Annotated in this window: 32 protein-coding genes (1 of these 32 running past the window's edge); 11 read left to right on the top strand and 21 right to left on the bottom strand. The window is 33.9% G+C overall.

Translation table 11 applies throughout. The features are described 5' to 3' along the window. Positions 1 to 292: 292 nt before the first annotated feature. Positions 293 to 1,816 carry an aminotransferase class V-fold PLP-dependent enzyme gene (locus ABYI63_RS03370; protein WP_372753606.1) on the top strand — a complete coding sequence of 508 codons (1,524 nt, stop codon included), beginning with the start codon at positions 293 to 295 and terminating at the stop codon, positions 1,814 to 1,816. A 27-nt stretch (positions 1,817 to 1,843) separates the two neighbouring features. Here the strand turns inward: ABYI63_RS03370 and ABYI63_RS03375 are convergent, their stop codons facing one another. From ABYI63_RS03375 to ABYI63_RS03390, 4 genes are all read right to left on the bottom strand, one after another. Continuing rightward, a complete protein-coding gene (locus tag ABYI63_RS03375) occupies positions 1,844 to 2,470 on the bottom strand; it encodes a hypothetical protein (RefSeq protein ID WP_372753434.1) in 627 nt (208 codons plus the stop codon). Between the two features lie 70 nt (positions 2,471 to 2,540). Beyond that, entirely contained in the window at positions 2,541 to 2,930 is a 390-nt protein-coding gene (locus ABYI63_RS03380) for a heparan-alpha-glucosaminide N-acetyltransferase domain-containing protein (RefSeq protein ID WP_372753436.1), read from the bottom strand. Positions 2,931 to 3,018: 88 nt separating this feature from the next. After that, on the bottom strand, positions 3,019 to 3,738 hold the full coding sequence (locus ABYI63_RS03385) for a LytR/AlgR family response regulator transcription factor (RefSeq protein ID WP_372753438.1): 720 nt from the start codon (positions 3,736 to 3,738) through the stop codon (positions 3,019 to 3,021). Then, a complete protein-coding gene (locus ABYI63_RS03390) occupies positions 3,738 to 4,730 on the bottom strand; it encodes a sensor histidine kinase (RefSeq protein WP_372753440.1) in 993 nt (330 codons plus the stop codon). The genes ABYI63_RS03385 and ABYI63_RS03390 overlap by 1 nt, the downstream gene beginning before the upstream one ends. 281 nt (positions 4,731 to 5,011) lie before the next feature. On the opposite strand from ABYI63_RS03390, the gene ABYI63_RS03395 reads away from it, so the two are divergent. From ABYI63_RS03395 to ABYI63_RS03410, 4 genes are all read left to right on the top strand, one after another. Beyond that, positions 5,012 to 8,122, top strand: coding sequence for a SusC/RagA family TonB-linked outer membrane protein (locus ABYI63_RS03395; RefSeq protein WP_372753442.1), 3,111 nt, complete (start codon positions 5,012 to 5,014; stop codon positions 8,120 to 8,122). Positions 8,123 to 8,126: 4 nt separating this feature from the next. Further along, a complete protein-coding gene (locus tag ABYI63_RS03400) occupies positions 8,127 to 9,704 on the top strand; it encodes a RagB/SusD family nutrient uptake outer membrane protein (RefSeq protein WP_372753444.1) in 1,578 nt (525 codons plus the stop codon). Positions 9,705 to 9,808: 104 nt separating this feature from the next. Continuing rightward, positions 9,809 to 11,731: a glucosamine-6-phosphate deaminase gene (gene nagB / locus ABYI63_RS03405; RefSeq protein ID WP_372753446.1), complete on the top strand. Its 1,923-nt coding sequence runs from the start codon at positions 9,809 to 9,811 to the stop codon at positions 11,729 to 11,731. A gap of 11 nt (positions 11,732 to 11,742) precedes the next feature. Further along, entirely contained in the window at positions 11,743 to 13,800 is a 2,058-nt protein-coding gene (locus ABYI63_RS03410; protein ID WP_372753448.1) for a beta-N-acetylhexosaminidase, read from the top strand. A gap of 7 nt (positions 13,801 to 13,807) precedes the next feature. Here the strand turns inward: ABYI63_RS03410 and ABYI63_RS03415 are convergent, their stop codons facing one another. The 17 genes from ABYI63_RS03415 to ABYI63_RS03495 form a co-directional block, all read right to left on the bottom strand. Beyond that, a complete protein-coding gene (locus ABYI63_RS03415; protein ID WP_372753450.1) occupies positions 13,808 to 14,638 on the bottom strand; it encodes an endonuclease/exonuclease/phosphatase family protein in 831 nt (276 codons plus the stop codon). Between the two features lie 3 nt (positions 14,639 to 14,641). After that, positions 14,642 to 16,474: a family 43 glycosylhydrolase gene (locus ABYI63_RS03420; RefSeq protein ID WP_372753452.1), complete on the bottom strand. Its 1,833-nt coding sequence runs from the start codon at positions 16,472 to 16,474 to the stop codon at positions 14,642 to 14,644. 12 nt (positions 16,475 to 16,486) lie between these two features. Beyond that, the gene (locus tag ABYI63_RS03425) at positions 16,487 to 16,786 is read right to left on the bottom strand and encodes a sulfatase/phosphatase domain-containing protein (RefSeq protein ID WP_372753454.1); all 300 of its coding nucleotides are present in this window, start codon (positions 16,784 to 16,786) and stop codon (positions 16,487 to 16,489) included. Then, entirely contained in the window at positions 16,774 to 17,553 is a 780-nt protein-coding gene (locus tag ABYI63_RS03430) for a sulfatase-like hydrolase/transferase (protein WP_372753456.1), read from the bottom strand. The genes ABYI63_RS03425 and ABYI63_RS03430 overlap by 13 nt, the downstream gene beginning before the upstream one ends. Before the next feature lie 2 nt (positions 17,554 to 17,555). Continuing rightward, positions 17,556 to 18,437: an alpha/beta hydrolase gene (locus ABYI63_RS03435; RefSeq protein ID WP_372753458.1), complete on the bottom strand. Its 882-nt coding sequence runs from the start codon at positions 18,435 to 18,437 to the stop codon at positions 17,556 to 17,558. Positions 18,438 to 18,673: 236 nt separating this feature from the next. Then, complete coding sequence (gene bglX, locus ABYI63_RS03440) at positions 18,674 to 20,986, bottom strand: beta-glucosidase BglX (protein ID WP_372753460.1); 2,313 nt, start codon at positions 20,984 to 20,986, stop codon at positions 18,674 to 18,676. 5 nt (positions 20,987 to 20,991) lie between these two features. Beyond that, positions 20,992 to 21,789, bottom strand: coding sequence for an alpha/beta hydrolase-fold protein (locus ABYI63_RS03445; protein ID WP_372753462.1), 798 nt, complete (start codon positions 21,787 to 21,789; stop codon positions 20,992 to 20,994). A 12-nt stretch (positions 21,790 to 21,801) separates the two neighbouring features. Further along, a complete protein-coding gene (locus ABYI63_RS03450) occupies positions 21,802 to 23,154 on the bottom strand; it encodes a glucoamylase family protein (RefSeq protein ID WP_372753464.1) in 1,353 nt (450 codons plus the stop codon). Beyond that, positions 23,151 to 24,512 (bottom strand): glucoamylase family protein, encoded by a 1,362-nt coding sequence (locus ABYI63_RS03455; protein ID WP_372753466.1) that lies wholly within the window; start codon positions 24,510 to 24,512, stop codon positions 23,151 to 23,153. Before ABYI63_RS03455 ends, ABYI63_RS03450 begins: the two co-directional genes overlap by 4 nt. Positions 24,513 to 24,650: 138 nt before the next feature. After that, positions 24,651 to 26,396 (bottom strand): LamG-like jellyroll fold domain-containing protein, encoded by a 1,746-nt coding sequence (locus tag ABYI63_RS03460; protein WP_372753468.1) that lies wholly within the window; start codon positions 26,394 to 26,396, stop codon positions 24,651 to 24,653. Positions 26,397 to 26,423: 27 nt separating this feature from the next. Next, on the bottom strand, positions 26,424 to 27,908 hold the full coding sequence (locus ABYI63_RS03465; protein WP_372753470.1) for a RagB/SusD family nutrient uptake outer membrane protein: 1,485 nt from the start codon (positions 27,906 to 27,908) through the stop codon (positions 26,424 to 26,426). Between the two features lie 10 nt (positions 27,909 to 27,918). Then, positions 27,919 to 30,948 (bottom strand): SusC/RagA family TonB-linked outer membrane protein, encoded by a 3,030-nt coding sequence (locus tag ABYI63_RS03470; protein WP_372753472.1) that lies wholly within the window; start codon positions 30,946 to 30,948, stop codon positions 27,919 to 27,921. Positions 30,949 to 31,171: 223 nt separating this feature from the next. Continuing rightward, entirely contained in the window at positions 31,172 to 33,961 is a 2,790-nt protein-coding gene (locus tag ABYI63_RS03475; RefSeq protein WP_372753474.1) for a LuxR C-terminal-related transcriptional regulator, read from the bottom strand. A 239-nt stretch (positions 33,962 to 34,200) separates the two neighbouring features. Further along, entirely contained in the window at positions 34,201 to 34,566 is a 366-nt protein-coding gene (locus ABYI63_RS03480) for a response regulator (RefSeq protein ID WP_372753476.1), read from the bottom strand. Positions 34,567 to 34,691: 125 nt separating this feature from the next. Then, positions 34,692 to 36,719, bottom strand: coding sequence for a PAS domain S-box protein (locus ABYI63_RS03485; protein ID WP_372753477.1), 2,028 nt, complete (start codon positions 36,717 to 36,719; stop codon positions 34,692 to 34,694). Positions 36,720 to 37,238: 519 nt separating this feature from the next. Next, positions 37,239 to 37,880 (bottom strand): response regulator, encoded by a 642-nt coding sequence (locus tag ABYI63_RS03490; protein WP_372753479.1) that lies wholly within the window; start codon positions 37,878 to 37,880, stop codon positions 37,239 to 37,241. A gap of 2 nt (positions 37,881 to 37,882) precedes the next feature. Then, a complete protein-coding gene (locus ABYI63_RS03495) occupies positions 37,883 to 42,097 on the bottom strand; it encodes a PAS domain S-box protein (RefSeq protein ID WP_372753481.1) in 4,215 nt (1,404 codons plus the stop codon). Between the two features lie 478 nt (positions 42,098 to 42,575). On the opposite strand from ABYI63_RS03495, the gene ABYI63_RS03500 reads away from it, so the two are divergent. From ABYI63_RS03500 to ABYI63_RS03525, 6 genes are all read left to right on the top strand, one after another. Next, positions 42,576 to 44,171, top strand: a complete 1,596-nt coding sequence (locus ABYI63_RS03500; protein WP_372753483.1) for a helix-turn-helix domain-containing protein — start codon at positions 42,576 to 42,578, stop codon at positions 44,169 to 44,171. Then, positions 44,164 to 45,321: a tetratricopeptide repeat protein gene (locus tag ABYI63_RS03505; protein WP_372753485.1), complete on the top strand. Its 1,158-nt coding sequence runs from the start codon at positions 44,164 to 44,166 to the stop codon at positions 45,319 to 45,321. The genes ABYI63_RS03500 and ABYI63_RS03505 overlap by 8 nt, the downstream gene beginning before the upstream one ends. 277 nt (positions 45,322 to 45,598) lie before the next feature. Then, positions 45,599 to 48,580, top strand: coding sequence for a T9SS type A sorting domain-containing protein (locus ABYI63_RS03510; RefSeq protein ID WP_372753487.1), 2,982 nt, complete (start codon positions 45,599 to 45,601; stop codon positions 48,578 to 48,580). A gap of 499 nt (positions 48,581 to 49,079) precedes the next feature. Then, positions 49,080 to 56,129, top strand: a complete 7,050-nt coding sequence (locus ABYI63_RS03515) for a choice-of-anchor J domain-containing protein (protein WP_372753490.1) — start codon at positions 49,080 to 49,082, stop codon at positions 56,127 to 56,129. A 69-nt stretch (positions 56,130 to 56,198) separates the two neighbouring features. Beyond that, on the top strand, positions 56,199 to 57,134 hold the full coding sequence (locus tag ABYI63_RS03520) for a type IX secretion system membrane protein PorP/SprF (RefSeq protein ID WP_372753492.1): 936 nt from the start codon (positions 56,199 to 56,201) through the stop codon (positions 57,132 to 57,134). Positions 57,135 to 57,151: 17 nt separating this feature from the next. Further along, positions 57,152 to 57,671 carry the start of an OmpA family protein gene (locus ABYI63_RS03525; protein WP_372753494.1) on the top strand. Its footprint extends 1,352 nt past the window's final position, so the window shows 520 of its 1,872 coding nt (coding positions 1-520); it begins with the start codon at positions 57,152 to 57,154; the stop codon falls past the right edge of the window.

Consider the following 57,671-nt stretch of genomic DNA (forward strand, 5'->3'; position numbering starts at 1 on the left):
ATTAGTTATAACCTATTCAAAAAGACTTTTCCGTTTATCCGATCAGGAAAATACAGCTCTTCAACCTGATTTAATTATAGATCAAAAACGGGATGATATGTTTAAAGGAACAGATACTGTTTTAAAAGAATTAATAAATAAGAATTAAGGTGTTATATTGTAGGTTATAAGTTATTGGTTAGTTATTTCAAAATTGAGTGCAAACTGGATTTTCTAAATTTAAAATTATCTTTTTGTTTTATAACCTTAAGTTGTTTCTTCTTATGTGTTTTTTTATAATTTTACCAGCATGATGGGTACAGATAATTTCTTCAAAGAAAATAAAGATTTAAGTAAAGCGAAAAATTCACAATCAAATCTCGAAGCCTATTTTTCGCAATTTAGGAAACATGTGGTTGGAATGGAAAAAACGTTTGTGTCTCCATACGGTGAAAAAGAAATCATCTATGCTGATTGGACAGCAAGTGGAAGATTGTACAGACCAATTGAAGAACAGCTATTGAATAAGATTGGTCCCTATGTGGCTAATACGCATACAGAAACATCTATTACCGGTAGTGTTATGACGTATGCATATCATGAAGCTAGAACGATTATTAAGACTCATGTGAACGCTTCAAGTGATGATGTGTTGTTAACAGAGGGAACGGGGATGACTGGTGCGATTAATAAGTTTCAACGTATTTTAGGAATTAAACTCAACGAAAATCTAAAAGAGCATACGGAAATTCCAGAAGAAAAACGCCCCGTTATTTTTGTGTCTCACATGGAGCACCATTCTAATCAAACTTCTTGGCTTGAAACCATTGCTAGAGTAAAAGTCATTCCATCGAATGCGGATGGGTTGCCTTGTTTAACTAGTTTAGAGAAGTTGTTACAGGAATACCGGGAGATACCAATAAAAATAGCGGCAGTTACAGGTTGTTCTAATGTAACAGGAATAAAGACGCCCTATCACCAGATTGCTAGAATAATGCATGAAAATAATGGCCTGTGTTTTGTGGATTTTGCCTGTTCAGCACCATATGTTAAAATAGATATGCATCCAGAAAACGAAGAGGAATATTTAGACGCAATCACGTTTTCACCACATAAGTTTTTAGGGGGACCAGGGGCAACAGGTGTTCTGATATTTAATAAAAAACTTTATAAAAATCTGATTCCAGATAACCCAGGTGGCGGGACAGTAAATTATACAAACCCTTGGGGAGACCATGACTTTATAGATGATATAGAATCTCGTGAGGATGGGGGCACGCCTGGTTTTTTACAAGCAATTAGGATCGCACTTTCTATAAAGTTGAAGGAAAAAATGGGTGTTCAAAATATTTTAGAAAGGGAGCGCGAATTAAATGCTATTATTTTCGAAAGGTTATCAAAAATTGAAAATTTAAATATTTTAGCACCAAATCATACGGATCGTTTGGGTGTGTTTTCATTTTATATAAATAATGCACATTATAACTTGATTGTTAAATTACTGAATGATCGCTTCGGAATTCAAACTAGAGGTGGGTGTTCATGTGCGGGGACTTATGGTCATTATTTGTTAAATGTAGATCAGACAACTTCAAAATCAATCGAGGTAAAGATATTGGAAGGTTGTTTAATAGAGCGTCCGGGTTGGATTCGTATGTCCATACACCCAATAATGACCAATGCTGAGATTGAATTTATATGTGAAGCTATAGAAAAGGTTGCGGAAAACTTTGAAAATTGGGGTGGTGATTATGAATATAATGCCATTAAAAATGAGTTTATTCACAAAGGAAATCATAATATAGAACAGGAAATTATAAAGGACTGGTTTGAATAACCACCTGAGCTTTATTCTATATTTAGGCTAAACTTTTATAAATAGTTTTTTTTTATACATAAAGTAACCAAGTAGCGTATAAAGTGATACTACAGCTATTGCATAAATTAGGGAAAAAAAATCTAAACTAAAAAAAGGATAAACAAAAAACGACTCATATAACCATGAGTGAATATTATTTTCCGGTCCAACCTTTATTAAGTACATGGATTTAGAAATGAAACTGGACAAAAAGTAAATGGTAATGGCATTCATGCCTACGTATTTGAAAATATTACCGAATTCATACTTTTTTACATCTTTAAGATAAAATATAGCTGTAAGAATTAATGTTCCCCAACCGCTTGTTACTAATACAAAACTACTACTCCAAATCGCCTTGTTTATTGGAAAATAGATGCTGAAAAAGTAACCTGTTATTAATAATCCAGTGCCAGCAAAAAGCAATGGTTTTATCTGAGTGAGTCCATCTAAAAGTTTACCAATTAAAATTCCGATAATACAAGAAACTATCGCAGGTATTGTGCTTATAATTCCTTCGGGGTCGTAGTCTGGCTGCCACATGTGCTTCCCTAAAAGATTTAGGTCTATGTAGTTTGCCCAGTTGTTTGTGGCTCTATTATAGGTTGGAGTGCTACCATCAGGTAAAGGCATAAATCCTAAGAAAAGCCAATAAACTAGTAAAACAATAGAGGAGATGACAATTAAGCTTTTCCAATTGCAATTAATGTAAAGAATTGAGGCGATTAAAAACACGATGCCTATTCTTTGTAAAAACGCCTAAAAATCGTAATGATTCAAATTCAACAAAAAAAGGGAAACATGGTAAAAAGCTATTTAGAAATAATCCCAAGCCTATTAGTTTCAAACTTCGGATTCCTATTTTTTTATAGGTTGAAAGGTTATTGGGTTTGTTTTTATATGAGAAATAAATTGAAATGCCAACAATGAATAAAAAGAAGGGGAAAATTAAATCTGTAGGCGTTAGCCCATGCCACTCTGAATGTAATAATGGAGCGTAAACATTGTTCCAATCTCCAGGCGTATTCACCAAAATCATGGCAATAATTGTAAAACCCCTTAAAATATCAACAGATTCAATTCTTTGTGTCATTTTTTCGTGATTTAATAATTGTTTCTAATGTTACTTCATTAATCAAAAACGACTAGGGTGATAGGGTAATAAAAACAAGATACAGAATTTAATTGTCGTCGTCGTTAATGTTAAAAATCCGTTCTTTGGTTTGTTTGGTGTAATTGCGCCCAATCGGAATTTTTCTGTTTAAAATTTCAACTGTATTACCTTCTAAAGCAACAACTTTATTTATTGAAATGGTAAATGAACGATGAATTCGCATAAAATTGGACTGTGGCAATTCTTCGGTTATAGCAGATAACGATTTATGAACGATATAATCACCTAATGTGGTAATCACCTTAATGTAATCCTTTAAACTTTCAATATATAGAATGTCGTTCAAATTCGTTTTAATAAGCTTTTTATTCACCTTTAAAAAAATATGTGGCTCTTGCTGTAATGTCGCATCTATTTTGTTGTTGCTAACATACACTTCATGATATACTTTATTAATGGTTTTTAAAAACCTGTCGAAAGGAATCGGTTTTACTAAATAATCTAAAATATTTAATTCGAAACTTTTTACAGCATATTCACGGTAGGCAGTGGTAAAAACAATGAGGGGTTTATAGCCCAAGTTCTCAATAAAAGTAAAACCCGTTATTTGAGGCATATTGATGTCTAGAAATATTAAATCTATTTTTTCCTTCTCTAAAACGCTATAAGCTTTTAGAGGGTTAATAAATGTTTCAACTATTTCTATATTGTCAAAATTCTTCAAATGATTTTCAATTACAGAAATTGCAAGTGGTTCGTCATCAATAATAATGCACTTAATATTCATTATAGGGGTATTTTTAAAAACAAGTTATAACTTTCTCCTTCTGTTGTTGATTCTAAAATATAATTATTTGAAAATAGTAAATTTAATCTGCGTTTAGCGTTTTTATTTCCTATGCCATTACTTTCTGTTTTCGTCGCATTCGGATTAAAATTATTGATTAAAGTAAATTCTAAATAACCTCTATTTAATACGCTAAAACTCATTTTAATTTTTAGTTTATCATTTTCCTTCATACCGTGTTTAAAGCAATTTTCAACAAAAGACAACAATAATAGTGGGGGAACGGTAATATCTTCAATATCTCCCGAAATATCTATTTCAACTTCTACTTTTTCTTCAAATCGAAGGCGCTCAATATCAATAAAATTGTTGATATGGTTAATTTCTTGAAGTAAACTTGCTCGCGAGCTCTTTACTTCATATAAAATATACTCCATCATATCGGACAATTTAATTACCAATCTTGGGGCATTGTCGGATTTTGTTAAGGTTAAGGCATATAAATTGTTCAGGGTATTAAAAAAGAAGTGAGGCTGAATTTGAGTACGTAAAAATTTAAGTTCGGTACTCATTTGAAGTTGCTCTAAATCTTCATTTCTTTTTTTCTCTATGGACCAATCAATAACTATCTTAATAGCCGTAACAAAACCAATAACATATAATTCGCCTAAAATTACAGCTATGATATGATTTAGCTCCATAAATCGCCCAGAATCTCCAGCTTCTGGCCAAATATTTTTTGTAACCAATAAATAGTTAAGCCCTGTTCGTACCAAATATACCAACAGCAACATGAAGACTAAGGAGATGAAGTAAGTCCAATATTTTTTACGAAGAATGAATTTTGGAATTAGATAATAAAGATTTAAATAAACCACTATCATGTGAATAGGGAATTCTACTAAATTAGATTTTAAAGAATACCAGTAATCTGCAAAATAACTTCCCCAGCGTACAAAGTTGAAGGCAAAATAACCTAGCCAAAATACCACATGATACCTTATAGGAATAGTGTCGTTTATTTTTTTGTTGAATTTTGAAATAATCTTGAGTTTTTAGGTGATTTATTGAATATTCTTGATGTAAATTCAAAGCAATTTTAGTGATATATTCGTTAATTAGCAATAAAACTGATAAATCTTTATTTTAAAAAATCGTTTGCAGAGTTAACCATGTCGTCTATGTGTAAAACCATGTCGTTTATATAAATTTTTTTTATTCAATATTAATAATGAATAGTTTGGTTCAACTAAAAACACAAAATAATCGAATTATGAAACAAAACTTACGAACTCTTTTCTTGTTTTCTTTTTTATTATTGACAGCCCAAATAATAGTTGCTCAACAAAAAGAAATTAAAGGAACAGTAACTTCTAAAGGAAGTGGCATTCCAATTCCAGGAGTAAATGTATCAGTATCGGGAACCACTATTGGTGCCCAAACAGATTTTGATGGGAATTATAACCTAACCGCAAAGGTGGGTGATGTTCTTAACTTTTCTTATCTGGGAATGACGAGTGTAAAAATAACCGTTGGTAGCAGCAATATTATTAATGTGGTGATGGAAGAAGATGCTGAACAGTTAAATGAAGTTGTAGTAACGGCTTTAGGGATTAAGAAAGAACGAAAAACATTAACCTATTCCGCCCAAGATGTAAAGGGTGAAGATTTAGCTAGGGTTAAGCAAACCAACCCTATTAATAGTTTGTCAGGAAAATCGGCAGGTTTAACCATTACACGAAGCTCTTCGGGTGTTGGAGGTGCAACTAAAGTAGTTTTAAGAGGTAATTCATCTACAAGTAATAATGACCCGTTGTATGTTATTGATGGTGTTCCAATGCTTAATAGTGGTAATGGACAAAATGGTGAAACACCTGGAACAAACGTTTTTGGTAGCCAAACAGGAAATAGAGATGGAGGTGATATTACATCACTTATAAATCCAGATGATGTGGAAAGTATGACGGTTTTAAAAGGTGCTTCAGCTGCGGCTTTATATGGTAGCCAAGGTGCTAATGGTGTAATATTAATAACAACAAAAAGTGGGAAAAACGGGGTTGTAAAAGTTAACTTCAACTCTACGCTTACGCTTGATAATGTAATGTCCTTACCTGAATTGCAAACCGAATACCAATCGCCTTCGGTTGGAGGTGCTATTGCAGAAAATGGTAGGGTAACAGATCCTAAATCTTGGGGTGTAAAAGCTAGTGGTTTATCAAATACTGTTGATGATTTTTTTAAAACCGGAACAACTGCTACACAGGCCATTTCTTTAAGTGCAGGCAATAAAGTGGCGCAAACTTATTTTTCGTTTGCAAATACTTCTGCTACAGGAGTAATGCCAGAAAATAGATTGAATAGAAATGTTTTAAACTTAAGAGAAACAGCCAGTTTTTTAAATGATAAAATTCAGGTATCGGCGAATATAAGTTTGTCGGATCAACGTATTTGGAACCGCCCTGGAAACGGATTGTACTCAAATCCTTTAACCGGTTTATACCTTAATCCAGTAGGAATAGATTTAAATACTTACAAAGATAAATTTGAGTATTTCAACACCGCTACCAATATGATGGATCAATATGCTACCTCTTTTGATGAAAATATTCAGCAAAATCCATATTGGTTAATTAATAGAAATCAAAGTAAAGATATCGCACAACGAGTACTCGCTAGTGTAAGTGTTAAATATCAAATTACAGATGATTTTTCATTGCAATCTAGAGGAAGTTTTGATAAATCATTTTTCACTTATGATAAAAAATTATATGCAGGTAGCGATTTAACTTTTGTGCCAGAAACAGGACGCTACATTCTTGAAAAAACAGAAAACACACAACAGTACTTAGATTTAATAGCAAATTATAACAAAAACCTTTCTGAGGATTTTGATTTTAACTTAACTCTCGGAACGAGTTTAACAAAATATAGTATTGGTGATCAGATATTAATGGATTCAGGACCTGAAGGTTTAAGATTTCCGAATGTATTTACTATTGCCAACTTTGAATCTTCTAACGGTATTGCACAAACAGTTTCAAATAGAGAAGTCCAATCTGTTTTTGGTGCTGTAAATATTGGCTATAAAGGCATGTTTTATTTAGATATTACAGGTAGAACCGATTGGTCTTCAACCTTAGTAAATACAAATTCTAGCTCTTTCTTTTATCCATCGGTTGGACTAACCAATGTATTATCTGAAACAATCGAATTGCCTGAAGCTGTATCATTTGCAAAGGTTCGCATGTCCTATGCTGAGGTTGGAAAAGATATTCCTGCGTTTGCAACCGTTCCTTTAAGAACTATTGGAACAACAAATTCTGGCGGCACAATTGGTTCGGCAAATCAAGCAACATTTGCCCCTAGAGATGGTGAAACTTTAGAGCCAGAAAAACAAAAATCTTTCGAAATTGGTACAGAATGGCGTTTTCTAGGAAATAGGTTGGGTATAGATTTAACTTACTACAGCTCTAATACCGAAAACCAGATATTCTTTATTGCAGCACAGCCTAATATAGAGGGCTACACTCAAAATATTGTTAATGCTGGTGAAATTTCTAATAAGGGTATTGAATTGGTACTTAACGGAAAACCTATTGTTAATGATAATTTCAAATGGGATATGGCTTTAAACTTCGCTTCAAATGAAAACAAAGTCGTTTCAGTGCACCCTTCATTAGAAAATGGTGAAGCAATTTTAACTGCTCCTGGAGTAAATGGTTACGGCTATTCTTTAGTTGAAGGTGAAGATTTTGGTAGTATTCGCGGACGTTCAATTTTAAGAAATGAAAACGGCTTACCAATAGTTTCTGATGATGGTAGTGGAAGCTTAACCATTGAAGCAACTGGGTTTGAGACCATATCGCACGCTCAACCAGATTTTACTTTGGGACTTAGCAACACTTTCGATTATAAAAACTTTTCCTTAAACTTTTTAATTGATGGAAAATTTGGTGGTGATGTAGTAAGTATTACTGAAGCAATTAATGATTTTTATGGTGTGTCTCAAGCATCTGCAGACGCAAGAAATACCAATGGAGGGATGATTGAAGTTATAACCACTACAGGAACAAGTGCACAAATGACGGCTAAAGATTACTATACAAAAATAGGTGGTAGAGCAGGATTATTAGGTGAGTATGTTTACGACGCAACCAACATAAGTTTAAGAGAATTATCTTTAGGATATACTTTCCCAAATCCAGGTGAATTCTTTGAATCGGTTAAGCTTTCATTAATTGCAAACAACCTGTTTTTCATTTATAAAGATGCTCCTTTCGATCCGAATATTGCATCTAGTACAGGTATCGGATTACAGGGTGTAGATATATATGGGCAACCTTCAACAAGAAGCGTAGGATTAAACATTAACGTAAATTTCTAAGAAAATGAAAAATATATTTAAATACCTTTTAACGTCTTTAACGCTGCTTAGTTTGGCCAGTTGTACAGACGATTTTGAAAAAATAAATACTAACCCGTATGGTATTTCAGAAGAGAGTTTAACTCAAATGAATAATAATGTGGGCAATGAATTTGGTCCCATGTTTTTAAATGTGTTCAATGTAACTCCTGCATGGAATTATCAATTGCAACAGGGTTTAATAGGGGATGTGTACTCTGGTTATATGACACCTCCAACGCCTTTTGCAGGAAACGTAAATAACATGACTTATGCCTTAGTGGACGGTTGGAACGGTTTCCCTTGGAGTGATGCCTACGGCTATGTGATGCCACAAGCATTGAATGTGAAAAATGCGGTTGAATTAGGTGGAGATCCTAACGGTATTAAGTTTGTTTACTTAGCAAATATCATTAAAGTAACAGCAATGCACCGCGTATCGGATATTTATGGACCTATTCGTTACACAAAATTTAACGATTTTAGTACTACTGGTGAATATGATTCGCAAGAAGTAGCTTATACTGCTTTTTTTGAAGAACTAAAAACTGCTATTGATGGTTTGGAGGCTTTTGAAGAGGATGTTCAATTTGTTCCTTTTGATATGTCTAGTTTGGCAGGTGATATTGCTAAATGGCGACAATTCGCTAATAGTTTAAGACTGCGTTTAGCCATGCGTGTATCTAAAATAAATCCTACTTTGGCAAAAACACAAGGTGAATTAGCGTTGGCTAGTAATGCAGGTTTAATGACAAGTTCTAATATGGTTATTAACACAGGGTTTCCACATCCAATATCAGTTATTAGTGGGTCATGGGGCGACATAAGAATGGGAGCCGTAATGGAATCTATTCTAACAGGTTATAATGATGATAGAATTAAGGCTTATTTTAATCCTTCTGCCGATGCTTCTTTAGCTGGTGATTATAAGGGTATTAGAATGGGGATTGCTATTGATGCGAAAGTGCAATATTTAGATCATTCCTCTATTGGAAGTGTGATTGATGGTGAAACCCTAACTTGGATGACGGCTGCCGAAGTGAATTTCTTAAAAGCGGAAGCTTCCTTAAGAGGTTGGGCAGGCGCTGGAATTGCGAAAGATAATTATGAAGCGGGCGTTGCAGCATCATTTGCGCAACATAGCGTTTCGGGTGTAGAAGCATATTTAGCAGATACTACAAGTACACCAGCTAATTTTGTGGATGCTTTAAATGCTGTAAATGACATTGCTTATCCAAGCACTGTGAAAAAAGCATACAATAGTTCTGGTACCAATGAGGAGCAATTGGAGCAAATTATTACTCAAAAATGGATCGCCATGTTCCCTGATGGACAAGAGGCTTGGTCTGAATTTAGACGTACCGGCTATCCAAGAATCTACCCGGTTGTAGTAAATAATAGCGGCGGAAAAATTAGTACAACTACGCAAATACGAAGAATCAATTTTGTGGAAAACGAAATAAATACCAATGCAGCTAATGTGTTAACAGCAGTTGGATATTTAAATGGTCCAGATACAGGTGGAACACGCCTGTGGTGGGATACTGGGTTGTCAAACTTCTAATATTTAAATACAAATTAAGTTAATTTTTGTTCCTTAATCAGCATGCGGAAAATAGTGTTTTTCCGTGTGCTGTATTGAAATCTATAACCATAAAATTGTTTACAGTGAGAATTGCAGATCATAAAAGTATAGTTTATTCCCAAGCAGGAAAATTTGAAGAAACACGTTTTGAAAAAATTCACAACGTTATTTTTGAGGATTCCAATGAAGCATCCATTCTTGTTGCCGAAGAAATAGCAGGTTTAATTAGAGAAAAAGAATTTCAAAACAAACCATGTGTTTTAGGCTTAGCTACAGGTTCTTCACCTATAAAAGTGTACGAAGAGCTTATAAGAATGCACAAAGAAGAAGGATTGAGTTTTGTGAATGTTATCACCTTTAACCTAGATGAATATTTTCCAATGGATAAAAACAATATTCAAAGTTATTTTTATTTCATGCATCAACACCTTTTTAATCACATTGATATTCTGCCAGAAAACATCAATATACCAGACGGAAAGGTTAGCTCAGAAAACTTATATCAATCGTGTGTTGATTATGAAATGAAAATAAAAGCAGCTGGTGGGTTAGATTTTCAGCTATTAGGCATCGGAAGGACAGGCCATATTGGGTTTAATGAACCCGGTTCTCATTTAAATTCCGGTACACGAAGTATAACCTTGGATCACATCACAAGGGTTGATGCAGCTCCTGGTTTTTTAGGAATTGATAACGTGCCAAGAAAAGCAATAACCATGGGAATAGGTACTGTTTTAGGTGCTAAACGAATTGTGCTTTTGGGTTGGGGAAATAACAAAGCAAAAATTCTTAAAGAAACTATTGAAGGTCCCATAACTTCGGAAGTGCCGGCCACTTATTTGCAACATCATAACAACACAACTTTTATTTTAGATGAAGCTGCTTCTTCTGAATTAACACGAGTAAAAACGCCTTGGCTCGTTACGGCTTGTGTTTGGAATGAGGACCTGAAACTAAAAGCAGTAGTTTGGCTTTCAGAACGTTTAAGTAAGCCAATATTAAAATTAACGGACAAAGATTATAATAATAATGGGATGTCCGGGCTTCTTACCGAAGAAGGTACTGCTTATGATTTAAACATAAAAATGTTTAATAAATTGCAACATACTATTACGGGTTGGCCAGGTGGTAAGCCTAATGCAGACGATTCTAACAGACCAGAACGTGCTGATATTCCGAAAAAAAGAGTGCTTATTTTTAGTCCACATCCCGATGACGATGTCATTTCTATGGGTGGTACTTTCGACCGTTTAGTAGAACAAGGGCACGATGTACATGTGGCTTATCAAACTTCGGGAAATATTGCAGTTTCAGATGAAGAAGCCTTAAAATTTGCAGAAATAACGCAGAAATTATGTCCAGATTGTCAGGATACTCAGAGTATTATCACTTTCCTGAAAACAAAGACGGAAAACGATATCGATTCACAAGAGGTTAGGCAGTTAAAAGGTTTGATACGACGTAGTGAATCTTTAGCAGCTACCAGATACTTAGGTCTTAATGATGAAAATGTTCATTTTCTGGATTTACCTTTCTATGAAACAGGTACCATTAAAAAAAATAATTTATCCCAAGATGATACTATAATTATGAGTGATTTAATCTCTCAGATTAAACCGCACCAAATTTATGCGGCGGGAGATTTGGCCGATCCTCATGGTACCCATAAAGTATGTTTAGATGTGTTATTTATTGCATTAGAGCAGTTAAAACATAATAAATATATGGATGATTGTTGGGTTTGGTTATACCGCGGCGCATGGCATGAATGGGAGTCCTATCAAATTGAAATGGCGGTGCCTATGAGTCCAGACCAAGTGCTTAAAAAACGACATGCCATTTTTTATCATCAATCGCAGAAGGATGGTGTGATGTTTCAAGGTGGCGATTCAAGAGAATTTTGGGTGCGTGTTGAAGATAGAAATAGGTTAACTGCTAAAAAGTATAACGATTTAGGATTGGCCGATTATGCAGCCATTGAGGCCTTTAAGAGGTATCATTTTTAAAAATTAAATTGATGAACAAAATTATAATATTTCTTTTGTTTTTTGGTGTTTCAAGTGAATATGCTACTTCTCAAAGTCTGTTGGCAGAGAAATATAATTTGATGCCATGGCCCCAAGAATTAAAAGAAAAAATTGCTGAGTTTACTATTGATAGCGACGTTACGATTTCAATTCCCAAGGAAGATGAAGGTGCCGAACGAATTCGTAATGCCGCTGTTAATTTTTTAAGACGCCTTTCCAATAGAACTGGTGTGTTTTTAAAAGAGGGGTTTCCCGTAACTGGAAAAAGAGGTAGTATAAATGTGACCTATAATCGTGTGGCACAACTGACTATTAATACGGACGAATCGTATGAATTAATAGTTGAAGATTCTATTATTAACATAAAAGCAATTACTGATGTTGGAGCACTTAGAGGTCTAGAAACCTTATTGCAATTAGTACAACACAATGGGTCTTATTTTTATTTTCCTGGAGTTGAAATCACCGATGCACCCAGATTTGTTTGGCGCGGATTAATGATAGATGCATCAAGACATTTTCAGCCAATACACGTTTTAAAACGCAATTTAGATGCTATGGCTTCGATGAAAATGAATGTGTTTCACTGGCATTTAACAGACGACCAAGGTTTTCGTGTAGAATCTAAAACATACCCGAAACTTCATGAATTAGGTTCCGATGGACTTTACTACACTCAAGAACAAATTAAAGAAGTGGTTTCCTATGCTAATACATTGGGCATTCGTGTAATTCCGGAATTTGATGTGCCTGGGCACGCTTCGGCTATTCTAACAGCTTATCCTGAATTAGGAAGTAAAGAAGGCTATGCCTATACTATTGAGCGTAATTCGGGGGTATTTAATCCAACACTGAATCCATCTAAGGATATTACGTATCAATTCCTTGAAAATTTATTTACAGAAATGGCTTCCTTGTTTCCGGATACTTATTTTCATATTGGTGGCGATGAAAATGAAGGTAGACATTGGGATGAAAATGAAGATATCCAAAAGTTTAAAAAACTAAACAATTTAGAAACCAATCATGATATACAGACTTACTTTAATATCAAACTCGAGAAAATTCTAAATAAATTAGGTAAAAAATTAATGGGTTGGGATGAAATTATGACTCCCAATATGCCAACAATGGCTGTTATACATTCATGGCGAGGGGAAAACGAGGGGCTTCCAAAAGGAGGTAGTTTAATAAGTGCCGCTAAAAAAGGGTATCAAACTGTACTTTCAAATGGCTATTATATAGATAGAATGCAATCTGTTGAAGCGCATTATTTAGTGGATCCCATAGGGGATATTCAATTAACGGAGGCAGAATTATCGCGTGTTTTAGGAGGAGAAGCTACCATGTGGAGCGAGTTGGTAACACCACTTACCATCGATTCCAGAATATGGCCAAGGACAGCAGCAATTGCGGAGCGATTTTGGTCTAACCAAGCGGTTAATGATGTTGATAATATGAAAAAGCGACTAAAAGATGTGTCGTTTAAATTAGAGGAATTAGGCCTTACTCATATTAAAAACAGAGATGTGATTTTAAGAGGTATGACGAATAATCAAGATATTTCTTCACTTCTTGTATTGACTAAAATATGTGAACCATTAAAAATTTATACCAGAAATAAAGATGGGATTGAATACCAAACATTCTCGCCTTTTAATTTGTTTGCAGATGCTTGTGTTGTTGATGCTGAAGATGGTTTAAGTTTTAATGATGCTGTAAAGCAATTTGTGAATAGTTCAAACCAAATACATTACAATCAAGTTTTAGCGTATTTAAAAGTTTGGTCAAAAAATTATGATGATTTTAAAAAGTTGAATAAAAATCCAAAAATCATTCCACTAGAAAAGGTGTCTGAAAACCTATCGGAAGTGTCACTGATATTATCAAACGCTTTTGAAAAAGAGGAAGTGACAGTTGAAAATTTATCAAAAATTAAAAATGGCATTACAATTTTAAGTGAACCTTTTGTAGATGTTGAAATGGTGATAGTTGATGCTTTTTCTGATTTAACAAGTCATATAGAAGCAAATTATTTAATTAAATAGGATATTATTAGTTAAGTCTTAATCTTATAAAAACGGGGAAATGGTCGGAGGGATAATGACAATCTTTAGAATCGCTTAACACCGCATATTTGTTTACTTTTATATCAGTACTTAAAAATATAAAGTCGATACGTCGCGTTACAGGTTTATTAAATTCAAAGTTGTTAAAGGTTCCTATAGGACCAAAGGTGTATGTGGCTATGGCTTTGGAATCCTTGAGGTTACTGGTAATATATTGAATGCTTTCATGAGTTTCTTCCATATTAAAATCGCCCATCAATATCACGGGAAGATTGTTAATATTTAATTCCTTTATTTTTTGAATGATTAAAACAGCACTTTGTTTTCTGGCTACAACACCAACGTGATCAAAATGTGTGTTAAATACCCAAAAACTCTTTTTAGATGATTTATTTTGAAACAAAGCGTAAGTGCAAATACGATTACAAACAGCATCCCAACCCATAGACACTTTATTTGACGTTTGTGATAACCAAAAGGTAGAGGATTTCAAAACCTCAAAATCGTCTTTTTTGTAAAAAATTGCAGAATATTCTCCTTCGTCTTTTCCATCATCACGACCAACACCAACAAAATTATAATCAACTAAAAGGCTGTCCATATCTTTCATTTGGTTTGGCATGGCTTCTTGTACTCCTAAAATATCGGGCTCATGAAATTTTAATTGATTAATGAAGAAAAGCTTTCTATTCGTCCAGCTATTTTCACCTTCCTTTGGGTAATCTAGTTTAATATTATAGGTCATTACCGAAACTTCCTGGGCGTGTAAATTGCCGAAAATGACTAAAATGAGGGATGTTAGAAATAGTTTTTTCATAAGTTATGGTACATAAATTATTTCACTCTTTTCTGAAATGCCGTTCTCATTATAAGCTTCAATGCTAAAATAATAGGGTGTATCACGATCCAAACAGCGCATAAAGTGTTCATTGGTGTCATACACCTGCCACGACTGGTATAGTTTGTCTGGAGCAATTCCCCAGCGAATATTATAGCCCTGAGCTCCTTTTACAGGTTTCCAAGTAAATGCTGCGTCTCTTCTGTCTGTTTCGCGTTTTATGGCAAAACCTTTAACATTAGCTGGTGTTTTGCCGAAACCTAAGCCAAACACCCTAAACTCCGACATGGCGAAGTTTGCACCCGGCACTTCTACATTTTTATAGCGCACATATTTAGCATTAAGTGGCGTGTCCAACACGATATAGGCATTGGGTGCATCTATATTACTGCTGCTCCTATCTACGGCTGTTTGCCAGTTTTTCCCATCTTCAGAAACTTCAATACTAAAACGGTGTCTTAAACCTTCAGTACGTGTATAAATACCAGTCTCATGGTCATGAAAATTTAACTGAAAAGCATAAATTTTTCCCGGTTTCGGCATTTCAATTTTTATCCACTGTTTATCGTTATTAGCTTCGGCCACCCAAAACGTTTTGGGGTTTTCATCGGTTAATACTTTCGAAAGAACGTCGTTATTGGTGTTTTTTTCAAGAGGTAATTCAGTAATTTCAACGTTATCATCATTTGATGTAAACTTCATAATCTGTGTTAAAGATGAAGATACTGTAACCTGACCTTTATACGAGAGTAACATCCAACCATTATGTTGTCCTGCTTTAGTAGGATGATCAGGGCCAAAACGCGGGTAATCCCCATAATCGGTAGTGGAATACATTAACCCATCCTCATCAAAATAGGTTGGAAACATGCACAAACGGCGTTCCCATTGTGCGTTTGATGCCAGTGCCATAGTCGCAAAATGCCAGTATTGCCCATTGGTTTGCTTCACAGTGATGCCATGTCCTGCACCATTTGTAAAGCCACCAGGTTTAAAACTCATCGGATTATTCTTCATGTAAGTAAAAGGGCCAAGAGGTGTTTCTCCTATATAAGCCCCATCGGCATAAACATTAAATTGAGTACCTGGAGCAGCATATTGCAAATAATATTTTCCGTTATGTTTTGTCATAGACGCTCCTTCCATATAGCCTTCTTTCAAAGTTGGATGAAAATTATTTTCTCCAAAGCGTTCCCATCCGTGTTTTTCTTCCACAAGATTGATTAATTCTTTTTTAACACCAGTTTCCAGAAAACGGTCATTTTTATTTAGCATTTTTACTTGGAGTGGATGTAAATTAGACGATCCCCAATACAGATAAGTTTTATCATCATCATCAATAAATAATTCTGAATCCTGAATGTTGTTAGAAATAGAGGGCGTTGGGGTCCATTTTCCACTTTTGGGATCATCGGTATAAAGAATACTCCCATAACCCGCTGGATTACCCGCAAAGTAAACCAGAGAATCTTTATAATTAAAAGCTGTAGGTGCGTTAGACCCTTCAAAATACCATTGTTGAGGCTTGATAAATTTCCAGTTCACTAAATCGGTGGAATGCCAATAGCCAAAAGAACGTGTAACGAACATGTAGTATTCTCCACGAAATTCAATAACGGCAGGATCAGCACCCGAACGATAGGATAAATTTCTACTTGAGTTATATACCATGTAGGTATAGTCAATGTCTAATGGATTGCAATAAGTTTTGAAATTTTCATGCCCATTTTCATTTGAATTTGTTTTTTCTTGACCGAAGACCGTATTTATAGCCAGACCAAAAATTAGTGTCAAGCTAAGGAGTACTTTATTCATAATTATATTTTTTTATTTATCAGTTTTAGGATTGTAAGACGTTCCAGTGTTTCCGCGTAATCTTTCAAACTGTTTGAAAGCTTTATTTATTTGTTCTTTTGGTGCGTTTTCAAACTCTTTGTTTGTTACTTTATACATAGCTTGCAACATTTCCAACTTTTGATGAAGTTGTGCTTTAACGCCATCGTATTCAGAATCGTTAATGATATTTTTAAGTTCGTTAGGGTCTTTTTCTAAATTATATAATTCCCATTCATCAATATCATCATAAACATGAATTAACTTATAACGATTTGTTCTTACACCATACATTTTTTAACCATATGAAATGCCGGATGATCATTATAATGGTAGTAAATGGCATCTAAAAAATTAAGAATTTTCCCAACACCTTCATTTACAGCGGCAATGGTAGCTAAATATTCCTGTAGATAACGTTGCACTTCCCATTCTGCTAATACCTTTCCAGAAAGATTAGTTTCATGCATGGCATTGTTTTTTATGTTATCTAGATATTTAATGGCGTCATCAGTAATAATATCTGTTACATAGCCTTCAATTCTAGTAGTATCAATTCGTTTTGTGTTTTCGTTTTCTCTAATAACATCAGGGTTATAATAATTCCCTTGGTCAGTTAATATTTTCCAGTAATTAAAACCTTGCGGAAGTCCGTCTAAATGCCATTTCCCTATTATTCCGGTATTGTAACCTGCTTTTTGTAGTAGTTTTGGGAATGTTTGTTGGTTGCCGTCAAATTTATCCCCATGCATTCTAAACCCATTTACATGACTAAATTTACCTGTTAAAACAAGGGCTCGACTTGGTCCGTAAATAGAATTCGTGCAAAAGTTACTTTTAAACAATGCGCCTTTAGTGGCAATTCGATAGATATTTGGGGTAGGGGCTAATTTGCTTATAGGATGGCCGTATGGACTAATGGCTTGCGTTGCATGATCATCGGCCATGATAAAAATAATATTTGGTTGTTTAGTTGTTGTATTATCAACTTTATGAATTATTTTTTGCCCACAAGATGAGATCACTAAAGCAACACAAAAAATATTTAAAAACGATTTCATAATTATTTTGTCTTAATTATTTTGGTTTGAATAATCTCACTATTTAAAATGGTACTATCAAAAAATTTAAAGATTTTGTCGAGATCATCGAATGGTATCTTAGAAACTTCATGTTTGCCACCTTTTACAATATTGAAATAGTATGAAGTTTCAAATTGATCTAATTTTTCAGCTATAATTTTCGAACCATCAAGTATAAAATAACCAGGTTGTTCTGGGGTGCACAAGTGATGTGATGCACTTGCAAAAGGTACTAAATTATCTTCCGTGCCATGATACAATACACTTGGTACCGCATTCACTTTTGTTATATAACTAGCATTTACTACTGCACCAGCGGCAGAAAAGACTCCTGCGAATTTAATTGGGTTATGTTTTTGAAGATTATCTGAGAAATATGCCTTCATATAAACGGCGTTTAATGCACCTTCAGCACCAGCGCTACTGCCTCCAGCAATAATTTTTGTATTATCTACTTGTAAAATTTCAGCATTTTCAATAACGAAAGCAGCAGCATCTAAATAATCTAAAGTAGCTTGTTTAAAGGTCTCTAATTTGTCTTCTTTAGGGCATAAACAACCAAATTGTGTTAGAGTGTTTTTCCGTAATAATCGGTATGAAATGGAAATACCGATATACCCGAATTCTGTTACGGCTTCGCAAAGTTTGGCGTCGTCAATGTAATCTCTTGAACCTATCGAGAATCCGCCGCCATGCATCCAAAGTAAAGCAGGTAATTTAGAATCTGGATTTATGTTTTTAGGTTTATGAATGTCTAGTTTTAATGTGTCGTTTCCTTTTATAGCATAAGTATATGTTGTTTTTGTTTGCGCCCAAAAAGGAATCGTAAACACAATAAAAATAATTACTAAAAGATGCTTCATGTAATCTAGTTTTCTTTGAAAAACCTACAAGGTTATTACAAACCTTGCAGGTTAGTTGCTATTAGCCACTCAGAAAAAAAATGTTTTTTAATTTGAAATAGGAACTTGTTGTATTTGTCATTTCAAATTAATTTAAACTGCCTGCGCAGTGTTTTATGGTTATTAATTTTTTAGCCTTCTTAAGATGAAAAAATAAAACATATTAATAAGAAAATGTTGAATCCGTTCCTTGAAAATTACTTAGTCAACTCAAAATTAGTAGAAAGCGTTGCATTCGAATCCGTGCCTACAAATACTTGAAAGGTTCCAGGTTCTGCAATAAAATCCAAATTTGAATTATAAAATTTTAAATCATTTTCGGTTAATTTGAAACTAATGGTTTTGGTTTCACCTTTTTTAATAAATACTTTTTGAAAACCTTTAAGTTCTTTAACTGGTCGGGTTACAGAACCAACTACATCACGTACATATAACTGAACCACTTCTTTTCCATCAAAATTCCCTGTATTTGTAACTTCAACAGAAATGTCAATGCTACCGTTAGGTGCTATTTTTGTGGTGTTTAACTTTAAATTGTCATATTTAAAGTTGGTATAACTTAAACCATAGCCGAAAGGGTATAATGGCTCGTTACGAACATCGAGGTAATTCGATTTAAACTTTTCGAATTTACCTTCGCTATTTCCTAATGGTCTTCCAGTATTTTTATGATTATAGAAAATAGGTACTTGTCCCACATTCATAGGAAAGGTAGCGGTTAATTTTCCTGAAGGGTTTACGTCGCCAAATAACACATCGGAAATAGCTAAACCAGCCTCGCTGCCTGGAAACCAAACATTCAATATTGCAGGAACTGTTGCGTTTTCTTCAACAATTGCTAATGGTCTGCCAGTAAATAATACTAAAACGATTGGTTTTCCTGTTTTCAATAAGGCATTTAAAAGGTCTTTTTGAACTTGGGGAATTTGTAAATTCGTTCTACTACTAGATTCGCCGCTAAATTCTGCCGATTCACCTAATGCTGCAATAATTACATCAGATTTTGAAGCGATAGCTAAGGCTTCATCCATAAGTTGTTTATCCGTTCTGCCGTCTCTTGGGATTTCTTTTCCAAACATGGTAGCTCGCTTTTCAAGCTCTAAGTCATAATCTAAATTACTTCCTTTGGCATAATGGATGGTGGCTTTATCTCCCACCACTGTTTTTAAACCTTCTAATAAAGGGTTGGATAAGGCTTGTTTTGTAGCAACACTCCAAGTGCCGGCCATATTAACAGCAGTATTTGCTAATGGGCCGATTAGCGCAATAGTTCCAGATTTTTTAAGAGGTAAGAGTTGATTTTCGTTTTTTAATAACACCATCGATTCCGAAGCCACTTTACGTGCAAAAGCTCTGTTTTCTTCTGTAAATACTTCTTTTGCTGGTCGATTTTCATCGCAATATTTGTAAGGGTTATCAAATAATCCTAATTGGAATTTAGCCGTTAAAATACGTTTCACGGCTGTATCTAAAACATCCATAGAAATCTTTTTGTCTTCAATTGACTTTTTCAAAGTATTTAAAAAACCATCGGAAACCATATCCATATCAATACCAGCTGCTAATGCTTGTGCAGATACTTCTTCAAAATTTCCAACGCCATGATATACCATTTCTTCAATGCCGGTATAGTCGGTAACTACAAAACCATTAAAGCCCCAGTCTGTTCTTAATAAATCGGTTAGCAACCATTTGTTCCCAGTGGCGGGAACACCATCAATTTCGTTAAAAGCGGCCATTACAGAGCCAACACCAGCATCAATAGCTGCTTTGTAGGGTGGTAAATATTCATTGTACATGCGTATTTTGCTCATGTCTACAGTGTTGTAGTCTCTTCCAGCTTCTGGAGCACCATATAACGCAAAATGCTTAACGCAGGCAATCATAGTGTTATTTAGCGCTAAGTCGTCACCTTGATAACCATGAACCATCGCTTTTGCAATTTCACTTCCTAAATAAGGATCTTCGCCGGAACCTTCCGATACGCGCCCCCAACGTGGATCTCTTGAAATATCTACCATTGGAGAAAACGTCCAGTTAATACCGTCGGCAGTAGCTTCTTGAGCCGCCATTTGGGCTGTTTTTTTTATCATTTCCATATTCCAAGAAGAGGATAAACCTAATGGGATTGGAAAGGTGGTTTCATACCCATGAATAACATCCATTCCAAAAATTAAAGGAATTTTAAGTTTGCTTTTTTCAACTGCGATTCTTTGAACTTCTTTAATTTTAGCAACAGATTTGATATTGAAAAGTCCTCCAACTTTACCTTCTTCAATTTTTTTAGCAATGTTGGAGCTTTTAGCTTGTCCTGTTGTGATATCGCCAGAAGAAGGCAAGTTTAATTGTCCTATTTTTTCTTCAATAGTCATTAAATTTAAAACAGAATCCACTTTGGCTTCAAAAGGATTTTCTTTAGAAACATTGGCCTGTTTATTGGAATTACATGCAACAAGTCCTAAAGTTATAATGCCCCATAATGCATATTTAATGTTAGTTAGAAATTTCATAATTTTTATTTTTTTGATTTTGAAAATAGCCAAGTTAAAAGTTCAGGTTCAGCAAAAGCGGAGTCCCAACTGTTATGATTGTCTTTTGAATATAAAGTGAAATTTGGTTTGCCTCCAGCTTTTAGTAAAGCAGCAACCATGCTGACCGATAATTGCGGGTCAACAACATCGTCGTTTGCCCCATGGAAAACCCAAAGTTCTGTTTTGTTAGCGTAAACTTTAGCGCTTTCTGGGTTTCCGCCACCACAAATAGCAAATGCTGCAGCAAAGGTTTCCGGATTTCTGTAAAGCATTTCAAATGTTCCCATACCGCCCATGGATAAACCACCAATGTATACTTTGTTTTTATTTACATATGGCTTGCTTAAATAATCGTCTATTAATAGCTTTACTAAATTTAAGGCTTTTGTTGGCGGTGTATTTAAAGGGAACTCTAATGAAATAGGTTTGGTGCTTCTATCAATTATGGCATTCGACCAATAATCATTTTGAGGACATTGTGGAAAAATAACGATGGCTGGAAATGCCCCTCTGTTCATTGAATTAGAAAACAACTTAGCTCCATTTGCTAATTGTTTACTGTTATCACTTCCGCGCTCTCCAGCACCATGAAGGAATAAAACAATGGGATATTGTTTAGATTCTGAAAAGTTTTCAGGGAGCATAATGCGATATTTTAAAGAGTCTTGTCCTTTTATAAAAAAAGCTTCTTTGTATAAATTTTGATGTTGGGCGTATGTAAATGTCACCATCAATATCAAAATAACTACTAAACTACTTTTTAGCTGTGTTTTATATTTCATGTTCTTGTTTTTTTAATAGTTGAAACCAAGTTTAGTTAATCCGTTTTTTACATCAGTATTTTGCATAAATAAATTCCAAAGTAAACCTGTTCGGTAGTTTTCAATCATAATAATTTGCGGTCCTTGGTCAATTGCCAAATAGGCATCTGCAACCCAATAATTATTTTGAGGACTAAACGCGTCGTAAAAGCCTGCAGGACCTAGAAGTTTCTCTTTTTTCTGATATAAAAAATGCATGACACTTAAGGATTCTGAAGGGGTATAAGGTATTGAACTGATTGCTGCGGTAGGTGAAATAACACCTATATCATTTGAAGGACTATGGGCAGAATAACCAAGGGAACCGTCTGAATTTCTGGAATAACTAGCTGTTAAGCCCCAACAATTAGCGCCATAATCAACAAAACTTTTAGGGTTTGCAATACAATACTGCCGATTTATTTGGGTGTGATTTACAGCCAAATTCCAGTAATTTCCATATAAATCGCTTAAATTTTTAGGATTTAAACCTAAAAAGGAATAATGACTAAAAAATAAAGGACCACCAAAAGTAGAACCGCCTGCATGTTTTAAAACCAAAGGAAAGCCGTATTGTGTGCTTGAAGTTACTATATTTCCGTTTGATGCCCAGCCATTTTCATATACTTGCTTAGTGATGCTATGATTTGGTGAGGCTGCTGCCAATACATACGTAATTAACGTTTCGTTATAACCTGTTAATTTTAGATTTATATCAAAACCATAATTTGGACTCCAATGCCAGTATAATGCATTTTGGTTTTGGGTGTACCAATCCCATTCAACACCTTTCCAAAGTAAATCTGCTTTATTTGCTAATTCTTTTTCAGGGTCTGTTCCGTTTATTAAATATTCTTTTACACATATTAAACCTTGTGCTAAAAATGCAGTTTCTACTAAATCGCCACCATTATCCTTGGAGCTGAAAGGTAAAACAGTTCCCGTGCTACCATCCAACCAGTGTGGCCATGCACCATGAAACCGATTGGCATTTTCTAAAAAATTTAAAATTTTATTTAAGCGCGTAACGCCTTCTGTTCTAGTTATAAATCCACGTTCTATACCTACCAAAATAGCCATGAGCCCAAACCCTGTACCACCTGTGGTTACCACATTCTGATTTAAAGTTGGGTTAGTAGGGTGGTATCTTTCCTTTGCTGCCCCTGAGTTCGTATTTGCAAAGTCCCAAAAGTATTTGAAAGTTTCACTTTGAGTTAAAGTCATCATGTCTTGATCACTTAACGGAACTATTACTTTTGGGTCTTCTTGATCTTGCGAAACTGAATCGTTATCGCCTTCACAATTAAGCGTTAGAAAACATAATAATATAATTAAACTTCTAATCATTTTTGTTCAGGTTTGAAGTACTTGAATCCTAGTTTTTCCAATCCAGATTGTACATCTTTATTTTTCATAAATAAATCCCATAACATTCCAGAACGATGGTTTTCTATCATTATAGGGATAGGACCTTGATCTATAGCTAAATATCTTGGTAAATACCATTTGTGTTCCAAACTAAAGGCATCATAAGGACCGTATTTTCCAATTAAAGAATCATGGTCTTTATACATTTTTTTTAGCATCTGCATACTTTCCTTTGGTGTATATGGGAATGACGACAAGGCCGCGGTAGGAGATATTACCCCCAAATCATTACCTGGTCGGTGCCCCTTGTAGCCCTTCGTTGAATAACTGGAAGTTAAGCCCCATAAACTATCTCCATAACCTTTATATTCGTTAGGGTTTGCCACGGCATACTTATAATGGATTTTGGCTTGATTTTGAACGAGTTTCCAGTAATTAGCATATTTGTCTGATAAGCCTTTTGGGTTTAAGCCTAAATAAGAATAATGTGCCCAAAATAGAGGGCCTACTTTAGCGTCGTCATGTTCAAAATAATTTAAAACTAATTCTTCGTCATAATATTTTTCATTTGAAACAATAGCACCATTTTTTGCCCAGCCATTATGATAAACTGCAGGTTTTATGCTATGCGTTGGGGATGAGGCAGCCAAAATATACATGATTAGGCATTCGTTATAGCCACCCACAGGGAAATTCATATCCCAACCAAATTCTGGCGACCAATGCCAATAAAGCACATCTTCACCGTTTTTTGTGTACCAATTCCATTCTACTTCTCGCCATAATTTATCAATTTTTGCTACTAAGGCTTGTTCAATTTCATTACCATTTTTAAAATATTCGGCAACTGTTAACATCCCTTGAATTAAAAAGGCAGTTTCTACCAAATCGCCACCGTTGTCTTTTTTACTGAAAGGAACCATTTTCCCAGTTTCGCCATTTAGCCAATGTGGCCAAGCACCATGATATCTGTCGGATGTTTCTAAAAAATCTACCATTTTATGAAAACGTTCCACAGCTTCTTCTCTTGTAATAAAATCTCTTTTTATTCCTACCAATATCGCCATAAAACCAAATCCGCTTCCACCAATGGTAACTGTGTTTTTTGGTGAAGTGGGGTATATGTTATCCATATGTATTCGTTCGCGGGCCAAACCTGAATTCGGTTCTGCGCCTTCCCAGAAATAATTGAAAGTTTGTTTTTGGATGGTATTTAATAATATTTCGTCTGAAAGTTCAGTTGTATGATTTTGATCTTCAAATTTATTTATTTCCTTATTAGTTTCCTTACAACTAAACAAAATGATGGCTATAAAAAAGGTTAATAGTAGTCTCATTTTTAGTGAAATTTATTTAATTAAAAGCTGCAGTTAATCGAAGTCAGATTTACCGAATTAATAGATAGTCTGGCTACAACCTAAACAGCTTTATAAAAATAAAAATACTGGCCAGCCTTGACTGGCCGGTATTTTAAATTAATTCATAAGTGCTTGAATTTCCACTTGGGAAAGTGCTTTTTTATAAAGTGCTAAACCATCCATATTGCTTAAATCGGATTTGTGTCCCCATTCTGTAAACCTTGGAGCTCCAGACATTATGGACATGATATCACAGCCAGTCCAATCTACCCCCGTGAAGGCACCTTGTTTGGCGACTTGACCATTGATATAAACTATGCATTCGGTACCTGAAATGGTAAATGCTAAATGTACCCAATCGGTAGTTGTTGTTGGGTCTATTCTTGCTGCAGCACCTCCGTCAAACCAAGAGTCAGCGGTGCCATTTCCAACATTTAATTTGAATGTTTGAGCTGTTCCGCTTCCTTCTCTAAAGAATCTAAAGCCACTTTTACGGTTATTTTGTTTATCAGCAGCCTTTCCCTCATCGGTTGGACCTATCACTAATAAACCAGCCGAAGTTGGAGCAGCATTAACCTTATACCAAAAGGTAGCGCTTAATTGGTTGCCCAAAAGGCCTGCTGTTGGAAATGTTAGATAGGAATCTGTTGCTCCTGCATACGCATTACTACCTTCTTTAGCTATGGTAGTAAAACTAGGAGTGCCCACTACCGTAGCATCTGTTTTACTTATAGTTTCTAAAAAGCTTCCATTAAAAGGCATGTTGAATATTTTGCTGCCATCAGCAACTATTTTAGTAATGTCATTTTGATTAAGTGCTTTGTTAAAAAGACGTAATTCATCCATGGTGCTTAAGTCGGATTTGTGATTCCAACCAGCAAACCTTGGTGCTCCAGACATGATAGATAAAATATCACAACCTGTCCAATCAACCGCTCTGTCAAGTTCTTTTGCGAGCACACCGTTTATGTAGATGATGGTTTTGGTTTGAGATAATGTAAAGGCTATGTGTACCCAGCCAGAGCTGTTAGTTAAATTAAATGAAGAAGCAGGAACAGCGGTGCCATCATTAGTGCCATTTCCAACATTCAATTTAAGACTTTGTGAATCGCCACCTTCTCTAAACAATCTAAAGCCACTTGTTCTTTTGTTTTGGCTAGTTGGATTTGCAGTATCTTCAGGACCGACCGTTAAAATACCAGCGCGGTTTGTTGAAGTATTATTCATTTTATACCAAAATGTAGCACTGAACTCGTTGCCTAAAAGACCTGTAGTAGGAAACGTTAAATAGGAATCTGTTGCACCTATATAGGCATTGGAGCCAACATATGCATCTGTAGTAAACCCAGGGGTTCCCACTTCTACAGCACCGTCACCACTGATGGATTCTGAAAAATCCCCATCAAAAGCCATATAGAATATTTCACTATCAAAAACTGGCTCGTAAGGCGGTGTTTCAATTTTTTCGAAGGTAGTAGTTTTTGTGGCAACAACATTGTTTGTATCCGTAACTGTAATTGTTAGCGTATGGCTTCCTGTAGATACGTCTTTAGTTAAATCATCCACAATAACAAGTTTACTATTTGTAAATTCAGTCATATTTGCTATCTCAACATTATCCAATTTTACGGATATGATAGCAATTCCCAAATCATCTTCCACTTGAAATTTGATTGTTATCGGTGCTATCGGATCTTTTGAACGAACCACGGTGGCCCCACTTGGGCTTGGGCTAGTTAGAGTGATAACAGGACCATCATACAAGAAATCACTAAATTCGGGCTGTTCTAAATTTTGGCAATTAAAAAATAGAGTTACTATTAATAGTATGCCTATATATTTTGAAATTATATTTTTCATCATTTCTATGCTTATTTAATTAATAATGATTTAATTATAATCAGGGTTTTGAATAATTATTCCTCCTGAATTATCAATTGCTTCCTGTGGAATTGGGTACAAAGCATGCTTTGGTAAATAACCTAAACTGGATAGCACCGTAGTGGCATCTCCCCAACGTACCAAATCGTAAAATCGGTACTCTTCTAAAGCAAATTCAGCACGTCTTTCTTGTTTAATAGCATCTCTTAATTCACTTTGTGAATCGGCAGTGGTACCAACAAGTCCAGCTCTTGTTCGGATTTTGTTTACTAGAGAAATTACTTCATCTTGTGAAGCTGCACCAGATTCATTTCCAGCTTCCGCAGCCATAAGAATTACATCAGCATATCTAATAATTTTAATGTTTTCCCATCTGTTGCCAGCAACGCCAAGGCTTGTACGGATGCTTTTCATAGTATATGCTTTTTTGTTCCAATACTTTTGCGCTGCTGGAGGAAATGCAGGCAAAGTGCCTCCTCCAAAACCACCGTCATCCTGACCAGATTCCAAAATTGTATTAGTTTTTCTGAAATCTCCAGCTTCAAAAGCATCAACAAGTGTTTGAGTTGGTGTATTGAAACCCCATCCTAAATTCCAATCTCCAGTGCCTCTTACACCCTGTGAAACGTAATAGTTACTGTTGTATTGATCTCCGTTTTCGGTAACGGTTTGTTGGATTTCAAAAATAGATTCTACACCATTATTACCGCCTCTTTCAAATAGATTTACCAAACTTGGGTCTAAATCATAAACATTAGAATCTATAACCTCCATGCACTTATTATAAGCGTTTGTCCAATCTTTTTGATACAAATACAGTTTTGCTAAAAGGGACTTTGCAAATCCTGAAGTTGCTCTTCCAGGGAAACCGGTCCAAGTAGGAGGTAGGTTTAATTCAGCAATAGCTAAATCTTCTTTTATGAAATTATCAATATCGGCTACAGCGGATTTTGTAGCAAAAGCATCGGAAGGCACATCGATAGTAGCTGTGATAATTGGAACTTCACCATAATCTCTACGCAACTCAAAATACATTAAAGCTCTAACTACACGAGCCTCCGCATCATTAATAAGACTTCCTGCATCTGTAGCTCCATCATCTTTAATGTTATTAATAACTTCATTACATGCAAAAATAACCTCATAATGAGCATTCCACCAGCTATTACTTAAGCCATTGGTTGCGATGTACTGGAAATCATTGAATGCGGTTCCATTGGCTGCTGAATCGCCATCGGTACTTCCTTTTTGAGCATCGTCAGATCGTATACTTCCAAACCAATATCGTTCCCAACCACCAACACTTCTGGTTCTTAATAATGAATAAATTCCAAAAACAGCTGCTTCCTGCCCGCCAACTCCTAATTCTTCATTATTAGCAACTTCACCTAAAGGTAATCTGTCTAAAAAATCATCTTGACAAGAAAAGTTTATGATTAATAATGCAGAGAAGAAGCCTATTTTTAATTTTTCAATAAGTTTTATCGTTTTCATACTATTTTTTTTAAAATGTTAAACTTAGTCCAATAGTAGATATTACTGGTACAGGATAGCCACCAGAGTCAACACCAAAAGATGTTGGAGAGCCACCAGCTTCGGGTGTGAAGCCAGAAGTTTCTTTCCATGTAAATAAATTTTGAACATTAGCATAAAGCTTTAATTGCTGGAATTTTAATTTTTCAAGAATATTGTTGCTTAAACTGTAACCCAATTGAATGTTACGTATTCTGATATAACTACCGTCCTCTATCATATAAGTTGAAGGCAATCTGTTATAATCGTTAGAATACAGTCTTGGTTCCCAGTTTGAACTTCCTGAGCCATTCCATCTATTCGCTCTTTCAGATCTGAAATTAAATTGCGCAAATGAATTTCCATTACCCCAATTACGATAAATTTCATTGCCATAAACACCTTGAAAATCAATATTTAGGGAGAAATTTTTGTATTTGAAATTTGTATAAAAACCATAGGTCAAGTCCGGAGTAGGATTACCAATTACAGTTCTGTCATTTGTTGTAATTTGGCCATCGCCATCCACATCGCGATATTTAAAATCACCAGGTGCATAAGTGCCTAAATTGCTTGGAGGTAATGAGGCGATATCTGCATTGGATTGGTATATACCATCTACGATATAGCCATAAAAATGACCGATAGGTTCGCCTGTAATGGTTCTTGAAGCTGTACCATTTGCAAAAATAGCCGCATCTTCAAAAGTTGATAATACTTCATTTTTAATAGTTGTAATATTACCGCCTACAGAATAACTGAAATTATCATTAAAACTACCATCCCAAGACGCTTCAAACTCAAAACCTTTATTTTCAATTTCACCAAAATTGTCGAAAAATGTTTGAACACCGGTATCAACGAATACTAATAAATCTTCTGTTTTTCTGTTATAATAGTTGGTGTTGAATGATAGTCTATTATCGAACCATTTCGTTTCAAAACCAACTTCCCACATTTTTACGGTTTCCCATTTTAAATTCGGATTTTCTTCAAATTTTTGAATAAAACCAGCAATAACCTGATCTCCAAAAACTGCTGTTGCATCCTGACTTACACCTGGATAATACGGATAGTTAGTGCCGCTAGGTAAAGCTTGATTTCCTAATGCACCGGTAGAACCTTTAACCTTTAAATAGTTTAAGCTACCAGAAGTATCCATAAAATCTTCCTGGGAAACTACCCAACCAGCACCAACAGACCAAAAATCTTGTGCTCTATTTTCTGGAGATAATTGTGAAGTGGCATCTCTACGGTAAGATGTGTTTAAAATATACTTGCCATCATAATTGTATAAGGCTCTTGCTAAAAACGAAGAGGTAGCTCTTTCTGATTGACTAGAATTGGAAGTTCTAGTAGAAGGATCTCCGTATGGATATACACTTAAATACCAAAATCTTGAATTGTCTGGAATGATGCCTACTGATGAGGTTGGATCGTGTTCTACACTTCCAGAAACACTTTCATAAGATACTTGCGTGGTTGTAAAACCAGCAACCGCATTTATATCGTGTTTGCCAATTTCTTTTTTGAAAGACAACAAATAATCTTGTTGAAAATTAAATGTGACACTGCTAGACTGGTTTACTCTGGTGATTTGATTACCGTTAAAGTTATCAATTTGATCTGTTTCAGATACATAAATTGGAATGATAGGAGTATAAGATCTTGATCTGTAATTGTTATAGTCTCCATAAACACTTGCTTTAAAAGAAAAGTGTTTTAAAAAATCTACTTCCGCAAATAAACTACCCACAAAACGATAACGTTCGGCAATACTTTTGTTTTTAGTTACCTCTGCAACCAAAGCTGGATTACCAATTTGTGGTCCACCAATTTGTATTGGTAATTGGTTGTAAAGTCCATCATATTCAGGGCGGGAATCGTAATGAATAGGGTCTACTATTGGTGTAGCGTTTAATGCGGAACTATAACTGCCCGAGTTAGGAAGTTTGTCTTGAAGGCCATTAATGGTAAGTCCCATTCTAAAAGCATCCGTTATCTTATATTCGTTATTTAAATTAAAGGTAATTCTTTGTAGTTCTTCGTTTTTTATTAAACCATCTTCCAAGCGGTAACCTAAACCAAATGCAAGTTTATTTTTTTCTGTAGCATTTTGAATGCCTAGGTTAACGGTTTGAATCATGGCAGATTTATTGGAGATGCGATCTACCCAATCCGTATCACCAGTAAACTCATTATAGTATGGAAATGGTGCAGAACCTTGATTTACTAATTGTTCGTCATAAAGCTCACTAAAAAGCGCAGCATCAGCCATATCTGGAGCGTCTGTTATGCTTTTAATACCAATTGAGGAATTAAAATTTACAGTAAACTCGCCCGTTTTAGCTTTTTTTGTGGTTACAATAATAACACCATTAGCACCTCTAACTCCAAAAATTGCCAAAGAAGAAGCATCTTTTAGAACCTCAATAGATTGAATATCGTTGGGGTTTACAAAGTCTATATTATCTGCAAAGATACCATCTACAACAAATAAGGGGCTTACACTATATCTACTACTTGTACCTCTAATTCGGATGTCGGGAGTTTGACCAAGTTGACCAGAGTTTACAACGGTTAATCCAGATACCTTACCTTGTATAGAGGCAATAGGGTTGGTGGCTGGTTTATCGGCCACTTCATCTCCATTTACACTAACAATAGAACCTGCTAAGTCACGTTTTTTTGCGGTTCCATAACCAACAACAACAACTTCATCCAAGGCAGAAATATCAGATTCTAGAGTGATGTTAATTGTAGTTTGATTTTGGATAGTAATCACCTTAGTTTTAAAACCAAGTGAGCTGAATTCCAAGATTTCTCCTGTACTAACTTGTATAGAATACTTACCATCAAAATCGGTACTAACACCTCTGGTGGTTCCTTTTACAATAACATTAACACCTGGCACAGGCATTTTATCTTCAGATCCAGTAACCTCTCCCGAAACAGTAAGGTTTTGAGCAAAGCCACTAATGGAAAATAGAATTAATAGTAATAAAATAATTTTTGGTTTCATATAGTTTAGTTTAAATTTTAGTTAGGCACAAGGTAAAACCTAATTTATTTAAGTTATAAAAAACAGCTACACTTTAAATACGTCATTGAAGAGTAAAAGCCACAATTAGCTTTGATTGACGTGTGGTACGTTAATAAAAAAGTGAGTAAAACACCAAGCGAAAACGCTGTATGACGTAGTAATGACGTAGTTTGAATTATGAATAACGTAGTTTTTAGGCTAATTATTCAAGATTTATCAAATAATCGGATACTGAAATGTCATCTTCCAAATCCAGTTTCTTTTTTAATCGGTATCTATGTGTTTCTAAGCCTCTTACAGAAACATTCATTAAAGGAGCTATTTCTTTGTTAGATAAATTCATTTTGACGTAAGCACAAATTTTCAAATCTTTAGGTGTCAGATTTTGGTGTTTTGATTTAAGACTTTTGAAAAAATCTTCATGTACTTGGTTGAAATTGAATTCGAAAACCTTCCATTCATCTTTATGCCCGATAGAACTGTCTACTTTATTTAATATCTTTTTAAAGGCATATTGATTAACAAAACCGTCCTTATTGGTAGCTAGCTCCTTTTTTATTTCTTGTAAAGTTTCATTCTTTTTAACCAAGGCTAAAGCCGTATTTGCTAATTCTTTACTTTTTAATTTTACCTCATTTCTTAATGATTCGTTTTTTAATTGAACGATTCGCTTTTCGTTTTCTAGATTTTTCTCCCTAACGATTTCCTGTTGTTCTTTGGCATATTTAATTTTTAATAAACGTTGATCTTTTTTTAGTTTTTGTTTATTGAAATAATGAAAAGATCCAATGCTAAGTGCTATGAGTGTTATATAAAGTAGAAAGCCTAAAGTATCCTTATACCATGGAGGTAAAATGTTAATTTGAACTTTTGATGCTTCGGTGAATTTTCCCAAATTATTATTTGTTCGGAATAATATGGTATAGGTGCCGTCTTTAAGGCTAGAGAGTTCAAGTTTGTTTTTTTCCAAGCGCTTCCATTTTGTAGCATCTAACTCTACAATAGAATATTCAAAAAAATGATTGCTGGATTTTGGTGAACATACTGAAATACCAAAACTGCTATTTAATTTTATTGGGATTTTTTTATTTAAATCGAAATCTATTAAACTCTTATCAATTTCTATATTATTTATTATAGGTTTTTGTAATTCTGTTTTTGAATTTGATTTACTATTAATAAGCATAAAGCCATTATTCAAATTTAAAGCAAAGGTTGAATCACTTATTTTAGAAATATTCTCGTTTCCAACTATCAATCTGTTTTTAAAATAATTATTGGAAAGTGATATTTCTTTTTCACTATTTAATATGGATTTAAACCCTATAGCATCACTTTTTGTTTTTAATACCAATTGATTAATATCTTCTTCAGAAATAATATAGGACTCTTTACCAAAATTCTCATTCAATAAATCGAAGGAGATAATAGTGTCTTGAATAGATTCATATTTTAACCAACCATCATTAGTTTTAAAACAGATGTCGTTTTTAATCTTATATATACGCACATTAAAATCTGAAAATTGACCCTTGTTTTTATAATTTTTTATGCTGATAATAGTGTCGTAATTTTTATCGAATTTAATTTTATACAAGCCTTTGTATGCGTGTGCTGCCCAAGCTGTATTTTGGTTTTCAAAAACTAAATAGCGAATGGGCATTGTGGTTTTTCCTAAATGTTTAGCGTTCCAAGTGTTGTTTTGTTTCTTTAGTCGAACTAACCCTGTATAGGTGCCTTGTATGTAAGTATTGTTTTGTTCAGGTGCTTTTTTTACAACCCAACCTCCGGTTGTAGTCGATATCAATTTAATTGTGTTGCCGGTTACTAAAAACGTTCCTTCATTATGGCCGCAAAATAATTCACCTTCAATTTCCTTTAAATTCCAAACTTGACCCTGAGAGCCTGTAATGAATTGTAAATTATTGTTACTGTCCAAATAAAAAAGACCTGTATTGCTGCCAATATAAATAGTGCCTTTAAATTTTATAACATCGTACACGGCGCCTAATTTGCCTGATACGTCATTAAAAAACAGATTATTGTTATCTAAATCTATACTAGCTATGCCATTATCTAAACCCAACCATAATTTATTATCGAAATCCAAATGCTGACTTAATACTGTGTTGTTTATTAATCCGTTTTCTTTGTTAATATGAAAAATGACATTCCCTTCGCTATTGGTAAAATAAACACCGTCCTTTATAGTGCCAAAAGCCATATTGCCGTTGTTTAATAAAGAAAATCCATTCAATAAGTGCTGTTTTAAAATATTGTTTATTTCAAAATCAACAGGTTTTAAGGTGTTGCTGTCATAAATTAAACAGCCTTTTAGGGACGTAATTAAAAGAAGTTTTCCTTTGTATTTAGTAATAGATAAAACCTTAGTGTTTGCTAAAGATTTGTCCATTATTTTTAAAGATAACTCATCATTTTTATATTCAAATACGCCATTATGTAGTGTTGCAACATATAGTTTATTATCAACGACACTACAAGAAATAGCCACAGACTTTGGTGCTATCTTTTTAATTTCACCATTAAATTTATATATATAAAGATTTAAAAAAGATCTAAAGGCAATCCCGTCTTTAAATGGTATAATTTGCCAAATTTCTTCATTAGGTGAGATTTTTGACTTAATGGCATCACTTAAAGATTTGTAAAGCAATTTTCCTTTGGAATTCTTTTTCCAATAACCAAATTCTTCATAGGACCCTGTGTATACTAAATCTTTATAGGCTAAAACAGAACGAATGGTAGTTTTGTTTGGAAGCTCCATAAACTCCCATTTAATACCATCATATTCTAATAAGCCATTGTGGTTTGCAACATACAACATGCCGTTTTCAGCTCGTGAAATACCCCAGTTTTGATTTCCTGCATTATATTCTGATAAAGAGAAGTTTTGAAAAAACGGTGTGTATTGGGCTGATATATCCTCAAGGAATAGAATTGTAAGTATTAGAATTAAAAATTTAGCCTTCATATTTCACAAATATATTCAATTTGAAAACGCTTTCGGGGTTTTCGGCTTTTAGATAATTTATGAAAAGTACTATTTCTGAATCATTTTTTTTGTAAAGTGAATTAGAAATTTCGACTTAAAAATTTATGCTAAATTGAATTTTTAAAAGCGCATTAAAAAAGGGGAATCGAATTGTAAATTGTAACGGACAAAAAGTTAAATAGGCAACACTAAGAATGCGCTTTTATTTGCTTTTAGAATTATGCTCTTAATTGACTTAAACTCGCAATAAGGTTTTCGCTATCGGTTGTTTTATCAAAAAAAGCATCGGCACCTAAGCGTAAACAGGTTTTCTTTAATTCGGAATTAATAGAAAAAATATAAACCTTAGTCTGGTTTTGTTTTCTTTTAAGGGTTTTTAGTAATTCAATGCCATTGCCATCTGGAAGGTTTAAGTCTAAAACAATAATGTCTGGGTTGTTTAAATTAATGGCATTCGTAGCTTTATGTAAAGTGGTTTCCCAAAACAAAGATTTTATATTGTTTAAGTTTAAAATACGCTTTTCTAGCCATTTGCCTATTTCAAAATCGTCTTCAACTAAAAGGATATTTAAATCTAATGCCATTTGAGAGATTGTGTACATATTTGTTTGGCCACTAATTTAATTAAACATAAGTAGTTTATTACTAAGCAAAATGCTTGAAATACTACGATAATGGCTAAATAAGTTGTTGAAATATTTTTGCGTCATTATTGTATTATCTGATTTAAATTTAAGTGTTTTGAAATGGTTGCAATTAACTGTTCGCTATTTATGGGTTTTGTTAAATAATCGTCGCATCCGGCCTCTCTTGCTTTTTGTTTTTCGTTTTCCATGGCATAGGCCGATTGTGCAATGATTGGAGTGTTTTTTCCAGTTTCTTTTAATTTTTTTATGGTTTCAAAGCCATCAAGATTCGGGATTTTTAGGTCCATTAGCACAATGTCAATATCGTTATTAGTTTTAAAGACTTCTAGAGCATCCACGCCGTTGGTTGTATGAATTAATATGCATTTTTTACGGATTAAAACGGCTTCCAAATAAATGTAATTAAACATGTCGTCTTCACAAATTAAGATTGTTTTGCCTGCAAAATCTGTATTGTTATTTTGGTCTAAAATAGTGCTTATAAAGGTTTTATTTGTAGTTACTACCTGAGGTAATTTAATGAAAAACGTTGTTCCTTTTCCTAATTCCGACTTCATAGAAAGTTCACCTCCAAGGCTTTTAACTGTTTTTCTAGAAACGGAAAGTCCTAATCCGTTACCTTCGTAATAGCGGTCTAAATCTTTATGAACTTGCCAAAACGGTTTAAAAATTAGGTCATGATATTCTGCAGCTATGCCGATACCACTATCTGAAATAGCGATATGAAGGTCTTCGTTTTCGGCAAAAACCTTTAGGTTTATAAAACCTTTAGCTGTGAATTTGAAGGCATTATCTAACAAGTTTTGAAGTGTTTGAAATAGCTTCAGCTTATCAGAGTAAACCATTTTATTTTCAAGATTTGAATCAAATTCAATATCAAACTGAATTTCAGGTTTTTGAAATTTTAATTGATGTTCCTCAATAAAATTGTTTAGTTCTGGTTTTAATTCAAATAACTCATTTTGGACTTTAAGAACTCCAGAATCAAGTTTCGATATTTCTAATAAATCATTTATTGTTTTTAATAAACGATCACCACTTTTATGCATAACCTCGATAATCTCTCTCTTTTCTTGGTTTGAAAAATTATAACTTTCATCAGCAAAAAAGTCAATAAACCCAAGAATACCATTTAACGGAGTTCTTATTTCATGGTGTAAATTTTGTATGAATGCAGATTTTAATTTATCTGATTCTTCAGCTTTTTCTTTAGCAAATAATAATTCTTGCTCTCTTATTTTTCTTTTTGTAATATCATCAATTGTAGCTAACATTACAGTACCACCATACTTTCTTAGTAAAGATGTTGAAATTAAAACTGTTTTGTTTTCTACAGTATCTCCAGATTTAATTGATATTTGTAACTCCTTTTTATTGAATGTTTTTCCTTTGAAGGTATCATTAAATATAGTCAATAAGAGGCAGGATTTACATGAATGACTGCTACCACATTCTAATAGATCATTTATGGTATTGGTACAGCGAATAAAATGACCAATTTTTTTATTTTGAATTTCAGAACCATCAATTTTAAACTTTTTTACCGCTTTTTTGTTTGCTCTAAGTATAATGCCTTGTTCATCAATAAGAAAAATAGATGAGGGTGAATTATCAAAAATTAACTTCAGCTCTTTTTCATTAGATTCGGATTGGATTTTTGATTCTAAAAGTAATTCTTCATAATGTTTTCTTATGGTAATATCCCGGAAACCCGTTAGAATCATATTCGATTTTCCAATTTTTAGATGTCTAGATGTTATTTCAACAGGAATGTTCTTTCCGCTTTTGGAGGTGTATTTTGTTTCTAGACGAAATTGTTTTTCTTCACTTTGTTTTTTCCAAGTGTCATTAAATGAGTTGACTAATTCTGTAGGGACAATGTCTTTTATATTCATTGTTTCCAAAATATGTTTATTTAAACCAAAATAGTCGCAGGCCTTTTTGTTTGCTTTTTTTATTTTGCCCTCTACATTAAGTATGAATAAGGCTTCTGTCATTTTATCAAAAAGAACTTCAAATTTCTTTTTCTTCTTATGATTTAAATTTTTTAAAGGAATTGTCTCTTCTCCGTTGTTTTTAATTTCGTTCACGTCAGTTCAATTTGGTGCAATCAAAGATTGTGTATAAACTTGATGGAAACAATAGGTAAAATTCTTAATATCTGATTTGGTGTTTCTGTTTTTTAAATATAAAAAGAGGGAGGTACTTAAATTAAACTCTCTTTAAGTATACTGAAAATTATTAATAAAGCTGTTCTTACTAACTAAATGTAGGCAATGCTTTGATTTTTGAAATTGGGAAAATAGAAGTAGGAGAAGAGTCGCTATGTGGAGAATTAATGTTTTGTAATACAAATAGTTAAGGTTGTTAAAAAAACAAAGAGCGCAGTCTCTCACCTTGCGCTCTTCTAATAAAAGTTTAAAATTTGTAAATTGCTATTGTCTACTTTTATAAGAGCAAATATCGTGCAAGTATAAAAACTTGGCAATAAGCATATTTCTTAATAGTTGGTTTTTTTTTCCTTATTGGGTGTTTTCAATTTCTGTTTTTCTTATTAGAAATATTAAAAAAAGTAATTCCTTTATTTAAGAGGAAGTAAAATAAACCAGTTATTTATCTAGGCTAATAAGCCCTGTTCTTAAGGCATACTTAGTTAATTCTGGTAAGGAATGTAATTCTAGTTTATCCATAATGTTTTTTCTATGGGCATCAACCGTTTTCGGACTTAGAAATAAAATTTCTCCAATGTCTTTGGAGCTTTTTCCTTCTGCAATTAACTGAAGTATTTCTTTCTCCCGAGAAGTAAGAGTTACCTCTTCTTCATTATTTGTGGAGATTAATTCTGTTAATATGATACCAGAGATATTTTGGGCAATATATTTTTGGTTAATAGAAACTGTTTTAATGGCTTTTATTAATTCTTCGGAATCGCAATCTTTTAACAAATAACCATACGCGCCCGCTTTAAACATGCCCAACACAAACCGTTTATTGGAATGCATGGAAAGCGCTATTACTTTTGTTTCCGGATTTTCCTGTACAATTCGGCTAGTTGATTCAACACCATTTAGTCCTTCCATAGCAATATCCATTATTACTACATTTGGTTTTAATTGCTTGCATAGTTTAATTGCTTCTCTGCCATCTTTAGCTTCTCCAATAACTTCCATGCTAGCATTTTTTTCTATAACATTTCTAATGCCATCCCTGAGAATTTGGTGGTCGTCAACCAATAGGATTTTAATTTTCATGTCTAAAATTTTTCGTTGGTTTTTAAAGGTACGAACAATTCTACTTTTGTACCAAGCCCAGGTGAAGAATTTATGCTGAAATTTCCTTGTAAATTTTCTATTCTTTCTTTAACAGCAAATAACCCAAATTGGGTGTTTTTTTTGTCTTTTATTGTTGTTTTGTCAAATCCTTTGCCTTTGTCTTTAACAACTATTTTTAATCCATAATCTTGCTTTATGAAAAATATGTCAATTTGCTTGGAATCAGCATGTTTTATAGCGTTGGTGAGTAGTTCTTGAATGGCTCTGTAGATAAGTATTAACTTGGGCTCGTCTAAGTTAATTTCATCAAATTCCGTTATAAACTGAACTTTTATATTGTTTTCATCCTCTATTTTTTCTGAAAGCCAATATATAGCCTCTATTAATCCGAGTTCATATAAAACTGGCGGACTTAAATCGTAGGTTATTTTTCGGGTGTTTTCAAGTGCTTCTGAAATATGTTTTATTATCGTTTCTATTTCTTTTCGTTTAGTGTCCGTTTTTGTTTCCTTACTTAAATCATTCAATTTCATTTTAGAAATTACCAACGACTGACTTAAATGGTCATGAATATTTGCAGCAATTGCTTTACGTTGCTTTTCCTCGGCTAACATCATTTCGGTGGTTAGGTTTTGTAGCGATTTTTGATAATTGTTAATTTCAATATCTTTTTCAATACGTTCCGTAATATCGCGCGATGATGAAACTATTTTTATAATTTCATTTTTTTCATTCATAATAGGTTGTCTGTTTGATTCAAACCATTTATACTCACCATTTTTATGAAGTGCTCTGTAAATCATTTTTGTAGGCAATCCTTTTAATAATCTATCTATATGTACCTGACTTGTGGTTTCTTGTATGTCATCTGGATGGATATAGTCGTATGGGTTTTTTCCTATTAATTCATCAGGCTCAAATCCGCGAATCTGTTTTATAGAAGGACTTACATATTCGTATGTAGCATCCGTATTATGCAAAGACACAACATCTGTGATATTTTCGGCTAAAAGTTTGTATTTAGATTCCGATTTATGCAATTCAAATTCTGCATTTTTCTTTTCTGTGATATCTAACATTATCGAATCCCAAATGATACTGTTGTCTTCTTGTTTTTTTGGAATACCGATACCTTCAATCCATTTTACAGTACCATTAGGTAGGTTGTTTTTGTACACCACATGCCACGGACTTAGGTTTTTAAAAGAAGCTTCAATAGATTTTTGAACCACATCTACATAATCCTCATCTATTTGATTCCAAATTAATTTTCCGTTTTTTACAGCGTCTTGTGGTTCTATTTCCCATATTTCTTTGGACCCTTCACTTACATATAATATTTCGTCTTGTCCGTTAGGGTAAAGTTTATATTGGGTAATAACGCCTGGTAAATTGTCGTTAATACCTTGCAGAAGCGCCTTTGATTCGTTTAGCTCCTTCTCGGCCTTTTTTCGTTGAGTTATATCTCGTACAAAAACCAAACCGCCATTTATTCCGTTGTAAAAAATGGGTTGCCCTTTTGTTTCTACCCAAACTTTATTGCCATCAATTTTTAGTAATATTTGTTCAAAAGGTTCATGCACTTCTTTTTTGTCTACATTTAAACTTTTCATCCTTTCCATTGCTTTGGAATGGAAATCGGTATGAAAATAATCAAGTACCGGTTTACCTAGTAATTCTTTTTCATCTTTAACGCCAAAAAGTTTAATAGCCAACTTATTTAAGTATGCAAAGCAGTTGTTTGTTTGGATAAAAATAGGGTCTGGGGCACCTTCAACAATGTTTCTAAATCGTTCTTCAGAGGTTTTTAACTCTTCCTCTTTAAGCTTTCGGTCTGTGATGTTTTTGGATATACCTGTTGCGCCAATAAAAGTGCCAGAATCGGAATGTAAAATCCTAACATTTGATAATATATGAATCGTTTTTCCATCTTTATGAGTAAACTGGCTTTCGTAATTTAAAAGTTCAATGTTAGTTTTAAATAATACTTCAAAATTTGCTTTCTCCTTTTCAATTTCCGATTTAGGAATAAAGCTGAAAATAGATTTTCCTATTATTTCTTCTGGTTCATAGCCATAAATTGGTTTAGATGCTTTGTTAAAAAATGTAAACGTGCCGGTGGCATCAATTGCCCAAATTAGGTCGTGTGAATACTCTACTAAATCTCTGTATTTTTCTTCGCTTTTTTGTAATTTAAGGATGGATTCTTTTAGCACAGTTATATCTTGAATGGCGCCATATAGCCGAGTCGCTTTACCGTTTTTAACTTCAATTTGACCAAGGGTGCGAACCCAAAGTTCTTTTCCTTTAGCATTGATAAAAGGTAATTCAAGGTCGTAAGGTATGTGATTGTTAATAGCTTCATTCAAAGCTTTTTTAATTACGGGTTGTGCCTCGGGGGCGTAGAATGAAATGCCTTCTTCTACTTTTGGTAATTCACCAACAGGAAGGCCGTGTATATTATAAGTTTGTTTAGAAAAATAAGTGGCCATGGTATCTAAATGTAATTCCCAAGCACCTACATTCGCTAAACTTCCTGTTTCGTTAAGGAGGTTTTCACTTCGTTCTGCTTCTAAAAGTGCTTCGCGCAGTATTTGTTCTTTTTCTTTAATCTCGATTTCCCATTGTTTTTTCTTAGTTATATCAATCATAACCCCAACAATAGATTTCAAATTACCTTGTAAATCATTATTGGCCGCTACATATAAATCACACCACACAGTTTTTCCGTCCTTAGCTTGATATTTTCTTTCTATTTGGTAGTTAGAGATTTCACCGTTTATTAATTTTTGGAGTAATAAATTAGTTGGTTGATCTTTTTGCAATATTTGTGTTTTATTGATGCCTAATATTTCATGGCTTTCATATCCAAACATGGCTTCCCAGGCTGGATTAACGAATGTGTAATTGGTGTTCTTATCTAATTCTACTATACCAATATTGGCGGTATGAATAATGTTTTGGTATTTAGTATATAACTCTTTTAAATTTTGTTGAGTGTGTTTTTCTTGAGTGATATCTTCAAAAGTTGTAAAAACTTGGTAAGGTTTTTTTTCTGAATTTTTAAACAAAGGAGTGGCGTGTATTTTTATCCATCGGTAATCGTCGTTTTTCGGGTTATAAACGCCCATAATAACGTTGTTAACTACTTTGCCTGTTCTTAATGCTACCATGCTGGCGTGCGTTTTACCAGGGAAATCGGTACCGTCTTCATGGATGCTTCGCCAATTAGGATCCATTGATGTTTTGCCTTGCATTTGTTGCAACGTTAACCCTAAGATTCGTTCAGCCGCTGGGTTTGCATCTATAATTTCACCTAAAGCATTTTGGTAGGTAACTCCTTGTGACATGGATTCGAAGAGTATTTGGAACTGAATTTCTTTTTTATGTAATTCAGCAACTTTACTTTTTCTTTCAAGTGATGCTTGTTCATATTTTTGTCGATAGGTAAGGGTGTGAAAAATATCTTTAAAAGGTTTGCTGTCAATTTTAAATTTGGATGTTTCTTTCTCAATAAACGACAAGTAAGCCCAAAAAATAAAGGAATAAATTAGAGTAGACGATACTTTTGCTAATAAGCCTGAAATTAAGACGTTTGAAAATAACGCTGTTCCAGCAAACCCTCCTATAGAAAAAAGTATAGAATCTAAACATACCACGATGGTCATGGTGAAAAGTATTCGTAAAAAAAGCCTTGAAATATACCTAGAAATGAATTCATATATAAAAATGATAGCAAAGGCATCTATAAATAAAGCTAAAGTACCGGCAATTATCATTCTAGAATTGATTGTAAAGAAGCTATCTGGCAAATTGTAAACGTTTACAAAATTTTGACCCATTACGGACCAGCCAAAAATAACTTGCACTGCAGCTAAAACTAAATTTGCGGCAAATATGGCGTAAATTACTTTCCGTGCTTCCAACGCATCTTCTCGGATATAGATTAGAAGTATAGCAAATAAACTACCAGTAAACAGAACCATAGACCCTGGTGAAACCAAAATTCCAGGAATAATTTCAATGTAAAAAGCAGCAACAAGAAAGGTTTGCATGAATTGAAAAACCCCAAGGGCTGTAAAAATTAAGCCCAAACCAAAAATGGATCTTAACTTAAACAGAAATAATAATAACGATCCAATTAATACGCATTGTGAAAATAAAATTAATAATTGGGTGATTGCGATTTCTTCCATAACGACTTTAATAACCTTACTAACATAAAAGATAGTATATTTTACGAATGTAATGAATTGAGAGATTTACGGAAAGGAATTTTAAAACAACACGATAAGTGGTATGAATAAACGTATTGCTAATTTTAGGTTTTTGGCTTTAATTATTTTGCAGTTACATAGCCGCTTTTTGTTGTTAAAAAAGCGACTCTAGTTGGAAACAATATGTTTAAAAAGGTTTCAATGGTTAATTAAGAATTATTGTAGAGGTATTTGTTTCAAACACGATGAGGTTGTCTTGGTTTATGTTTAAAAAACAGGGGTGAATTTTGAAAATTCTTCAGTTTAATTTGTCTCGTTTTATTAATCAACATTTTGTTGTAAGTCTAGCTTTACTTCGCCTATTTTTATTAATTTATTCTATAGGTTTCTTGCAATAAATACTATATTTGAAATCACTTATTTTAAGGTTTTATCAATAATTAAGTCGTTTTATGGAATGAAATTCTCCTGCCCCACAGAATTATATATTTGTACAGCTCGCATCTTGCTGTTAGTAAGTATGTTTCTGGGGTCCGTTTCTTTTTCTCAAGAAAATGATTTATTAAGAAAAGCGCATGAATTGGTATATTCCAATCCCGATGAAGCTATTAAAATTGGAGAACATATTTTAAAGTCGGGCTTTAATACTAAAGAAGAAGCCTATATCAATTTAATTTTATCCAGAAGTTATCAGGTTAAAGGGGATTATAATACAGCCATAACCAAAATATTTGAGGCGGGAAATCAGGTAAATGATAAAGATTTGAAAACTCAGATTGAGATTAATCTACTAAAATCTGAGCTTTTAAGAAACCTTCATCTTTATAGCCAGTCGAATAAGTATTTACACTTGGCAGAAAAAAGTATTCCAAAATTAAATTCAAAGTCAGTACAGGATTCGCTTCAATTTAATGTACAGCTGGAACATATTTACTTAAATTTAAATAAGCGGCAAAATGATAAGGCCTTAGCTTTAATTAATTCAGCAGGAAAAGACTTTAAAAATTTTTTAATGAATTATCCGGAAGAGACCGAGCGACTGTATATTGCTAAAGAAAGAACGTTTAGAAACTTGTCTCAACACGATTCGGCTTTTACATATATTGATAAACTTTTGGATCTTTCAGAGTTACAGAATAGTAGTAATCTTCTAGAAAGGGCGATATTTTACAATGAATTGGGGCATTTATATCTTCAGAATAAAGAATTTGCTAAAAGTGAAGAGATGCTTTTTGTTGCTTTAAGATTTGCTAGTATTCTTAATAACATCTTTCTATTGGAAGAGATTAATAGAAATTTGGCTATAGGTTATTTGGCTTCAAATCAAAAAAGTAAGTATCAAGTTTATAATGATGAATTCTTGATTCTAAATAATAAGGTTGAACTCATGGAGCAGGAGTCCATAAATAATCTCTATAATATTCTTAGTAACGAAGCTGAAGTTTATTTAGATTCTGAAGAAAAGCGCTACGATAGTATTATCAAAGTAGCTTTGGCGTGCCTTCTATTTATTTTATTGATAGGCTCTGTAATTGTAATAAGAAACCATTGGAGAAAGAAAAGATTAAATGAAATAATACGTTATTTGGAAATTAGTAGAAATAATTACATTAAAAAGAATCCTTCAAAAAAGGTTGTGGCTAAAAAAATAACAATACCGGAGGAAACTGAAAATCTAATATTAAGTAAGCTAAAACGTTTTGAAAATTCTCAAAAGTTTTTAAACAAAGATATGTCGTTAGCCGTTTTATCGGGGCAGTTTGAGACCAATACAAAATATCTTTCTGAAATTATTAACAAGCATTACAACGATAATTTTAATACGTTTATTAATAAACTAAGAATAAACTACATTATTGAAAAACTTAAAAATGATTCAAATTACATGAATTATAAAATTAGTTTTTTAGCAGAAGAAAGTGGCTTTTCATCACATAGTAGTTTTGCTACTGTTTTTAAAACTATTGTAGGGATGTCTCCGGCAACATTCATTAGTCTTTTGGAAGAAGATAAGGAAGAAGAACTTAATAAAACTAAGAAGAATAATGGTTAAGCCACGATATACATATCAACTTTTATGTTATTTCATGGTTTTTCATGTGTCTTTTGTTCTGTTTGCAACACCTGTAGAACAGGTTAAAAAGATAGATAGTTTATTAGAAGCAAGTACAAAAGATGTTTATGAAAACCCTGATAAGTCTATTAAATTAGGGCTTTCTATATATGAAGACAATAATTTAGCATTAAAATTAAGAATAAAAGGATTGATGTTGGTGTCTTTAGCATATACTTCCAAAAGGGATTATCAAAAAGCTTTGGAATATGTTAATGAAGCATACAATTTATTGTCTCAATTAAACGACCCTGTTTTAAAGATAGAAATACTATCAAGATCTGGCATTTTGTACCAACAGCTTAAAATATTCGATAAATCTTTAGATTTTTTGGATAGAGCAGAGCAGTTGGCCATGGCTTACCCATATAGAGATTCTGTTGGTGCTTTGCTGGGAAGAAATTATCTGGTTAAAGGATTTATTTATAAAGATAATTTGAATTGTGATATCGCTTTAAGCTTTTTTGCGAAGGGGATTCAGGAATATGAAAGGTTAGGGGAACACAATTATGCTACAAATTTAAGTATAGCTTATTATAACAAAGGAAATTGTTATATCCTTTTTTCAGAGCATGAAAAGGCCAAAGCAAGTTTCAGGAAATCCATTGCATTAGCAAAACAAGATGGCGCAAATAGTTTAGAATCTTTTGCTAAAAAAGGTTTAGCTGAAGTGTTTACTTTAGAAGAACGGTATGATGAAGCCATTGCACTTTTGCAGGAAGCCATGCAGCAATCGAGTAAAGTGGGAGATCTTATTTTGTATAGAGGTATTTATGAAGGCTTATTTGAAAATTATCTCGCTATTAATGATTTGGATAATTACCAACATTATTATGATCTTTATCTTAAAACACAATTCGATATTGAAATTTCGGAAAGAAACTCTATTAGTGCTTCCATTGATGAAAATATTAAACTCCAAAATGAAAAATTATATCAGCTTAAAAATCGGTTTAAGTATCATTGGAATATTATTATTCTTATAGCAGTTGTAATTATTTTTGGCATCGTTTTTAATTTGATACAGAGTAAAAAAACTTTTAAAAAACTTCAAAGCAAAATTGATGTGTTACATAAATCCAAACTCTAAGTTTTTGTAAAACATTATTTTAACCAGTAAATTAACGATTAATTATCTTTAATTTAACCTTCATTCAGGCTTTCAAATTTCGGTAAATACAAAAGCTATCTTCTTTTAATATAGTATTTATTATAATAGTTTTAAACTTTCAATAGCTAATTTGGAAAATAGCCTGTTATGTAATTCATGATGTAAATTATGTTCGTTATAAGCCTATTTTTTTAACTGGTTATATGAATTATGTTAGAGAAAAATTAACTGAAATAACTAATTAACAACAAGAAGAATGAAGAAAATTACATTTTATTTTTTAATGCTTTTAGGCATTACAGCATTCTCTCAAGTAGAGATTGTTGAAAACTTTGACGACATCGCCAACGGCGCCGTTCCCAGTGGCTGGTCTAAAACTGGTAGTTTTGGGGCTTCTACAGGATTTGTTTGCGGAGGCTCAGGAAAAAGTGCATATGTGGGGCTTACACAAACAGGTACTTCGGCATCATTAATCACACCTTATTACACAGCAATTTCTAACGGGACTGATGTGACTATGAGCTTTTCTGTAAATGTTTTCGAACAATTTAGCCAATTTCCACCAGCACAGTATAATGCGCCAGCGGTAAATTGGGGAACAGTGGTTTTGGAATATACTACCGATGGTACAAACTGGCTAACAGCTACAACAATTAGTGATTCCAATTTTACGTATTCTGGGATAAATTCATGTGTTTCTGTGGCACCTTTCTCGATAGGGGCTTTACCTAGTGGAAGTGATTTTCAGGCGCGTATTGTTGTAAATGCTGTTAATAAAAATGATTTTGCTGTAATTTTTGTGGTTGATAATCTGTCTATCACTCAAGTAGCAACTACAGTACCTAATTGTGATGTTGCTTTATTATCACCAGCAGCTGGTTCTAATACAGCTGAAAAGGATGTTACTTTAACTTGGCAGGCTGCTACGGGGTTAGCTACAGGATATACCGTTTCTGTGGGTACAGTTTCTGGAGGAACAGATATAGTAAACGCACAAACTACAAACACAACTAGCTACAACTTAACAGGTCTAGATTACGAAACGGAATACTTCGTTAATATTGTACCTTTTAATGGAGAAGGAGCGGCTACAAGTGGTTGTACAGAACAAAGTTTTACAACACGTGTTGAACCTTTAGCTGGTTCAAGTTGTAGTAGCCCAATTGTTATTAGTTCTTTTCCTTTTGTAGCAATGGATGATACTAATAATTATGAGGATAATTATGATGCTAGTCCGTGTAACAATACCTATTTATCTGGTAAAGATGTTTTTTATAAAATAACGCCTACTACCGATGTTTCTATAAATATAGAATTGAATGGTATTGAAGGAAATGGAGCGAGTATTCATGTGGTTGAAGGTTGTATTGACACAGCTTCAGAATGTTTAGCTTATGTTGCGTCATTTTCTGGTACTAGCAGAAATCTAACAGATGTTGTTTTGAGCGCCAATAAAACCTATTATGTTGTATTAAGTAGCTCGGCAAATACAAGAACTTATAGTTATACTATGGTTGTTACGCAAAATAGTTGTGTTAGTCCAACGATGTTATTAACTCCGGTAGCAGACTGTGCTAATGGTCAGTTTAATGTAGATGTAGATGTAAATTATCTAGGAAGTGCAACCAGCCTTACTTTAGTAGATAATTTTGGTAACTCAAATAACACCATATCTGCAACAGGTGTTGTTACTTTTGGTCCTTACCCAAGCGGTTCGGAAGTTGATTTTACATTAACAAACAATCAAGATACAACATGTTCATATGAAGAATCAACTTATTACTTTTGCCCACCTTCAAACGATGAGTGTGTAGATGCTATCAGTTTAACTGTGAATACAGACGATAGTTGTGCTATCTTCACCAGCGCTTCTAATGCTGGTGCTACAGAATCAACTACAAATGCCAATACATGTGCTTCGGCTAGTAATAATACAAATGATGTTTGGTTTAGTTTTGTTGCAACTAGTGAAGTTACCATTCTAGAATATCAAGACATAACTGCTGCAATAGGCGTAGGCGGTACCATTCAAGCTACCGAGTTGCTTGAAGGCACTTGTGGAACTTTAACAAGTTTAGGTTGTTATGTTACTAATTATGTAACCTTCACAAATTTAACCATAGGTAATACTTACTATATTAGAAACAATACCAGACTTGATGGCGAGTATGCACAAGATTATAAAATTTGTTTGAGAGAGGCTCCAGAGGCTCCTGTTAATGACGAATGTGCGAATGCTATTGAATTCTTTGTGTCGCCAGATGAAACCTGTGCTAATAAAGTATCGGGTACAACTGTAGGTGCTACATTATCTAGCGATAATACTTGTAGTACTGAGGGTTATGGTGATGTTTGGTACGTGTTTAATCCAACTGTTTCTGGAATTTATGAATTTTCATTGGATAGAATCAGTACAACTCCAACAAGCTCTTATGCGGTTTATGAAGGAACATGTGGGGCTTTAGTTGCAAAAACATCAGGATGTTCTACATCTAATCAGATAATAACTTTAGATAGTAATTTAAGTTACTATGTTATGGTGCAAACAAGTCAAGTTGGTGATGGTATCGATTTTAATTTATGTGTAACGCAATTACCGGATGCCGTAACAAATAACGATTGTTCTTCTCCAGTGGTTATTTCAGAATCAAATTCTCTTGGGAATAATAAAATCTCAGGTAATTTAGAAAATTCATACCCTTCTCCAGAAGCTTGTAATACATCTTATAAAACAATTTGGTATAGCTTCACACCAACATACACAGGTATTTACTATTTTAATTTTAAAAGAGTTAGTGGAAGTTCTTATTATGCTGTTTATACTGGCAACTGTTCAAACCTAAACACTATTACAGGTTTAACAAGCTGTTATAATTCTACAGAGAAAACCGGAGAATTGGTTGCAGATACAACTTATTTAATAAGTGTTCATGTCTCAGCTACAAGTTCAGCAGAATTCGAATTGTTTGTATATCCTGATTCTTCTTTAAGTATAGAATCTGAGAGTTTTGAATCTTTTAAATATTATCCAAATCCAGTTGTTAATACCTTAACAGTTAAAGCTAAAAAAACAATTTCTAATATAAGTGTGTTTAATATTGTTGGGCAAGAAGTTCAAAAAGTTGTCCCTAATGATTTGGATGCAACACTTGATATGAACCAATTAAATAATGGTGTGTACTTTGTAAAAGTAACTATTGAAGGTGTTCAAAAATCATTCAAAGTAATGAAGAGGTAAAGATTAAGTTAGCAATTGAATTATTAATAGCAGTAAAAAGTCTGGTTAACATTTTTGTTTTCCAGACTTTTTCATTTTAAGATTTGTTTGAAATTAACTAAAAATAAGTTTTGAATACATGTTTTAAAAATACAGATTTTTCAAATTATTCACCGGTATTTCTACCTTTTAAAAATGTCTTTTCTTTTTATTTGATGGCATTGCATAGCTTCAGACTAGTTCTTTTTGTATTCAAAATAATTTTTAATATAATACTGCTGATTAAATTAAAAATTCACAACACTTAAGCTCCAAAAATAGTGCAGAATGTCTTAAAAAAGAATGTTCTAAGCGCATATAAGCTTACGTTAACTTAACAGGAATTTAATGTTTGTAAGCTAGTTTTTATTATCCATTTTAGCTTTCAAATTTCGGTAAATAGAAAAGACATTCATTATATATGTAGTATATATATTTATAATTTTATCATTCTAAAATCACTAATTGAAAATTTCAGAGTATGAGAAATAAGTTACATAATGCTGTAGCAAAGAACAATTTCTTTTTTTTTAAAGAAGACTGTGAGTTTAAATCTAAAACTCATAAAAGAAATTTCCAGAGCGGAAGTTTTATTTTTGTTATCACTCTAATGTTGTCTTTGCTGTTAACAGGAAAAGGTTTTGCACAAGTTTCTGAAAATTTTGATAGTGGTGTACCTTCATCTTGGACCATTTTTGGAAATGGCGTAGGAACTTCAAATTGGGGTTTAACAAGAGCTGGTTATCAAAATACCAATGGTGTTTCAATAAACCCTAGTGCAGATAATATTGGAGACCAAAATACGGCTCAATATTTTTTGGTATCTCCTCAAATTTTAACGCCTTCTAATGGGGAAATCCATTTCTACACAAAGCAAACGTCTCAAACTGATAATGGAGCAATATATCAGGTAAGAATTTCAACAGCGTCTCAACCAGACATTAATGGTTTTAGCATCGTATTACAATCCTATACAGAGGCAAATTTGAATGTAGGATCTCAAACCGCATATGAGAAAAAAATTATAAAATTACCATCATCCATTCCTGCTGGTTTACAAATTTACATTGCTTTTGTTGCGGTAAATACTCAACAAGGCGTTACTCCAACCGGAGATGAGTGGTTTGTAGATAACTTTTCGGTGCTTGAAGGGTGTACAGAGGTTGATAGTGATGATGTAACTATAGATGGAATTACAATTGATGGAGCTGATATAAGCTGGTCGCATCCTACCGCTACTAATTTTGAGCTTCAAGTTTTACCTGAAGGAGGCACCCCTGCAGGCGGTGGTATACCTGTAACTGGAACAAGTTATACTTTAACAAATTTAGATGAAGATACTGAATTTGATGTTTATATTAGATCGATTTGTGATAATGAAACATATAGTGAATGGACTGGTCCTTTTAACTTTAAAACCCTGAAGTTAGGGCTGACATGTGAATCTCCAATTGTGATTTCAGATCTTTCTTCAGAGTCCTTCGTGCTGTCCGATAATTTGGCTAATTATATAAACCCCGAGGTTACTTATACTTCACAAGGGACTAACTGTATTTCAGGAACTTCAACTACAAATTATTTAAGAGGTGATAAAGTCTTTTTATCTTACACTCCAACTGAAGATGGTTTATTAACTCTTACACAAACCACTTTTAGTGGTGGTAATGCTACTAATAATTGTTATAATTCAAGAAGTTCACTTTTTGTTTATGAAGGCTGTAATGCTGTAGGTGTAAACTGTTTAGCAGGTGTAAATACCTTGAATGGATTTGATCCAAAAACTATTTCTAATTTATTGGTTGAAGCAGGAAAAACGTATATCATTGTAGTTTCCTCAGAGCTATCATCGGGAGCAGGAATTTGTTTTGAATTAGAAGTGTCAAGTCCAAAATGTGCACCTCCTGGTAAAATCGTTTATAATAATTTAACTGAAAATAGTGTAGCTTTTTCATGGGATAATATTGGTGGGTTTGCAAGTTCATGGGAATATGTGGTAGTTCCAACAAATTCAGGTGAACCAACAGGTTCTGGCACAGTTACAAATTCAAATGTTAATAATGTAATTAATACAGGACTGGCTCCAGCTACAACATACGATTTATATGTAAGATCCGTGTGTGGTGGTGTTCCAGGAACTTGGGGTGAAGCGTTTACCTTTAAAACACAGTGTACTGTTTTTGAAACACCTTATGCCACAAGTTTTGCAACGGCTTCTAGTACAAATCCTGAAGCTTGTTGGACAACGATTGATGTGAATGGCGATGGAAACAGCTGGGGATTTATTGGTGGTTATGCAACAGTAAGAACAGATTTATCTAGGTATCAAAATCACGATATGTATGTTTCGCCTCAAATAAATTTTAATGGCGTTCAAAAACGATTAAAGTATAAGCATAGAGCTACCCAAGGGAGTTCTTCCTATACTGTAAAATTATCAACTACTGGTGTTGGTGTAGATAATTTCACAACCATTGTAGTGCCTGAAAGACTTATAACTAATACGACCTTCCAAGAAGTAATGATTGATCTTCCTGCCGGAATAACAGGAAATGTAAATATTGCTTGGATCGTGCAACCGAATAATTCGGAATCAGCTTTACGCCTTTCAATTGATGATGTGGTTATTGAAGATAAACCAACATGTCCGGATCCTAAAAATCCATTTGTACTTTCTTCTAGCATAACAACAAATTCTGCATGGTTATTTTGGACCAAAGGAGAAAGTGAAACACAATGGCAAGTTGCTATTCAGAATGAAGGTTCTGGAATCCCAACAGGTGATGGAACATTAGTAACCAGCAATTCACCTTTTATTGCCAACAACTTGAATTCAGGAGTTAGGTACGAGTTTTACGTAAGAGCTTATTGTGATAGTGATGACCAAAGTAATTGGGTGGGGCCAGTAGCCTTCACGACGCTTTGTACCTCGTATAATACCCCATTCTTTGAAAGTTTTAACGATGATGATGCAGATACTCAAAAATTTTGTTGGCAAACAAGTAATGGTGATTGGACCATTTCTGAAAACATGGCTGAGATACCTGCAGGATCACCTTATAACGATTACTTAATTTCTCCCGCCATAAACGTAAATGGGGTTAAGGAATTGAAATTTAAATATCGCGCTGAGGTAGTATTTTCTTTTGGCACCTTAAGTGCACCTCGTTTTGGTTTAGAAGTATTAATGTCTACAACCAATAACAGTCCTGGAAGTTTTTCAGTTATTTCTCCTTTAGAGGTATTTACACATTCAGGATATAAAGAAAAGTCGATTATCATTGAAGCTAACGGGCCTGTTTATATCGCCTTTAGAGTACCTCCTGAATTTACAGGAGCGGCTTCAAAATTAAATATTGACGATGTAAGTATTACAGATGCGCCTCCGTGTCCAAATCCTTCAAGTTTAAATTTAGATACCGTATTAACAGATGGCGCTATACTATCATGGTCGGCAGGATATCAAGAAACAGAATGGAATGTAGTAGTGCAACCAGCAGGGTCTGGAATACCTTCCGGCTTTGCAACAACCGTTACTACTAATAGTTATACGGCTACAGATTTATCGTCAGATACGGAATATGAGTTTTATGTGATGTCCAATTGTGCGAATGGAGATAGTGAATGGGCGGGTCCGTTAGTTTTCAAAACAGCGTGTACACCATTTGTTACGCCTTTTACTGAAAGCTTTAATAGTGATTCAACTTCTGAAAGTTGTTGGACGGTTATAGATGGAAATACTAATTTAAAAACATGGGAATTAAATAGTGGAGCTTTTCCTTATGAAGGAGATCAAGCTGCTGCTATATTTTCAGGATCAAATGGTAATAATAATGATTGGTTAATTTCTCCAACAATTACTATAAAGGAAAATCAAAGATTACGCTATTACTACAGAGTTAATGATAGTTTCTTTACGGAAGATTTAGAGGTCTTATTATCTACAAATGGAACTGGATTAGAACAATTCACAACTGTTTTGTATGATTCTGAAGAAGACCCGGTACTAATCAATAATGTTGAATACAAAGTTAAAATCATCAATTTCCCAGCAGGAATTACAGGTGATGTTAATATCGCATTCCACGTTCCTTTCTTTCAAAGTTCTGCTCCGTATAGAGGGCAAACATTGGTAATTGATAATGTAAATATAGAAGATGTGCCTTTGTGCCCAGAAATAACGAATATTTCATTTAATAATATTACTGATACACAAGTGCAGGTAAGTTGGGATGCAAATGGTACGGAGTCTCCTTGGGAGATTTCGGTACAACCAGCAGGAACTGCAGCTCCGGTTGGCGATACGGACCCTAATTACCTGTATAGCGCAACTTCAAATCCATTTACGGTAACAGGTCTTACAGCATCTTCAATGTACGATGTTTATGTAAGGTCTTTATGCGAAACTGGTGAAATGGTCTGGGTGGGCCCAAAACAAGTGACTACAAAATGTAGTTTTGAAAACCTATGTCTTTATACGTTTACATTATTTAGTAATTCGGATGTTTCTTCAACATTAGATATTACTCAAAATAATCAAGTAACACAATCATTAGATTTCAATGGTAGAACTGAAGGAGAATCTTTTGATGTATTATTATGTTCAGGTGTTGAGTTTTCATTGTTTTTTAATACCATAGGAACCTACGCCCCGCAATATGCTAATTATTCATTCGAAATTAGAGATGATCAAGGAACTCTTGTATATGCAAGTACAGAGGCTATGATGCCAAGAACAAAAGTGTATACGGGCTATTCTTCATGTGGTGTTATTACATGCCCAACACCAACAGATTTAGCGGTAAGTACAACTTCGGTATTATCATGGACACCAGGTGCAAATGAAACACAATGGGAAGTAGCGATACAACCTGTAGGTAACGGTACGATTCCTCAAACAGGAACCTTGGTTTCTACAGCATCATACACACCAACGTCGACAGATTTTAGCAATCCATTTGCAGCAACTTATGAGTATTTTGTAAGAGCGGTTTGTGGTACAGATGATAAAAGTTTTTGGGCGGGTCCGTTTGTTTTTGTTAGAAATGACGATGTTTCAAATGCACTAGTGTTACCTATTAATGGTAGTGAAGTTTGTGAAGATGCTGGTACAAAAGTATCTTTTGTAAATGCGACGGCTTCTTCGGAGGCTATGAGTTGTGAAGCTACAAATGGTGGTGATGTTTGGTTTAGCATAACAGCCGAATCACCAATTCATATTTTCGAAATTAATAATTTTTCAGGTAGTTTACGTGGTGAAATTAATTCACTACCAGCTTATCCGGAAATTACGATGACTTTATATAAAGATAATGGTTCAGGAAGTCTGCAGGAGTTGGCTTGTAGTTATGACAATGTTCTTGTTGCTATGTATGCTTCCGAATTGGTTGTAGGAGAGAATTATAAACTACGTTTAACCTTAAATGGAACAGAACCGAATATTTACGATTTCAATGTTTGTGTAAAAACACCAGTAGATTTATGTGATTTTAATTTAGCTGTAAATGGTGGTTTTGAAGAGCCTGTAATACCTAGTTTAAGTGGTGTAACAACAATAATATCTCTAAGAACCCTTCCAGGATGGCGTCAAAATATAGAAAGTGTACAATCTACTTTTGTTTGGGAATCATTAAATGCTCCAGGTTTTACTTCATATGAAGGTGGGCAAGTGGTACAATTATTAACAGAACAAGTACCTGTTGGTCCTGAGGATACAGATATTAAAGGGCTTTACAGAGATTTTGATACATCTGAAGTCACTTTGTTAGAATATAGTTTTGCGCATTATGCCAGATTTTCTGGAAATACGGTACAACTTTATGCAGGTCCTGTAGGTGGCCCATATTCCTTAATTACCACACATGTTGGTGAACAAGAATGGGATGTAATTTCAGGAGAGTTTGAAGTGCCAGCAGGACAAAACACAACAAGGGTTATTTTTAGGGTTTATGGAGAAAATACTATAGGTAACTTGTTAGATGCTGTGAGTTTTAGGTCTAATAATGACATCATAACTCAACCTTATGATATTGACTGTACTAACCCGGTGGCTACCGTTGCGGCAAATGGGGTAGGTACATGGATAGCTAATGAAAATAATCCAAGCCCAGTAACCTTTACTGATGCTAATAGTAATACTACCAGCATCACAGGTTTCTTAAAATCAGGTATTTATACTTTTACTTGGAAAACTAGTTATTGTGAAGAAGATATTGAGATTTTATATGATGGTATAGGTTACGCACCAACTGTAGAGTCTCCAATAGAATATTGTCAAAATGATATAGCAGAACCTTTGGCTGTTACTATTGAAGGTGATTATACTTTATTGTGGTATTCACAAGCGGAGGGTGGCACAGGAACTACAACTGCACCAACCCCCAATACTTCGGTTTCAGGTAGCACAACATACTATGTGGCATATACCGATACAAGAGGTTGTGTAGGACCAAGAGCAGAAATAGTAGTAAATGTAGGCGCTACAATTCCAGCGGTTGTAAACTTTAGTTACGATACTACATGTACTAATTCAGAAGTGGCATTTATGCCAGTTCTGGCAGAAGGTTTTTCTGTAGGAGGCACTTTTAGTAGTACAACATTAACGGTAGATCCAACCACAGGAGAAATCGAATTATCTGAAGCAGCGGCAGGGGCTCACGAAGTAGTTTATACCTTTGATGGCGATCCTGAAAATTGTATTCAGTCAGGAATTTTTACAGCTAATGTTCAAATTATTTTAAGTATCACGCCTGTAACAGATTTTTATTATACAGATGCTGTTTATTGTGCTTCTAGTGCCAATGCGGTTCCTGTTCTTGAAAATGGATTTACTACTGGCGGAACCTTTAGCGCATCCTCTGGTTTAGCTCTTAATTCAGAAACTGGTGAAGTAAACATCTCAGGAAGTGCCTTTGGAAATTATACCATTACTTATACTATAAATGAAGATGCAGCTAACTGTGTTTCGGGAAGTGTAAGCACCTATGATATTGCTATTTTAAGTAGTATAGAAGCAGAAGTTACAGAATCTTGTGAGTCTGGCGAAACCATTCTTACAGTGTTACCAGTAAATAATTCATTTGATCCTTATGAGGTTACTTATACTTGGATGGATGCTAACGGTGCAGTAATAGGAGATAATTCAGAAATATTTAATGTGAGCGATTACGCTGCTATGAATCCAAATGTAACGGTACCAACACAAATTATGGTACAAGTGGAATACGGTGATTGTTCAAGTATTGTAACAACTACTTTAAATAAATTGTCTTGCGGAAGTATAACAAGAGGTATATCTCCTGGAAATGACAACAAAAATGACAGTTTAGATTTAACCGGTTATGGAGTAATTGAAATTGCAATATTTAATAGATTCGGTGTAGAGGTATATGCTTTTAAAGGTAATTATACAAATCAATGGCATGGTCAATCCAAAAAAGGAGATGATTTACCAGATGCTACTTATTTCTATACTATTAGAAAGCAAGATGGAAGCGCTTCAACTGGTTGGATATATATAAATAGAGAAAATTAATCATAACCCTAAATAGGATGCTTAATATAAAAGTTAAGTAGCCTGTTATTAAATTAAAAGCAATATAAAATGAAAAAAATATATTTTACAATAGTCTTTGCACTTATGGTTATGATGAGTGCCACCGCCCAACAAGATCCGCACTATACGCAGTATATGTATAACATGAACGTTATTAATCCAGCATATGCGGGCTCTAAAGAAAACTTAGCAATTGGGCTCTTGTACAGAACACAATGGGTTAATATAGAGGGTGCGCCAAAAACAGTAACTCTATCATTACATAGTCCTGTAGGTAAAAATGTAGGTTTAGGTTTGTCTGCGGTATCTGATAAAATTGGGCCGGTAGAAGAGAATAATGTGTATGGTGATTTCTCTTATACGCTTAATTTGGGAGGAGAACATCGTTTAGCTTTAGGTATTAAAGCAGGTGCTACTTTTCAAAATATAGGATTGTTTAGTGATATTGGTAATGGTTATGTGCCAGATTCAAATGATGAAGCCTTTAGCGAAAATTCTTCGAACGTATTTTTAAATATAGGATCCGGATTTTTCTATTATACTGATCACTATTATGCCGCATTTGGTGTTCCAAATTTTTTAGATAACACTCACTTAGATGTTACAAATAATGGACAGTCTTATAAATTTGGGTCTGAAACGCAACACTATTTCTTAACAGGTGGTTATGTGTTTCAACTTTCTGAAGAAACCAAATTTAAACCATCGTTTATGTTAAAATCAGCAATAAATGCACCAGTTTCTTTGGATCTTTCTGCAAACGTTTTATTGATGAATCGTTTTGAATTAGGAGCAACCTACAGACTTGATGATTCCTTTGGCGGTATGGTTAATTTTGAAGTTTCACCAGGCGTAAGACTAGGGTACGCTTATGATCATGTAATATCAGGCTTAAATACTACCACTTCAGCATCTCATGAGTTCATGTTATTGTTTGATTTGTATTCACCTAAAAAAGTATCAATTTCACCTAGATTTTTCTAACTAATATGCCACTTAAAATGAAAATAACATGCATGATTGCTAGCTTACTCCTTATAGTAAATACAAGCTATGCACAAAACAAAAAAACTGAAAAGGCTGATATGCTTTTTAAAGGTTATCAATATATTGATGCTATTGATGCCTATTTGGAACTAGTAGAAAATAATAATGCCGATAACTATGTGTATAAACAATTAGGCGATAGTTATTATAATGTGTTTAATACTGCCCAAGCAGTAAAATGGTATAATAAAGCTGTTGGTACTAAACAAGATGCTGAGGTTTATTTTAAATATGCTCAAGCATTAAAATCTTTAGGTAAATATGAAGAAGCTAATAAACAAATGGATGTATTTGCTAAAATGAAACCTAATGATCAGCGTGCTAAAGATCATATTGCAGACCCTAACTACCTGCCACGTTTGGTGGATAAACAGAAATTGTTTGATGTAGAGCCTATTGCTATTAGTAGTAAAGAGCAAAGTGATTTTGGTATAGTATTGACCAACGATAATATGCTGTATTTTGCTAGTTCAA

The organism is Mariniflexile sp., from assembly GCF_041583155.1.
Classification (GTDB): Bacteria; Bacteroidota; Bacteroidia; order Flavobacteriales; family Flavobacteriaceae; genus Mariniflexile.

Bases quoted from the DNA above. Each gene is read 5' to 3' on its own strand.
- bglX (WP_372753460.1), bottom strand. From the start codon at position 20,986: ATGAAATTTCTAACTAACATTAAATATGCATTATGGGGCATTATAACT.
- ABYI63_RS03465 (WP_372753470.1), bottom strand. From the start codon at position 27,908: ATGAAAACGATAAAACTTATTGAAAAATTAAAAATAGGCTTCTTCTCT.
- ABYI63_RS03435 (WP_372753458.1), bottom strand. From the start codon at position 18,437: ATGAAGCATCTTTTAGTAATTATTTTTATTGTGTTTACGATTCCTTTT.
- ABYI63_RS03430 (WP_372753456.1), bottom strand. From the start codon at position 17,553: ATGAAATCGTTTTTAAATATTTTTTGTGTTGCTTTAGTGATCTCATCT.
- ABYI63_RS03445 (WP_372753462.1), bottom strand. From the start codon at position 21,789: ATGAAATATAAAACACAGCTAAAAAGTAGTTTAGTAGTTATTTTGATA.
- ABYI63_RS03480 (WP_372753476.1), bottom strand. From the start codon at position 34,566: ATGGCATTAGATTTAAATATCCTTTTAGTTGAAGACGATTTTGAAATA.
- ABYI63_RS03400 (WP_372753444.1), top strand. From the start codon at position 8,127: ATGAAAAATATATTTAAATACCTTTTAACGTCTTTAACGCTGCTTAGT.
- ABYI63_RS03410 (WP_372753448.1), top strand. From the start codon at position 11,743: ATGAACAAAATTATAATATTTCTTTTGTTTTTTGGTGTTTCAAGTGAA.
- ABYI63_RS03490 (WP_372753479.1), bottom strand. From the start codon at position 37,880: ATGAAAATTAAAATCCTATTGGTTGACGACCACCAAATTCTCAGGGAT.
- ABYI63_RS03470 (WP_372753472.1), bottom strand. From the start codon at position 30,948: ATGAAACCAAAAATTATTTTATTACTATTAATTCTATTTTCCATTAGT.
- ABYI63_RS03520 (WP_372753492.1), top strand. From the start codon at position 56,199: ATGAAAAAAATATATTTTACAATAGTCTTTGCACTTATGGTTATGATG.
- ABYI63_RS03420 (WP_372753452.1), bottom strand. From the start codon at position 16,474: ATGAATAAAGTACTCCTTAGCTTGACACTAATTTTTGGTCTGGCTATA.
- ABYI63_RS03375 (WP_372753434.1), bottom strand. From the start codon at position 2,470: ATGCCTTTACCTGATGGTAGCACTCCAACCTATAATAGAGCCACAAAC.
- ABYI63_RS03515 (WP_372753490.1), top strand. From the start codon at position 49,080: ATGAGAAATAAGTTACATAATGCTGTAGCAAAGAACAATTTCTTTTTT.
- ABYI63_RS03425 (WP_372753454.1), bottom strand. From the start codon at position 16,786: ATGTATGGTGTAAGAACAAATCGTTATAAGTTAATTCATGTTTATGAT.
- ABYI63_RS03475 (WP_372753474.1), bottom strand. From the start codon at position 33,961: ATGAAGGCTAAATTTTTAATTCTAATACTTACAATTCTATTCCTTGAG.
- ABYI63_RS03380 (WP_372753436.1), bottom strand. From the start codon at position 2,930: ATGACACAAAGAATTGAATCTGTTGATATTTTAAGGGGTTTTACAATT.
- ABYI63_RS03510 (WP_372753487.1), top strand. From the start codon at position 45,599: ATGAAGAAAATTACATTTTATTTTTTAATGCTTTTAGGCATTACAGCA.
- ABYI63_RS03505 (WP_372753485.1), top strand. From the start codon at position 44,164: ATGGTTAAGCCACGATATACATATCAACTTTTATGTTATTTCATGGTT.
- ABYI63_RS03385 (WP_372753438.1), bottom strand. From the start codon at position 3,738: ATGAATATTAAGTGCATTATTATTGATGACGAACCACTTGCAATTTCT.
- ABYI63_RS03450 (WP_372753464.1), bottom strand. From the start codon at position 23,154: ATGATTAGAAGTTTAATTATATTATTATGTTTTCTAACGCTTAATTGT.
- ABYI63_RS03370 (WP_372753606.1), top strand. From the start codon at position 293: ATGGGTACAGATAATTTCTTCAAAGAAAATAAAGATTTAAGTAAAGCG.
- ABYI63_RS03495 (WP_372753481.1), bottom strand. From the start codon at position 42,097: ATGGAAGAAATCGCAATCACCCAATTATTAATTTTATTTTCACAATGC.
- ABYI63_RS03460 (WP_372753468.1), bottom strand. From the start codon at position 26,396: ATGATGAAAAATATAATTTCAAAATATATAGGCATACTATTAATAGTA.
- ABYI63_RS03455 (WP_372753466.1), bottom strand. From the start codon at position 24,512: ATGAGACTACTATTAACCTTTTTTATAGCCATCATTTTGTTTAGTTGT.
- ABYI63_RS03500 (WP_372753483.1), top strand. From the start codon at position 42,576: ATGAAATTCTCCTGCCCCACAGAATTATATATTTGTACAGCTCGCATC.
- ABYI63_RS03395 (WP_372753442.1), top strand. From the start codon at position 5,012: ATGAAACAAAACTTACGAACTCTTTTCTTGTTTTCTTTTTTATTATTG.
- ABYI63_RS03415 (WP_372753450.1), bottom strand. From the start codon at position 14,638: ATGAAAAAACTATTTCTAACATCCCTCATTTTAGTCATTTTCGGCAAT.